This is a genomic window from Pseudomonas sp. PS01298 (assembly GCF_029959745.1).
In the GTDB taxonomy this organism is placed as follows: domain Bacteria; phylum Pseudomonadota; class Gammaproteobacteria; order Pseudomonadales; family Pseudomonadaceae; genus Aquipseudomonas; species Aquipseudomonas aylmerensis.
This window is the reverse complement of sequence record NZ_JASCPP010000007.1, coordinates 57,672-111,963: the sequence shown is the minus strand read 5'-3', so window position 1 is coordinate 111,963 and position 54,292 is coordinate 57,672. Positions and strand designations below refer to the sequence as shown.

The window sequence follows — 54,292 nt, the reverse complement described above, 5'->3', positions numbered from 1 at the left end:
GAGCAAGCCCGCTCCCACATTCAATCGGGTTCCTTCAGGTGGAATACGGTCGAATGTGGGAGCGGGCTTGCTCGCGAAGAGGCCATCCGCATCACCTGAGGGTTTCAGTCGAACATGAACAGCGCATCATTGCTGAATTGCGCCTCGAACCGATTCGCCGGCATCGGCCGCCCGAACAGGTAGCCCTGCACCTCGTCACAGCCGTGCTCACGCAGGAAATCCAGTTGTTCATGGGTTTCCACGCCTTCGGCGATCACTGCCAGGTTCAGGCTGTGGGCCATGGCAATAATCGCCCGGGCGATCTGTGCGTCCTGCTCGCCGGACGGCAGGCCATCGACGAAGGTACGGTCGATTTTCAACACGTCGATGGGAAATTGCTTGAGGTAGTTGAGCGACGAATAGCCAGTACCGAAGTCGTCTACCGCAATGCTCAGGCCGAGGTTTTTCAGGCTGTCGAGGATGTGCATGGCTTCGTTGACTTCGCGCATCAGGATACTTTCGGTCAGTTCCAGCTCCAGGCACGCCGGCGGCAGGCCGGTGTCCTTGAGGATGGTGGCGATGCGCGTGCCCAGTTGGCCGTCGGAGAACTGCCGCGCGGAGATGTTCACCGAGACTTTCGGCACGCGGACCTTGTTCTGGTGCCAGGTCTTGAGCTGGCGGCACGCCTCGCTGATCACCCAGTCGCCCACGTCGACCACCAGGCCCAATTCCTCCAGCACCGGGATGAAGTCGCCCGGTGGCACCAGCCCGCGACGCGGATGGCGCCAGCGCAGCAGGGCCTCGGCGCCGGTCAGGCGCTTGCCGTCGCCGCTGAACTGCGGCTGGTAATAGAGCACGAATTCGTTCTGGTCCAGCGCATGGCGCAGATCGCTTTCCAGCTCCAGGCGCTCCAGGGCGCTGGCGTTCATGTCGGCCTGGTAGAACTGGAAGTTGTTTTTACCGCGTTCCTTGGCGTGATACATCGCCGTGTCGGCGTTCTTCATCAGTTGGCTCAGTTCGTTGCCGTCCTGCGGGCTCAAGGCGATGCCGATACTCGCGGTCACGAAGAACTCGCGGCCTTCCAGCACGAACGGCTTGACCAGGCTGGCGAGGATCTGCTCGGCCACGTGGATCGCGCGGTTCAGCGCCATTTCGCGGTTGACCCGTGGTTGCAGGAGCAAGGTGAACTCATCGCCGCCCATGCGTGCCACGGTGTCGTCTTCGGCCACGCAGCCGAGCAGGCGGGTCGCCATTTCCTTGAGCATGCGGTCGCCGGCGGCGTGGCCCAGGGAGTCGTTGATCGGTTTGAAGCGGTCGAGGTCGAGGAACATCAGCACCACCCACGACTTCTGCCGCTCGGCCGACTGCAGCGCAGTGTGCAGGCGGTCCTGGAACAGCGTGCGGTTGGGCAGGTGGGTCAGGGCGTCGTAGTACGCCAGGCGGTGGATACGCTGTTCGCTGGCCTTGCGCTCGCTGATGTCACTGAAGAAGCACACGTAGCTGGCCAGGTCGCCTTCGTCGTCGAACACCGCCGTGATGCCGACCCAGGCCGGGTAATGCTCGCCGTTGCGGCGCTTGAGCCAGACTTCGCCTTCCCAGGTGCTGTGCTGGTGCAGTTGCTTGAGCACGTAGCGCAGGTGGGCTTCCTGTTGTTCGTCGACGGTAAGCATGTTCGGCAATTGATCGAGGACATCCGTCACCGCGTAGCCGCTGACCCGGCTGAACGCCTCGTTGGCCTGCACGATATAGCCGGCCGGGTCGGTGATCAGGATCGCCGAGGTGGAGTGCTCGAATACCGTGGCCGCCATGCGCAGGTCTTTTTCGGCGCGGCGTTGCTGGCTGATATCGCGGCCCACGCCGAGGATGCCCTCGAAGGCGCCGTGCTCGTCCCATACCAGCACCAGGCGAAGTTCGATCGGCACTTTGCGACCGTCGGCGCGCAGGCAGTCGAACAGGAACAGCTGGGTCTGTATTTCATCACGCAGGCGGTTCAGCGCTTCGGGATCGCCCAGCGCGCGGCTGACCTGTTCCACCAGGCTGTAGATGCCGGTCAATTGCTGCGGGTTGGCGATGATCGATTGCCAGCCGTTCTTGAACACCCATTCCACGTCGTAACCGAGCACGGCATTGACCGACGGGCTGATGTAGTTGAGGGCCAACTGGCTGTCGGTGGAGCAGATTACGTCGCTGATGCTTTCGGCCAGCATGCGGTAGCGCTGTTCGCTGTCGCGCAGGGATTCGCTGGCTTCGATCTGGTCGGTGATGTCCTTGGCCACGCCGATGATGCGCGTGACCAGCGCGGTCTTGTCCCGGGCCAGGGCCTGCTCGCGGATATCAAAGCGTCGCCACTGGTTATTGCGATGGCGAAAGCGCAGCTGGCATTGCAGTTGGGTGGTGTAGCCGATCTCGCGTTGTTGCTGGCGCAAGTCGTGGTAATGCTCGGCGTCCTCGGGGTGCAGCAGGATTTCCCAGAAGTACTCGCCCATTTGCTGCAGTTCGGCCTTGTTATAGCCGAGGGTGTGGCCCAGGTGGTGGTTGCTGAAAATCATGCGCTGGCTGATCACATCCTGCACATACAGGTGGTCGGGCACGGTGCGCACCACGTCCGACCAAAAGCTTTCACGCTCCACCAGCGACAATTCGATCAGCTTGCGGCTGGTGATATCGCTTATGCTTAGGATCACTGCCTTGAAATCATCCTGTTGCTCGGGCAGGCGCATCACCAGCCACAGGTATTGCTCGTTGCCGGCCACGTCCTTGAGCTGGATTTCCAGCTCCAGCTGGTGCTGTTGGGTGAGCACGGCCTCGAGTATCTGGTAGCCGATGGAGGTGGCGTTGCGCGGGCAATCATCGACCAGCCGCTCCCAGGCTTCTTCGCAGGAGCCGACATTCAACAGGCGCACCGCGACCTGGTTGACCTCGGTGATGCGCAGTTCCTTGAGCAGTTGCTGGCGTTCGAGCGGGTTGTCCTGCAGCCAGGCCTTGAGCTGTTCGCGGGTCTGCAGCTGTGCCCGGTCGAAGCAGGCATTCAGGCCCGACAGGTCAAGCACGCACAAGGCCACGCCGGTGCCTTCGAAAATATCCTGGTAGCGCCGCCGGCCCTCATGCACCTGGCGCTGGCGGCGGCGCATGTTCAGCAGCACGATCACCGGGATCAGGGAAAACGCCAGGCCCAGCAGGCATTTGCCGATGAACGCCGGCAGCAGTTGTTCCAGCACGGCGGTGCGGTCGAACAGCCCGCGCAATTGCCAGTCGCTTTTGCTCAGGGGCGTGACCAGCACGCTTTTATTCAACTCGTCGGGGGTGAGGGCGCTGGCCCACTGGGCCGGCATGCCGCTGTCGCGACTGATGACACGGTGGTTGATGCGGTTTTCGATGGCCCACATGGGGCGCTGGCCCTGGCCGTCCTGGCGGGTGAGGCTGGTCAGGTAATTGGGTGCCAGGCGCAGCACCCAGTACATCCTGGAACCGCCGCTGGGCTGGTGCAGCAATAGATAGATGATGGCGCCGTCGTTGTTGTTGCTCAGGTAGTAGGACTGCGCGTGGCTGCGCTGCACCAGTTCTTCTAGCCAGGGGCCGTCCTGGCTGTCATTGGCGCTGTCGCTGATCATCGCGCCGCTGGGGGCGAGCAGGGCGATGCTGCGCAGTTCCGGCAGTGAACGTTGCAGGGTGCGCATCAACGCCTGCTGCTGTTCGCTGTCACGCGGTGGCTCGACCATCGGCAGCAGGTTCAGGGCGATTTTTGCGCTCAGGCCCATATTCAGGCTGATCTGCTCAGCCAGGTCGGCGCTGTAGTCGATGGTGTATTGCTGCTGGTTCTTCTGGTTCTGCTGCAACTGGTCCAGCAGTTGCCAGAACAATAATGCGAGCAACATGAGGACAAGCGTCGCCAACGCGCCTTTGAGGGTGCCGTGCAGGGGCGCTCCCGGCGCTATATGAGCGGCGCGCAGGGGAGTGGGCGGCGTGACTTTGGACAAGCTGTGATCCTGCGGTTTGGCTGGACTGGCGCGCGACGTGCACTATAAGCCGGACGCCCGGAGGGCGGCTAGCATGCCTTGACTTGTGGCAAAGTGCCAGCCCCGCCTGGCTGGACTGGCCCAGCGCATTCAGGTAGCTTTGCCGGTTACGCGGGGGCGTTCCAGCCCCAGACATTCAGGCTTTTTCCGCACGCAGGCATTGATTACCGTCAACGGCCCGCGCGGCGCATGGCCTGGCACGGGCTTCGCCCGCTCAATTCATCAGTCACTGACGCTAGGTTCACCATGGCTCAATACGTCTTCACCATGCATCGGCTGGGAAAAGTTGTTCCGCCGAAGCGGGAAATCCTGAAAAACATTTCGCTATCCTTCTTCCCCGGCGCCAAGATCGGCGTGCTCGGCCTCAACGGTTCGGGTAAGTCCACGCTGTTGAAAATCATGGCCGGCGTCGACACCGAGTTCGAAGGCGAAGCTCGCCCGATGCCCGAACTGAACATCGGCTACCTGCCGCAGGAGCCGCAGCTGGACCCGGCGAAGACCGTGCGTGAAGTGGTCGAAGAGGCCGTCAGCGTGATCAAGGACGCCCAGGCGCGCCTGGACGAGGTCTACGCCGCCTACGCCGAACCGGATGCCGACTTCGACAAGCTCGCCGCCGAACAGGCCAAGCTCGAAGCGATCCTGCAGGCCGGCGACGGTCACAACCTGGAACGCCAGCTGGAAGTCGCCGCCGATGCGCTGCGCCTGCCGGCGTGGGACGCCAAGGTCGAACACCTGTCCGGTGGTGAGAAGCGCCGTGTGGCCCTGTGCCGCCTGCTGCTGTCGGCTCCCGACATGCTGCTGCTCGACGAACCGACCAACCACCTGGACGCCGATTCCGTCGCCTGGCTGGAACACTTCCTTCACGATTTCCCGGGCACCGTGGTTGCGATCACGCACGACCGGTACTTTCTGGACAACGTCGCCGGCTGGATCCTCGAGCTCGACCGTGGCGCCGGTATCCCTTACGAGGGCAACTACTCCGGTTGGCTGGAAGCCAAGTCCGACCGTCTGGCGGCCGAATCCAAGCAGCAATCGGCCCACGAAAAAGCCATGAAGGAAGAACTGGAGTGGGTGCGCAAAGGCGCCAAGGCCCGCCAGTCCAAATCCAAGGCACGTCTGCAACGCTTCGAAGAAATGCAATCGCAGGAATTCCAGAAGCGCAGCGAAACCAACGAGATCTACATCCCGGCCGGTCCGCGCCTGGGTGACAAGGTCATCGAGTTCAAGAACGTTTCCAAAGGCTATGGCGACCGCGTGCTGATCGACAACCTGTCGTTCTCGATGCCAAAAGGCGCGATCGTCGGCGTTATCGGTGGTAACGGTGCGGGTAAATCCACGCTGTTCCGCATGCTGATGGGCAAGGAAACCCCGGACTCCGGCAGCATCGAGATCGGTGAAACCGTGCAGCTGGCCTGCGTTGACCAGAGCCGCGACGACCTCGACGGCAGCAAGACGGTGTTCCAGCAGATTTCCGACGGTTCCGACCAGATCCGCATCGGCAACTATGAAATCCCGTCGCGTACCTACGTCGGTCGTTTCAACTTCAAGGGCGGCGACCAGCAGAAGTTCGTCAAGGACCTGTCCGGTGGTGAGCGTGGTCGCTTGCACCTGGCCCTGACCCTGAAAGAGGGCGGCAACGTCCTGCTGCTCGACGAACCGTCCAACGACCTCGACGTTGAAACCCTGCGTTCCCTGGAAGAAGCCCTGCTGGACTTCCCGGGCGCCGCCATTGTGATCTCTCACGATCGGTGGTTCCTTGACCGCGTCGCGACTCACATCCTGGCGTACGAAGACGACTCCCAAGCGGTGTTCTTCGAAGGTAACTACACCGAGTACGAAGCCGACCGTAAAAAGCGTTTGGGCGATGCTGCTGCCCAGCCGCACCGTGTGCGTCACAAGAAACTGGCCTGATTCGGGTTGGTTTAAAAAAACGGAGCCTTCGGGCTCCGTTTTTTTTGCGTGTTGCTCAGGCAGACCGAGTTGAATTCATTCGCGAGCAAGCCCGCTCCCACATTCGACCGCATTCCAAAGTGGGAACACATGTCAAATGTGGGAGCTGGCTTGCCTGCGATAGCGGTTTAAAGGCTGGTGCATGCTTCAGGTTGAAATCCCTCTCATGGTGCAAAAAAGCCGATTTATTTATATCAAATGCACCATTTAAATTCACAAAAGCGACATCTTGCGCTTTTCAGGTGCAGCATGAATTGCTAATGTCCGGCTCAATCTCCCTTAAAAACAATCAATTTGCCGAGACTTCTCCATGATCGAATCTGTCGAATCTTTCCTTTCGCGCCTCAAGAAACGCGACCCCGACCAGCCGGAATTCCACCAGGCGGTAGAAGAAGTCCTACGCAGCTTGTGGCCGTTTCTTGAAGCCAACCCCCACTACCTGACCTCGGGCATCCTGGAGCGCATCTGCGAGCCGGAGCGCGCGATTACCTTCCGGGTCTCGTGGGTGGATGATCATGGCAAGGTCCAGGTCAATCGCGGGTTTCGCATCCAGATGAACAGCGCCATCGGCCCCTACAAGGGCGGCCTGCGCTTCCACCCGTCGGTGAACCTGGGCGTACTCAAATTCCTCGCCTTCGAGCAGACCTTCAAGAATTCCCTGACCTCCTTGCCCATGGGCGGCGGCAAGGGCGGTTCGGATTTCGATCCCAAGGGCAAGAGCGACGCCGAAGTCATGCGCTTTTGCCAGGCCTTCATGAGCGAGCTGTACCGCCATATCGGCGCCGACGTGGACGTGCCGGCCGGCGATATTGGCGTGGGCGCCCGTGAAATCGGTTTCCTGTTTGGCCAGTACAAGCGCCTGAGCAACCAGTTCACCTCGGTGCTGACCGGCAAGGGCATGACCTACGGCGGCAGCCTGATCCGCCCGGAAGCCACCGGGTTCGGCTGTGTGTACTTCGCTGAGGAAATGCTCAAGCGCAATGGCCAGCGGGTCGAAGGCAAGCGCGTGGCCGTTTCCGGCTCCGGCAACGTGGCGCAATACGCGGCGCGCAAGGTGATGGACCTGGGCGGCAAGGTAGTTTCCCTGTCCGATTCCGAAGGCACCTTGTACGCCGAAAGCGGTTTGACCGAAGAGCAATGGTCGGCTCTGCTCGAACTGAAAAACGTACAGCGCGGCCGTATCAGCGAGCTGGCCGAGCGTTTTGGCCTGGAGTTCCGCAAAGGCAAGACCCCCTGGGAGCTGGCCTGCGATATCGCGCTGCCCTGCGCCACGCAGAACGAACTCGACGCCGAAGCGGCCCGCACCCTGCTGCGCAACGGCTGCATCTGCGTGGCCGAAGGCGCCAACATGCCGACCACGTTGGCGGCGGTGGATATCTTTATCGAGGCGGGCATTCTGTTCGCGCCGGGCAAGGCGTCCAATGCCGGCGGCGTAGCCGTCAGCGGCCTGGAAATGTCGCAGAACGCCATGCGCCTGCTGTGGACTGCCGGTGAAGTGGACAGCGAGCTGCACAACATCATGCAGTCGATCCACCATGCCTGCGTGCATTACGGCGAGGAAAACGGTCGGATCAACTATGTGAAGGGCGCGAACATCGCGGGCTTCGTCAAAGTCGCCGATGCGATGCTCGCGCAAGGCATCGTCTAGGCCTCGGGTTCGATCACCAGCACTTCGATCAACTGGTCACCGACGGGGCGCTTCCACAGCACTTCGTCGCCGACCTGGGCACCGAGTAACGCGCGGCCCAGCGGCGAGCCCCAGTTGATCAGGTTGGCGGTGGCGTCGGCCTGGTCTTCACCGACTAATTGGATGCGCTGCTGCTCGTCCTGCTCGTTGGCAAAGGTGACCCAATTGCCGATCTGCACCTTGTCGGTAGACTTGGCCGGTGGCACCACTTGGGCGCTCTGCACGCGCTGATTGAAGTAGCGCAGATCGCGCTCGAGATCCGCCTGGCGCTGCTTATCGTCTTTGGCAGATTCGAGGCTGTATTCGTGCTGCAACTGCGCGACTTTGGCCTGTAACTGCGCCAACCCTTGCGCGGTGAGGCGATTGGGTTGCTCGCTGACCTGGCGCTCCACCGGCTGGTCGGCCTGGGCGGCAGCGTTATCTTCGTTTACGAAAGCTCGGCTCATGACATGCTCCTCCTATGGAGTTTGGGCCATGTTCGCCGCACGATCGTTCCCACGCTCTGCGTATCCGCCGGTAAGGTCGACGCAGACCTATTGCGAGCGATACGCCCTGGCTGCGTCTTTGTCTTTCTCCTGCTGCCACGCACGTTCGCGGTCATCCCAGTGATTGTCCTTGTAGTCGCGCAACTCTTCGTTCTCTCGCATGGCCTTGCACTGACGAAAACCATCCTCCCAGCCTTCGGCGTATTGGCGGTCTTTCAAGTAGCGCGGCACATTCTTGCGAAACTCCCCGGTGATCACCCCGGCGGCCTGGCGACCACTGCTGCAGCCATCATCAAAACCGTCGGCGAACGCCGGTGGATAACCCTTGGCCAACAACTCCTGGTGAGTGGATTGGCAACCCGCCAGCCCCACCACCGCACACAGCATTAGCGCATACCGCCACATGGCGTACTCCCTGGCCGTTTCACGGCTGATAGGGAGAGTCTAGAAGGGGATTTGTCGGGGAGGTGTGAAAGGGAAGTGAGAAAGACGTGGGCGAATCCAAAACGTGCCGGCGATGACGGTGTGTCAGACAGCCTGGCCGTTGCTGATACACCGCTATCGCGGGCAAGCCCGGCTGCCACATTTTGATCATCGCCAGCTTCTGTTCAGTAGTGATACCACTTCACTTCGAGCATCACTTCATTGACCGGTGTCGACAGGTGGCTGTACTCGCGCTGGGCGCTCAGGCGCAGGCCTAGGTTACGAGACAGTTCCCACTGCTGGTTGAGGCTGAGGCTGCGGCGCACTTCACCGTTGGTGAAGAAATCGCCCTTGGCTTCCAGGCTCAGGTTGCCCAGCGGGTTTTTCCACAGTACGCCGGTGTTGAAACCGGCTGCCGGGGAGATGGCTTCGCTGAAGTCGTTGTTGTGTTCCACGCGCACGGTGCCGAGGGCGAAGCCGAGCATGTCGTCGCTCAGTTGCCAGGTGCCGCCGGCGCCGCCGTTGACGTGGGCGACCAGGGTTTCGTCGTCGTGCTTGCCGGGGACGCGTTCCAGGCCGCCGGTGACTTGCCATGACCACGGCTGCAGCAAGGCATTGCGCGGGGTCAGCGAGCGAATGGTCGCCAGGTCCAGTTGCTGCAGTTGCCAGTGATTGCCTTCGTACTGGCGCAGTTTCATCTGCAGGATCTCGATCTGCGCGCCAAGAGGGAAGCCCTCGGCGTTGTCATTGAGGTCATGGTAGGCCATGCGCAGGCCGTATTCACCGAACGCCTTGTCGCCACGGGTGCCGATACCGGCTTGCCAGGTGCGCGATTCATGGCCGTTTTCCGGCAAGCCAGGCGGGACGATTTTCAGGTCGGGCGCGGGGTTCTGGTTGATCGCCCGCAGCAGTTCGAAGCTGCGCTGGGAGCGTTCGGTGTCGCGTTCCAGGCCGTTGGCGCGGTAGCGGCCGAGGCGATAGGCGGCGTCGATGATCAGGGCTTGTCGGTCACGGGGCAGGGCTTTGAAGGCGGGCTCCTGCAATTGTTTCTGGTCGTCGCTGACCTTCAATACCCATTGCTGCTCCTCGCTGTCCAGCGGTTTGGCGCGCTCCAGCAGCTCACGCTCACGTGAGGGGCGATAGTCGATTTTCTCGACCAGGCCCGCGTCTTTTACCGCCTTGACCGTGTCGGTGGGGATGGCCGTGAGCGGGAATTGCTCGGTCAGGCGCAGGCCAGGGCGCGCCACTTGCAACAGTTCCAGCAGGCGATAGGAGCAGTTTTCGTCGAAGAAGAAGTAGTCGAACTGGATCTGCTTGAGTTCCCACACATGTTCGACCATGCGCTCGGTCTCGACCTGGGTCAGGTTCAGACGGTATTCCCACAGGTCACGGTTCTCCAGGCTACGGTACTCGGAGAGTTTTTCCTGGTAGGGCACCAGGGCGAACAGGCCGGGGTAGCCGCCCATCAGGCCTTTCCAGGCGTAGAGGATGCTGTTGTCCGAGCCTTCGATGTAGGCGCCGAAGTTGATCGCGTAGCTGAGCAGGGCGGTGTTGTTGCTTTGCACGTCCGCCTGGTCGATGCGCAGCAGGGTGTGGCCGAACATCGACGACGGGCTGTTGAGGTACGCCGCCGGGAAGATCATGACCGCGCTGTGGGGCGCGACGTCCTTGAACCATTGCTTGAATTCTTTGCAGTCCACGGCGGGCAGGTCGGTCAGGTGCAACTGATCCTTGAGCCAGCGGGTACGTGCGGGGTAAACGCATTGGGCGTGTTTCTCACCGAGGCTGGCCGGCAGGTACAGCGCTTCGACGGTGGCCTTGAGTTCCGCGTCCGGGTGGTGGGCGCCATCGGGGGCGAGGAAGAATTTCTTGTCGCTGACATAGCTGCGCCAGCCGCTGATCTTGCCGGCTTCGTAGTGGCCCAGGGACAACCAGAACGGGTCGTTGGCCAATTGCTGCAAACGTTGATCATCAAGATGCGGGGCCGCGAACAGCGGGGCGCAAGCGAAGAGTGCCAGCCAGGCAAAGCGTTTGAGCATAGGGGCAACTTAAGTCGGATAAAGTGAGACCCAAAGGGGGGCGGGTCCAAAAATTAAAACCCGCGCCTCGAGAGGCGCGGGCGGGTCGAGCTTAAGCCTGGGTTGCGTATTTCGCCAGACGGGCATCGCTTTTCAGTACAGCCAGGGTGTTGTTGTGCACGTCGTCAGCGGTCACGTCAGCTTTGCTGAAGATCTGCTGGAAGTGCTCATGGGTAACGGCCGCGAAGTGCTCGCGATCTTCCGGTGCAACGCCCAGTACCACCGCGTAGGTGGTCAGTGCTTCGCCATTGCCTTTGGCCATGTCTTCGGACAGCTCGTTCATCATGCCATTCATGGCAATCCACGATTTGCCGCCGTAGGTCAGGGCGCTGTTGGTGCTGCAACCGTTGGTGCCCGAGGTCATGCCGAAGGTGGCGTTACCGGAGGTACCGTTGGTGGTGGAAGCCAGGAAGTGCGCTGGAGTACCGCGCTGGCCTTCAAACAACATGTTGCCCCAACCGCAGTTCGGGCCACCTGGTGCTTCAGCCATGGCATTGAGGGAGACAACGGTGAAGAGAGTACCAAGAAGGATCCGTTTCATAGCTTTGTTCTCTTTGTGTGCAAACCAATGGACAAGGGTTCAGGCACTTCGTAGCGCCCTAGGGATCGGTTATTAGTCCAACCCGCGCAGTTTGGAGTTTAGGCACGTTCCAAGGGTTCCGTGTGTTTTTATAAAACAATCAGCGTTGTCGCGATTTTTTTGTAGGACGCATCCCGCGTCTATGCTTTCCCACAGGCGCGCCTTGCCATAGCGCGTAACCGGGAGCCAGAATGCCGTTATCTGCCCCGCTTGATGTAAGGAAGCCCGATGCCTGATCCTGTTGCTGCCAGCTTGCGTCTAGCGCCCGAAGCGCTGACTCGCCCTTTCTCCGCTGAACAGTTCAGCTTCTCGACCACCAATGATTTGGAGCCCTTTCGCGGTGTGCTTGGCCAGGAACGTGCGGTTGAAGCCTTGCAGTTCGGTGTGGCCATGCCACGCCCCGGTTACAACGTGTTTGTCATGGGCGAGCCGGGCACCGGCCGCTTTTCGTTCGTCAAACGCTACCTGAAAGCCGAAGGCAAGCGCCTGCAGACCCCGGCGGACTGGGTCTACGTGAATAATTTCGATGAGCCGCGCGAACCGCGTGCCCTGGAATTGCCAGGCGGCGCGGCGGCGGCGTTCATCGCCGATATCAATGGCCTGGTGGATAACCTGGTCGCGACCTTCCCGGCGGTGTTCGAGCACCCGACTTATCAACAGCGCAAAAGCGCCATCGACCGTGCCTTCAACCAGCGCTACGACAAGGCCCTGGACGTGATCGAGCGCCTGGCCCTGGAAAAGGACGTGGCGCTGTACCGTGACAGCACCAACATCGCGTTTACCCCGATGCTCGACGGCAAGGCGCTGGACGAGGCGGAGTTTTCGCAGTTGCCGGAAGCCGATCGCGAGCGCTTCCACACGGATATTTCCGAGCTGGAGGAGCGCCTCAACGAAGAACTCGCGAGCCTGCCGCAGTGGAAGCGCGAGTCCAATAACCAGCTGCGCCAGTTCAACGAAGAAACCATCACCCTGGCGCTGCAGCCTTTGCTCGCACCGCTGTCGGAAAAGTACGCGGAAAACGCCGCGGTCTGTGGTTACCTGCAAGCCATGCAGGTGTACCTGCTCAAAACCGTGGTCGAGCAGTTGGTCGACGACGCGAAGACTGACGCCCAGGCGCGCAAACTGCTGGAAGAGCAGTACTGCCCAAGCCTGGTGGTCGGCCATCCGGTCAACGGCGGCGCGCCGGTGGTATTCGAGCCGCACCCGACTTACGACAACCTGTTCGGCCGTATCGAATACAGCACCGACCAGGGCGCGCTGTACACGACTTATCGCCAGCTGCGCCCGGGCGCCTTGCATCGGGCCAACGGCGGCTTCCTGATCCTGGAAGCCGAGAAAATGCTCGGCGAGCCGTTTGTATGGGACGCCCTCAAGCGTTCGCTGCAGTCGCGCAAGCTGAAGATGGAATCGCCGCTGGGCGAGCTGGGGCGCCTGGCCACCGTGACCCTCAACCCGCAAATGATCCCGTTGCAGGTCAAGGTGATCATCATCGGTTCGCGCCAGCTGTACTACGCGCTGCAGGACGCCGATCCGGACTTCCAGGAGATGTTCCGGGTACTGGTGGATTTCGACGAAGACATCCCGATGGTCGACGAGAGCCTGGAGCAGTTTGCCCAGTTGCTCAAGACCCGCACCTCGGAAGAGGGCATGGCGCCGCTGACCTCCGACGCGGTTGCGCGCCTGGCCACCTACAGCGCCCGACTGGCGGAACACCAGGGGCGCTTGTCGGCGCGTATTGGCGACTTGTTCCAGTTGGTCAGCGAGGCGGACTTTATCCGACACCTGGCCGGCGACGAGATGACGGATGCCGGCCACATCGAACGTGCGCTCAAGGCCAAGGCCACGCGAACGGGACGTGTGTCGGCGCGGATTCTCGACGACATGCTCGCCGGGGTGATCCTGATCGACACCGCTGGCGCGGCGGTCGGCAAGTGCAACGGGCTGACGGTCCTGGAAGTGGGGGATTCGGCATTCGGTGTGCCGGCGCGGATTTCCGCCACGGTGTACCCGGGCGGCAGCGGCATTGTCGACATCGAGCGCGAGGTCAACCTCGGGCAGCCGATCCACTCCAAGGGCGTGATGATCCTCACCGGTTACCTGGGCAGCCGTTATGCCCAGGAATTCCCGCTGGCAATCTCCGCGAGTATTGCGCTGGAGCAGTCCTACGGTTACGTGGACGGTGACAGCGCGTCGCTGGGCGAGGCCTGCACCTTGATCTCGGCGTTGTCGAAGACGCCGCTCAAGCAGTGCTTTGCGATCACCGGCTCGATCAACCAGTTCGGTGAAGTGCAGGCGGTGGGTGGGGTCAACGAGAAGATCGAAGGCTTCTTCCGCCTGTGCGAAGCCCGCGGTTTGACCGGCGAACAGGGCGCGATCATTCCCCAGGCCAACGTCGCCACGCTGATGCTCGACGAGAAGGTCTTGCAGGCCGTGCGCGATGGACAATTCCACATCTATGCGGTGCGCCAGGCGGATGAAGCGCTGAGCCTGCTGGTGGGCGAGGACGCCGGTGAGCCGGACGCAGAAGGCCAGTTCCCGGAAGGTACGGTCAATGCGCGCGTGGTCGAGCGGTTGCGTGCGATTGCCGAGATGATCAGTGAAGACGACTTGAAAGAAGCGGAGAAGGAGCTGGCGCAACAGGCCTTGGCCGAAGCCAAACCGACCTGATTGTCCTGTTGGCGCGCGATTAATGTGGGGGCTGGCTTGCCTGCGATGGCGGTGTGCCTGGCGAAGAAAAATGCCAGCAATGCCGCCGCCTTCGCAGCCTCGATGGGGCTCGACATCTCCCACACTTGGGCTGCGTCGCGCCGGATATTGCGATCACCCTGGGGATTGAAATAAGGCCGACACCGCCAACCCCCTGTAGGAGCTGTCGAGCTTTAGCGAGGCTGCGAAAGCGGTGTCTCAGGCGCAGAAAATGCCAGCAATGCCGCCGCCTTCGCAGCCTCGCCGGGGCTCGACAGCTCCTACACTTGGGCTGCGTCGCGTCGGATATTGCGATCACCCAGGGATTGAAATAAGGACGGCACTGCCAATCCCCTGTAGGAGCTGTCGAGCTTTAGCGAGGCTGCGAAAGCGGTGTGCCTGGCGCAGAAAATACCAGCAATACCGCCGCCTTCGCAGCCTCGCTGGGGCTCGACAGCTCCTACACTTGGGCTGCGTCGCGTCGGATATTGCGATCACCCCCGGGATTGAAATCAGGCCGACACCGCCAACCCCCTGTAGGAGCTGTCGAGCTTTAGCGAGGCTGCGAAAGCGGTGTGCCAGGCGCGGAAAATGCCAGCAATACCGTCGCCTTCGCAGCCTCGCTGGGGCTCGACAACTCCCACACTTGGGCTGCGTCGCGCCGGATATTGCGATCACCCAGGGGATTGAAATCAGGCCGACACCGCCAATCCCCTGTGGGAGTTGTCGAGCTTTAGCGAGGCTGCGAAAGCGGTGTCTCAGGCGCGGAAAATGCCAGCAATGCCGCCGCCTTCGCAGCCTCGCTAAAGCTCGACACTAGCTTCCTCATGGGAACAACGGTGCCTTGGAACACCGATAAAATCGCCACATTTTTGACTCGTCTATAGAGGCCCAACGCCCGTTGGTCCCTACAACCTTGGTTTGCACTGGTTTTATTCTATTCTCTGATCAAGGGATATCCACAGGAGTCGCTGGATAGAAACAGCCTCGCCATCGGCTGAGGTTGAACACCGATCTACCGAGGGTCGCCGCCATGCCGCGCAACCTTTGCCTTACCCGCCAATGCCTGGGCCTGGTCACCCGTATCGAATGCTCCATTCGCCCTCTCGCGGGGGATAACGGGATGTGGACCCTGCTGTTTGCTGCCGGAATGACTGGCGAGCAGCCCTCCACCATCAAGTCCCAGGGCCCGTTTCATGGGCCCTTCGTCGCCGAAACCATTCTGCAATCGATCGTCGAAAGCCTGACCCTGCACGGCTATGAACTGGCGGATGACCCGCAGATCTGGTGCCTGCACCTGCAGGCCCATCTGCGGCAACTCAACGGTGGGCACGAGCGCCTGGCGCTCTAGCCGGGTTACTTGCTTTCGGGCTTGTCCAACTTGACCTCAAAGCCGTACTGCACGGTGCTCAGGTCGGTGCGCTGGTAGCTTTCCAGCGCAGTGGGCTGGCCGTAAAAGTAATGCACATCAAACATCGCCGTGCCGTATTCCTCGGCGCGGTGGCTCACGCCGAGAATTTCCTTGAGGTAGTTGCCGCTCGCGTCCTTGGCGTAGAAGCGCCAGCTGTCGGCGGGGAATTCCTTCTGGTCGACAATCAGCGCGTTGTCCTTGAGCGACAGCCCCTTGGGCAGCTTGGCGACGTCAATCTCAGCCTTTTGGATGGTGGCCAAAAACAGCGGAATCGAGCCCACCACGTACGCCGGGTTTTCCGGGAACAGGTTGAGGTCGTAGGTGAGGGTGCCGCGCGCCGGGTTCAGTTCAAACGCTTCGGTGGGCAACTCGATCGGCTCGCCGCGTTCACCTTTGTCGTCAGCGGTGAAGAAAGTTACCGGTGATTCGCTGCTGTTGCGCTCGCTGCCGACCAGGTCGTCATTGAACGTGAACGGATGGTCGAACACGATATGTGCGGCGCTGGCGTCTTCGACGGACTGGCTGATGGTGACGCTGTTTTTCAGTTGATCCTCGGTCATGGTCGCGTCCTTGAGCCAGCTGGCGGCACCGTCGTCATACACGGTGACCGGCATGGGCAAGGCTTGGACGGTCTTTTCCAGGCTGTTCTTGTCGAAGCGCTGAACCGGCAGGTCGAGGTCCTTGCGAGTGAGCGTGGCCGTGGAGAAATCCAGCACGTTGATCTGCAGGTTGTCGATCAGGCCGTTGAAATACACCTTGGCGTAATGGCTGGTCTGCTTGTGTTCGAAGGCTTTCTGCTCATCGGTCAGCTGTTTTTCAAACGCATCCGACCAGGCCTTCTGCTTTTGCATCTCGGCCAGTTGCTTCTCGTAGAACTCGACTTGCGCGGCGCTTTCGTTGATTGAACCGGAGCGTGTGAGGAATTGCCCGGTGCTGTCGCGTGCCTGCACCAGCAGGGGGTTGGGCGACTCGTCGCCGACTTCCGGCGCCAGCGGTTGGCTGTTGGTCAGCTCGATCTCGGCGTAGTTTTTTTCCAGAAGCACCAGGTTGACCGTGATATTGCCTTCGGTGCGCTTGTGGCCCACGTCCTTTTTCGACAGGTCGAACGTCAGCACTTTGCCCGGCGCAACCACTTCCACCGTACCTTTGAGGCGGACCGGCTGCGGCTGACTTTTGTTTTCTGTCTCGATGCCATCGATGAACGGGTAGGTCACCGTCAGGTCATCCGGGTTGGTCAGGTTGGAGCTGCTGGGGCTCAGCTGGATGCCTGGATCGGTTTCCGACCATTCGGGCTGAAACGGCACGACCTTGTTGTTGCTCAAGGTGACCGACTGCCACTCCAGGCCATGGGGAAAAGGGAATTGCTCGGGGGTGTTGAAGTTGAACGGGAAGACCGGCTGCAGATCCGTCAGGTAGTCGGAGTGCGAGGCCTTGCGCAGCACGAACAGGCCATTTATGTAGGTGTCCACCAGCGCCTGGGGCGTGGGGTAATGCTTGAGCAGGGCCAGGCTGTCTTCGCCGTATTCGGCTTCGATGGGCTTGGTTGCGAGTTTGACCCGCGCCCGTTCCAGCAACAGCAGCGAGCCGCCGAGGTCGGCGATGGCGTCGCGCAGTTTGGGATCCTGGATGCTGTCGAGGGAGTGTTCGAATTTTGCGGTTTTCTCTTCGAGGGTGGTCTGCTTCTGCTCATCGCTGGGGGAGCAGCCGCTGGCCAGCAGCAATGCCGCGCACAGGCCGAGACTGGCCAAAGGGGATCGCACATCCATCATCTGAATTCTTCCTGTCCGACGTCATGGAGCCGAGTTGATGGGCTCGACACTAGCAGAAAAATTCTCTTACAGATGCCGCACAGGTCAGTTTTCTCGCGGTTACAGGTGTTTGGTAGCGGCTGGTATACTCGCCGCCATTTTTAGCCAAGCTGTGTGAGATCCAATGGAACGCTTTATCGAAAATGCTATGTACGCCTCGCGCTGGCTGCTGGCGCCGATCTATTTCGGCTTGTCCCTCGGGTTGCTGGCGCTGGCGCTGAAATTTTTCCAGGAAGTGATTCACTTGCTGCCGAGTGTGTTCTCGATGGCGGAGTCCGAGCTGATCCTGGTGCTGCTGTCGTTGATCGACATGGCCCTGGTCGGTGGCTTGCTGGTGATGGTGATGATTTCCGGCTACGAGAACTTCGTCTCGCAGCTGGACATCGACGATAACAAGGAAAAGCTCAACTGGCTGGGCACCATGGACTCTTCGTCGCTGAAGATGAAAGTCGCGGCGTCCATCGTGGCGATTTCCTCGATCCACCTGCTGCGCATCTTCATGGACGCCAAGAACGTCGATCCGCAACACCTGATGTGGTACGTGATCATCCACATGACCTTCGTGGTCTCGGCGTTTGCCATGGGTTACCTGGACAAGGTCACCAAGCACTGATGCCCCGCGCCGGCCTTACTGCTCGATGAAGTAGTAAGGCTGGCGGTTGATCGCCATCTCCTTGATGACCGTGACCTTGGTGGTTAAATCGTTGGTGTGGTCCAGCAGCGCAACGTTGCCGGGCCTGGCGGTCAAAAAGCGCTGAAGCTCGGCTTCGGTCTGCAGGATCGGCAGATAGGCCTGGGTGTAGAACACGCTGGCGCCGGCAATCCGCTCATTGGGCTGAAACAACACCACCTCCTTGCCTTCGGCTTGCAGTGCCTGGATCTGACTGATCAGCGGCACGAACGACTGGCGCACGTCGGCTTTGGGCGCGAACCAGAAGGCGGCTATCAGGTAGCAGGCGACCGCCAGGGTGAACACGCCGCCCACCAGCCTGGTGTGGTGTTTATACAACCCCGGTTTGTGGGTCTTGAGCCATTCCAGCAGCACCCGGGCATATTCTGCCGCCAATACGGCGGCGGCTGGCGTGAGCGCCATCAAGTACACCGTGCGTTTGCTCGACGCGAAGGTCAGCAGGGTGAACTGCGCCACCAGCCACACGCTGAAGAACAGGCGGTAACGGTTGCGCACCAGGCTTTTACGGAAATGCCACAGGCCCAGGTACACCAGGATGTTCCAGGGCAGGAACGCCTCGGGCAGCTTCGCGATGTAGTAGTAGATCGGCTCGTAGTGCCCCGCCTCGACAAACGAGCCGCTGAAGCGCCCGACGCTGTTGGTCCACAACACTTCTCCCACCGCCTGCATGCCGCCGCGCTGGAACAGGAAGCCCAGCCAGATCATCAGCGGTATCAGCGCCAGCAAAGTGAAGAAGGCCGGCTTGAGCCAGTCACCTATGCGCAGGCGTTTGTCCATCAGGCTGGTGCAGGCCAGGTACACGAAGATCACGATACCCGGCATCGCCAGGCCCAGCACGCCCTTGCTCAAGGTGGCGATGACCATCCCCACGGTAAACAGGGCCCAGGGCCAGGCGTTGCCGCCTTGACGCTCGGATTCGGGCCGCATCGCCTGATAGAACGCCAGCAGCGCGGTGGTGACGCCCAGGGTCAGTAGCGAGTCCTCACCCACGCCGCGCACATTGCCCCAGTAACTGGCCATGGTCGCGAGGATCAAGGCGGCACTGAACGCCAGCGTCTTCGGCCGCCCGAACGTGCGCAGCATGCCGTAGAGCAGCATCACGCTGAACAACCCGGCAAAGGCCGAGGCCAGGCGCACCGCCCAGGTAGTCCCGCCAAACAGGCGAATCGCCCCGGCGTCGATCCACAGGCTCAGCGGCGGTTTTTCCAGGAAGGGCTCGCGAAACAACTGCGGCACCACCCAGTTGTTGTCCAGGTGCATGGCCATGGCAATCCCGGCGACACGGGCTTCGGTGGAGCCTTGCAACTCATGGTTGCCCAAGGCAAAGAAGAACAACAGACCAGCAAGCAGCAACAGCAAAGGAGCGGGACGCGTCATGGATTCTGGCTACCAAGGCAGGAGGACCGTCCGGGGGAACGGTCATTGCAATTGGCTAGTATCCGTCGGCGTTTCTGAATATTTCGTGAACGAGTGTCGGATTTTTTTAAAGTGCACCCAGACCCTCACGGGGCCTTCAAACTGGGGACTGCGGCCTTGCCTTGCGCCGACAGCACCGGCTCCAGTTGCTCCCAGGTAAAGCTCAGCTCGTTGTCACAGCCGTCGCCTTGGGCGGGTGTCGAGAGTTGCAGGCCCTGGGTGTTGAAGCTCAAATCGAACGTGGAATAGCTGGTCACCGCCGGGCACCCTTCGTCGGTGGTGGTCTGTTTGGCCAGCCACGCGCTGAAGTGGGCGGGCAGTTTGACTTGGCCCGAGTAGGGGGTGTCCCATTGCTCGCGGCCTCCCAGCCACGTCCACGGATCGACCTTTTCGCCGGTTTGCAGGTTCCAGCTGTGCAGGCCCCAACTGATACCACCGCGCCCGTAGCCCGCCGACCAGCGATAGAAACGCACAGTGATCCAGTGCGCTGACCAGTACGACGGCTCCACCGTGATCTCGCTGGTCGTGGTGCCGCCATTCTGGTCCAGTGAGTTGCGTCGCTCCCGGTAGAAGTCCGTCTGGCCCTCTGGATTGATGGCCATGCGCGCGAGGTCGCGGTTGATCTTATCGATCGCTTCCCCGTCGCCTTCAAGTTTCAGGATGACCTGCCCACCTTGGGTCTTCACTTGATAGGCATGCTCGGCGAAGGTCTTCTTCTCGACCTTTACCGCAGGCGGCGCGGCTTCGAGAGGAAGGTTGTAGGTGTCGCTCGCGCACCCGTCGGCGTCCGCGCGTTTCAACACCAACAACAGGCTTTTACCACCCAGGGCTTTGCTCCAGGTACCAGTCAGCGAATCGTCTTGCGGGTCGTCCAACTGCCAGAAGCCGGTTTGCCCTTCTTCCACCCACGGCTCACTGGCATTGGCCTGAGTCAGCTGAATGGGCGTGAGAATACGTTGGTAGTAGTAACTGCCATTGGCGCCGTGGGCGCCGTTGAAACAGACAGTGATCGCGGATTTGCCCAAGGTGCCCGTCCAGACGCCGGCGAGGCCGGCGGCGTTTGCGAGCACTGGGGCGCAGGCGAGGGTGAGAACAGCGAGGGGCTTCAGCACGGGTATCGGACTTCCGGTTGTCTGATAGAGGCGGTCAGGGTAATGGGAAGTGCGGGCGGATTCCAGACGGACAGCAAAAGGCCGAGTCGCTGAACGCGTCTCGGCCTTTTTGTTACTGGAATGTTTGTGTGTCTTGAGTGAGGACCAGCACGCGCTCGACCAACAGCTCGCCCAGCACGATCAGTTGCTGGGTGGCCAGCAGCTTGTGACGGTGGGCGCCGTCGAGTTCGAAGGCCAGATCGGTGGTCATGGCGTTGAGTGACGCGAGGGTTTCGCTGGCTTGGATCAGCAGGGTTTCGGAGGTGATATCCGGAGCGATTGTGAAGAGGGTTGCGGAGGGGGGATTGGGGGTGATTTTTTTCATGATGAAGCTCCCACACTGTTTAAGGAGCTACCGCCCTCTGCTGTCAATCAGGAATGGGAGGCAGCTGTACGCGGGTTGACAGACCGGAAGTGTAGGAACCCGGCGCACCCGAAGATGCCCCACGCACAGCCGCCATGAACTAGGCGGAATGCGTCAAGCATGCCGTCTTATCAAGGGGGGTGAAAGGTTACACTTTTCGGCCTGTCAAAGCCGGTCGCTGATGAGCAGCGACTCAAGGAAATTAACGTTGTGGCGCGGGTTGCGCCAGTTCATCAATGGCGCGATAGCTTGAAGGAAAATTCCGAAGGTCCTTCCTATCGGGCTTTCCAAACCCTAGAAACAACAAAAACCGCACTGGTCGGGTTCCGCCGATGCTTCGAATTGGGCCGGGGTAAGTTGAACGGAGCGGGTAAGATATTGATTAAAAATACTATTTCCAGTGATCATTTTGTGCTGGAATACTGATTGGAATGCCGAGGGTATAGCTTTCCTACTCGATTAACCGCTGAGTCAAATTTATTCCAGCTGTATGGAAATGATGCGAAGCACGCTAATTAATCTTGAATGCTAGTGAATTGCCTCATCGGATTTACCTACTTCATGCACGATGCGACTGCGCGTCCCCTATGGCCCGGTACACGAACGGTGCCCTCCAGTGTGGCTTCGGCCATCTTAGGGGGGATAAAACTACGTGGTCATCAAAAAATAGCAGCACATATTTTCAGATATATATGGATTTAAGCGGGCTTAGATAAAAAGGTAAAAGCAGTAGCTCTCCACTTTTACCTTTTTCTTTATTTAAAGGGCAAGATAGCCATCTTCAATTAGTTCTCCACGTAGCTTCCAAATTTCGATGCATTGGCGTTCTGTAGGGAGCTTGTGTGGTATTTGTGCGGCGATTTTTAATAGGTTTATCTGTCGAGGAGAAAGCTTTTCTTTTTTAACTCCCCAGTTTAATAGTCGAGTCCATTCAGCGCCAGGTAAGTCAACGACCATGATCTGAACTTGAATGCTGTCATCAGTCTTTTGTGTCGATTTGGATTTTTTACCTTCCTCGACAGATTGGCGTACTTCTTGGAGGAAATCATCGGCGTTTGAAACTAAGCTTATTTTTGTATCCTTCACCTGCTCCCAACACGCCTGCATTTTTGCCCATTCGGTAACGTTGTCTTTAGGCCTATCAGGATCGGTTAGCACATGGAAGACTTTTTCTGAAATTATGGACAATTGTTCGCATAGCGATTGTGGGACAGCTTGTGAGTCCCAGATGGTCCTAAAATTAAGCTGTTTGCCAAGTGCATCTTCAGATATTAAGTTGTGCAGCTTAGCGATTGAGTACGTGACAATGTTCGCTCGGTACCCTCCTTGGTACCACGGCTGCTGACTGACCAAGGCTTCTGTTTTTTTGAAGATTATAGCTAAAGCAACTATCTTGCGGAAATATTCTTCATTATAGATCTTGCCATCCGATGTCCATGACTTGGAGATGGTGTCGGCGAAGAATATGAAGTTTTTTTGAGCACCCATGCTTACTCTATGAGGCTGCTCCCGCCAGCTGTTCTCATATTTTGCAACATCAGTCTTTGTGAAGAGCTGACTTTTTGGGTTTTGCATTAAGAAATGATTTTTTTGGGCAGTCGATAGTTTTGCTTGCTCATTTAGATATTGGCCGCGAGCTCTCTCATAGAACCAGTGTGTACCATACTGAGCACCGCCGCTTGATGAGGTAAACAACCTACGGGAAAACTCTTGAAGTCGAATGTGGAACGGATGGTTGGAGAAAAAGTCTGCGTCGCTTACCTTGTTTTGGCTATTCGCGTAACGTGCGATTTCTGGCGTTAACTCACCTGCTTTTTCTGGAGGCAAAACCGAAAGCTTCATTTGCACCATAACTTTCGAGAGCTCCAAGCATTCTTTGCGGGCAGCACCGCCTCTCTTCGCAAACGCTAATGATGCAGTGGTTTGTCCACCATTCACGATTTGCAGGTTAACGGCGCTTCGAATGCGCACCCCGCCCGCATCTTCTTCAAGTTCGATATTTTCAGCAGTAGCTGCAATTCCATTGTTGAAGGCGAAGAACATCTCAGGCTGATTGCGTATAGTGTTTTGAATAGCTGCGTTAACTTTCCCTTTAGTGCTGAGAAAGGTTCGAACGTTCCCTTCAAGCAATCTGCTGCCGTACATGTCGTAAATGTCTGCCAAGGTGTCCCCAGGAATCATACAGAGATAGGCGCTATAGTCCCCATGGGACTCGGCTGCAGCAAGACATTTCAGTCCACTGCTTCCAATTGAGGAGAAATCAACCACAAGATCATCCCGTCCTGTAGCTGATATATAAGCTGAATGGAATCTTCCGATATCCCAGATATGAAACTCGACTGGGGTTCCTCTCACTTGCTCTTCAGGCCAGCCTTTTTGGCGAGTTTTCAGCATGGCGTCGCTGACGAAATAGAAGCGATATTTAGTTATCTTTGAATGCCAATCCATTAGGTCACATGCAAAACCATGGCCTGGTTGGCTTTCGTCCACGCTGCCGTCAGTCAAATTCCCGTCCAATGCTTCCTCTAGGAAGGCTCGCAAATCACCAATTGCAGCCTTGACATCGGAAGTAACGAATGAGGTAACTTCATCTTCATTGAAGAAATCAGCGACTAGTAGCGCCATTGAATTGTCTGCTTCATCAAATGCGTAGCCGTCGATGCGCAGCTTTTTGCGTTTTTCGTTAACACCTTCAAATCTACAAACTTCAAAGGATAGAAGCTCTTCAGCCTCTATGAGTCTATCTCCGCAGTCCTCTACAAAAGCAGTGCGGATAAAGTCGCGTGAAGACTCCGCTTTTGAGCGAACGGCCTCTATAAAATCTTTATGGAAAGTATCAAGATCCATATGAACTGACCCGTGCGCTAGATTTGAAAGGCTGTGCAGTTATTAAGGTTTAGCTTATATTTTACACTACTAAGACCTGGCGACAAATCTTGCGGTCGGATGCAAGGAAAGCCAGTAACTACTTTATAACGGGAGGTGCTATACAATATCATCACTTGGTTGTCATATTCCGGGTGTGTGGAGTACCCACATCTCAATAGGCAGTTTTCAAAGGCTGAGTAAGTTTCGAAGTCTGACTTAAGTGATTTTCGGATATCGTCAACCAGCTGATTCAGCGTAAAGCCATTAGCTGTGCTTTCTGCTCCGCTTCCCAGCTGAACAACAACAAGCTGCAATTCGCGGTAGGTATAATCGAGCTGTCTTTCAGATGCAATCGTCACCTCGTTTACTGATGGCCAGACAGTTTTTACTTCCCAAGCCAGCTTCTCAAATTGGAAATCTTGATCAGCCCGATCAGGCCCCTTCCAGCTCTGAATAGCTGCAGGCGCGCTGATCATCTCAATAAGTGATTTGAGGTGGAGGAGTTCGCCGCTCAACCCCCGGACTTGAGATTCGTTCAAGGTTTCTAGGTTGCCTCTTTCGAACAGCAGGCGCCAGCTAACAAGACGCGCTAAAACAAACGGAAGGCCATTAGACTTATCCGAGCATTGGCGTGAAGATGCAATCAAATCTTCACAGAACAATCGAAATAGCTCAAAAAGATCTGGTTTTTCCAAAATGAATAGTAGAGACCATCGGCCATCTTCCCGGAGTACAGTGTGTATTTTCACTGATTGGAGTTCTAAGTCGACGCCGGGATTTTCTTGCGTAATCAACAATAGAGTGAATCGACCCAATGAATCCACACCTGCGTAGAAATCAAGGATGTGCTCCACGTCAACCCTGCGAAATCCTGATCCGACCGCTTCTGCTTTCACTGTGTCCCAAATAAGTTTGATTTTATTCGTCATCATCGTCTTCCTCATCATCGTTGTCATCAATTGAGGAGCTATCCCCGGACAACATATTTCGGAGTTCGACAAGGTTAATACGATAAGCTACACGATGACTGCTGATATCAAGGGATGGAAAGCTTAGGCCTATGGCTACAAGCGCTTCGCAATCGGACGGCAGTTGAAACTTACTTTCTTTTCCCTCTTCGTTTCTGGGCTCAATCAAGTGGATTAGCAATAGCGGTGCCTGCCTAACGGCAGTGTATGCTTTGCCCGGAATTGTTTGGATACTCTTTTTGGCTTCGCTTCTATACCTAATCTCTGCTGCCTCGATTTCAGGCTTTGACAATCCTGCCTTCTCATCGGCCGCTGATCCCACCCGCAGTTTAGTCCCGTTAACAAGCAAGGCTTTTATATTGTCATCAATAGATATCTTGCGGACCCTTCTTTTTACCTCTAACTCTTCTGCGAATTTTATCGAGCTGCCGCTGCCCGTGGGTAAAGCTACATCCCAAAAATCAAGCTTATGGTCGGTGGATTTTTCAATAAAATCAGCCAGGCTAGATGTTTGCAGCTTTACGCTAAGAGGATGATTGATGAAGGCCTTCAGGAATTTTACGACCAGTTGCTTCGGTACGGACCGCCATACGGGGAAGGCGCCATCTTCTATCTTTTTAGAATCAGGACTGGTTGTTACTGATCGTATAAAGCTCTGCGCCTCCTTGTAGTTTGAGGAAACTATCGAGGGGTCTTTTAGTAAACGGGGCGACTCCAAGCTTTCTTCAGTAATAGATATTATCTGGACGATTTCATCTGAGTCCCTCATTTTGTTTCTGGCGGTAATGAGTAAAGACTCAGGGTGAGATCTCACGCGAAGCCCAAAATCGATTGGTTTGAGGCGAGAGTTCTGCATTCGACGCACTTCGTTACGAAGCTCGTCAGTTGCCTCTGAAATATGTGCATACCAATCTGCTGTTTCTTCAGTCATCCAGATTTTACATAGATCTTCGTAACCGGATCGATAGCCGAACCACCTTCCCATTTGAAGTAAAGCATCATACATTTGAGTTGTTCTGTAGAAGTAACTAATACACAACCCTTCGAGCGTCAAACCACGCGCTAGGCTGTTGCCACCAACTGCTACTACCCTCAAGCCGTGTTCCTTGTAGGCAGTATAATCTAAGCTGGCCGGCCCGCTTTTTTGGTTTACTGCAGTAGTCTGAATCGGCATCGTAGAAGCTGAAAGTTGGGCTTGAACCTGCTGCCACGTTATTTCTAGGGTGGAGAAGTTTCTCTGAAATGCGTTGTATAGAGATTCAATGGAACTATTACGTATGGCTTCATCGAAAGGTAGGGAAGCGTAATTTCGAATGTCTCCCTGCATCAGTCGGACTTCATGATCGAGGATGTCTCGGACTTGATTTTGTATCAAGGTGAAGTGACTAACGTTTACTAGCATGGATCTATGCTTTGGCATCCCAGCACGAATGTCCATTAGCGTGTTAACTAAGAAGAAGCATGTGATCGCATCTTTAAGCGATGACGGGACGCTCTCCACCACGCTGTCAGAGGCCTGTCCGCGCGGAAAGCACTCCTCGGCATCATCGATAACATTTAAGCACTTTAGGTCGGAGTTTTCGCCAAAAATCCGGCTTGCCCCAACATAATTTGTAGGCGCGTCTAATGTGTAAATAAAATCGCGAGGGAATAGATCGTCACCCTCGACATTATTCGTTGTTTCAGGGTTGATAAATACGTTGGCAAACGGAGTTGCAGTAAACCCTACATAACTGGATCTCGGGAAAACTTTCAGCAGTCCACGGATCCCCGCATTTATAGCAGTTGCCTTTTTGGGGTTTGTATTGATAGAGGCATTGTCCGCCTCGTCATCAATAAGCAGAAGGGGGATGTCTATGTTTCCGCCGGAGCCAGCATTATAATTAACCAGCCACTCCACCAGGTTTTCGAGGATTCGCTTGTTTTTTTTGACTACAAGAAGAACAGGCTCTCTGTAGTCGTTTAACCTAAATCCAAGTTGGTTTACCATTGCCGCCCGGAAATCTACTACTGTAGACGTAAAGACACCCGCTGAGCGTGCACCATTGATTAATCCAACGCCAATTTCTTTGCGATGGCGCTTTCGGTTGTTTACGACGCCCGAGCTATCCAAGCCTACAAACCCAGAGTCTAAACGTTCCTGAGTTTGTCTTCTCAAACTTTCTAGCGTCCCTGTCAACAGAATTACTAATTTGTACCCCGCATCTGCCGCCTTGCAAATCAAACCTGTATAGTTAGAGGTTTTCCCCGACTGCACGTCGCCCATTACTAAACCTCGGCGCGGCCATCCTGTGCGACCTGATGGATCTCCCATCAAATCTAGGATCTCATCCGTTACCTTATCTAGCGAGTTAACAACTTTGGGTCCCCAACCCTGCTTCAAAAGATCGGTTTGGTAGCGACTCCAATAAAATGGTTCGATTGCAGCTTTTTTAGCTCTCAGCCAAGGATTGTGTTCATCATAAACACAGTCCCCCAATCCCATGTCAACTGTGAGCGCTTCATGAAGCTTCTTAATAACTACTTCGAACTCGTCGTCCGTGACAGTGTAGGGCGGTATACTCCTTAGAGTGGACGCCAAGTCAAAGATGGCCCCTTCGGTTGGAACTCCATCAGCTGTTAGGGCTGTGATAACTCCCAATTCCAGTCGACGAGCATTCGCTGACAGTACCATCCTTGACGTCTCACTCACGAGTTATATTCCTCAACAATTTTCTTTGTCAGTTCTGGATATAGATTAAATGGTTCTATTAAATGAAGCGACATTAGCAGTTGCCTTCTAGCCGGCGAATCTGCTGGCATATTTACTATAATTGTCGAAATCATATCGTTGATATTTTCGACCGCACTGTCACTTGCGAAATCAGGTCGGACGTCGCTTGCCATACGGTTGTACAAGGCGTCCGCAGGGAATGAACTCTCAATAACCCCTAGAACTAGATTGAGTCGTGCTCTTCCTTCCTTGTCAAGAGATTTTGAGAACTCTGAAATTAGTGGGTGGTTTCGATTTACATCGAATCTAACACCTGATCTATCGAGAACTTCGTTCCAGCCAGGGGCGACATCAGAGTCAGAGATTTTGCGACCCTTAAAAGCGATCGTTCTGCCGCTGACGGATCTGATTCTGTCCACTGTGCGCTTTAAGTTTTGCCGAACCAACTCAGGCGGATGAGCGGCCGATTTTTTTATATCTAAAGTCCAAAGGTGATCAAGTGTGTTGGGGATATCCACCCGTACTCGCGCAAGCTTACTTAGCTCGTCTTTTCTTGCTAGGCGAAACCAAGTTCCCCAAATTATCAGTCGTCTATTTCTATATATATAGAATCCCTGCTGGCTTCGAAAGCCTTCGCTCCCGCCGATTAGCTGTACATCATTGCTACTAAGTTTGCTCATATGCGGCAAAATAAAAGGTTTGACTACGACCCTTTTACCTTCGACGGAAAACTTCTCCTCGTCCAGAGGCTGAGTAGCTTTATGATTGGCCAAGAAAGGGTCAAACGGAACAATTGCAGAACCGTTGAGAGCCATTGATATTTTTGGCTTGCTCCCTTCTTTTGTTAGGAAGCGATGGAAAACAAGTGATAGATGCTCGCGGGCCGCAAGCATTTTTGTTCCCAATGCGTTTTCTGGATCTGCTTCCCCAACAAGCAATTTGTCGAGTTCTTGCCACAGTACCATCGTTCCAGATTTTTTACTTTCTAGCTGGCTGAAGTGAGGTAAGGCTTGGCAGTCTGAAAGTTCAAGCTGAAGCATGACCCAGGCGCCTTTTTCGATAACGACATCGAGATCCCAACAAAATGCGTTGATATCATCATCTTGTTTGGAAATGACAGTCATCCGGCGACATTGTGATATGGAGGCTGTCTTGAGACCTAAGCCATACCGACCCATATCGTCTTCCCCCCTCTCTAAAAGAGGGTTTTTGCTGCCGTGTCGCATTGCGCTCTGCAATACCTCATGCGACATTCCTTTTCCGTCATCTATTATCGCGATGTAAGGGTTGTCAGTAGGGCGGAACTCGATGTAGATCTCTTTGGCATGGGCGGAAATACTATTATCAATTAAGTCCGCCAACGCCGAATCCAAGGTGTAGCCAATTGACCTCATTGATTCGAGCAGTGACGCTGCGTGGGGAGGGTGCTGAACCTCTATCATAGCACCAGTCTCCTAGTACAAAAGGTAACCAAGACTCTCTCCAACAACATTCCTACCCCCCAAGGGCTCGCGTTGATTTCCTACAGTCCCTCTACCGTGGGGCATAATCCGCAGACGGCAGGGCGTGACATCTATTGGCCACTATTCGTCGCATAAAACTGGTTATGATGCAAGCCTCATTTCCAGCCTCCACTGCTTTGGACCTGCCTAGTCATCACTTAGATGATCATCGAATCCACTACTCCAGTATGCTCCGGACTTATAGCCCCGCCCTTAATTATACGCTCTACTAGTTTGGCAATTTTACTTGCAAGAAGAGGTGGGACGGCATTCCCAACTTGATGGTATTGCTGCGTGCGATTGCCTAAGAAAAAATAATTATCTGGGAAAGTTTGCAATCTAGCTGCTTCCCTAACAGTCAGGCTGCGACATTGATTAGGGTCATAATGGATGAAGTAATGGCCATCTTTCGATATATGGCTTGTTATCGTTGAGGAGTACTGGTTGTTAAGTTGTACTCTAAAACGATCGCTAAATTTACCGCTTTCCCAGTTTTTATGGTCAGGAGCCAATCCGGGAAGATTGAATTCTTGATGGCCCTTTGGAGAGACATGGTGAGCCTGTGCGAAGACGGAGGCATATACATATCGCTTGAGATCTGCACTCATGTGGCTTCGAGCTTCATGGTTGAGCCAGACGTTTAACCTGTCGTCTGTAAACCACGAATCCAAATCGCCCGATTTTGTTTTGCCACTCCAAGAGTTTGTCTTTCTTACTCTCAATCCGCCATTATTCAACCGGCCTCCCGAAAATGAATCTCGGAAGATTTTAAGGTTCATCTCTAAGTTTGGATCCTGCTTTCCAGAGGAAATTAGGTCTGCATATAATGTGTCCAAGTGATTTAAAACTTCGCTGCACCACTTGTCTGGAGTGTCGCTTCCCCTCGACAGCGTACTTCGTAGAGGCGGAAGGTTTCCGATTACGTCTCCAACTGTAACTGGTTCGGCAGTTTCAAGCTTGTGCTCGTTTACCTCACCAATGTAATCTTGTGAAACACCGATCAAAATGACCCGGTGGCGACCTTGTGGAATGCCATATTCTTCAGCACGTATTACAAAGTTGCTAAAGTCAATTGAATCTGGCGACATTCCTGATTCGTATATGTCATCAGAGACCAAGGAGCAGATTTTATATTTCGTACCACATCCGCCGTTGATACCTAATGCGGCATCAGGGTCAGCTAAGTCTTGGAGTATTTGTGGGAATATTTGAGTGCCGCTAACTTTCGAGGAAAGAATCCCTTTGACATTTTCCATTACAAATACTGCAGGGCGCTTGCTCTGAATTATTCGAAGATACTCCCGGTAGAGGAAGTGGCGGTGGTCATCTTCCGCTTTGTATTCTGCATTTCCCTTGTTGCGTGCTCGTCCAACTATTGAGTAAGCTTGGCAAGGGGGGCCACCAATCAATACCCAAGGTTTACTGGTATCTAGTCTCGCTTCTAGGATGCGGTCTAGCTCGGCATTCCCCTCCGCACTCCCTAGTTTAATTTGGCGGGCCTCTTTATCGGCATGCTGCCATTCTTTGGCGCTGTTCGAAGTCCAAGGTTGTGATGCCCCACCCGTCTCGCAGTAGTAATAGTAGTCGTCAAGGGCTGCTGGATTGTTTTTTTTCAGCGCTCGATAAAATGCACGGAGTCTTAGCGTAGATCGAGCGAACGGGTCCATTTCTGCTGAGACTAATACATCAAAGCTTCTGCCCTCATTGAGTGAAGAGAAACCTTCACCAAGGCCGCCAGGGCCAGCGAAGAGATCCACGACCTGTAAAGGGTTGTTACAATTCATGAGCTACATCTGCCAAAGGTAAACGAAAGTGGATGTTGTAGATAAAGCGACCAGATCTCGGATGATGGCTGCGATAACCGGCAAAAATACACAGCCTGAGCTCGCATTGCGCCGTTTCCTTCATGCTTTGGGCTATCGTTTTCGCCTGCACCGCAAGGACCTCCCTGGCAAGCCTGACATTGTAATGCCCAAGCTCCGGACCTGTATATTTGTACACGGATGTTTTTGGCATCGACATGTCGGATGTCAATACGCTACTACACCTAAGACTCGGAGCGAATTCTGGGCGGCAAAATTTTCAAGGAACGTTGAGAGAGACCTCGAAAATGTACAGGCGCTGGAGGCCAAAGGCTGGACGGTCAAGGTTGTGTGGGAGTGCGAGATCAAGCAAGGCGGGGGGCGCTTGTCTGATCTACATGAGGCCCTACAAGTGAAGGAGTTGTCCGCTGCCTCAGTGAGGCCTCGCTGTAGGTAATGTTGGCGCCGACTGGACAGGGTGATCGTGACTTCTACGGCCGTCGACGGCAGGAGCGCTTGCCATTTGATCGATCTGTCAGCAACCGCGCAGTCCCTAGCCGCTTACTGATTAGTAAAGCGGTGAGTTTTTAGTAGTACTGGCTTGCGCTTGAGTGATCCTTCAGAAAGTGAGTCAAAAACCAGCGCATATGCTTTCGCTGCCAAGTCCAAGGGGTGTTTCGTTGCCAGCGCTCTTGGATCGCCGCTTTCATGATTTGAGCTTGTCGGAGGTGCCTTTGCTGCGTGCTCTTCGAGCCGCACTGAACGCCGATCAAGAACAACGTCATATCAAAGGATTTGCTCATGACCGGCCACCGATGTAGGCCGAAACCACATCGAGCCGGTTATGTCCGAGCTCAAGACTGATTTGTAGGCGTGCCTGTTGATCAAGGTTGGGGTCGATTCGATAGCAGTGGCCGCCATTGACTGGGGCTGCATAGCCTGTGAAATCGTAGCGTTTGCAAGCGTAGGCGGCGCGCAATTCATGAAACCCCTTTAGCTTGTGCCTATGCAGAGTTTTGCGGGCGGGGCGCACCGTCATTTGCAGGAACGCGGCGTAGCTTTCTTCTGGGGCCAGCAGGTTACGGCTGCCCCTCGGTGATGCATTTCTTGCGAAAAGGATTGCCTCGTTTACCTCATTGTTGTCAGCAATCCACCGCGGCGCTGATGCCCCAGAGCGGCCGCCTTTGGTGCCGTCTTGGATATTGATACGACCCAAGTGCTTGGCCTCATGGTGCAAGCGTGGCAGGTCCGCTAGGATCGCTTCGCGCAGGCGCATGCCGGTTGCTCGGGCCAACAGAGCAATCGCGGCCACTCGCTCGTACTGCTGTTCACGCAATACCTGCAGCACGCGCTGTACCTGTTGATGGTCTTGGCCAGCTGGAGCTTGGGAGCGTACGTTGGAGCGCTACTGCCCTAATGCCTTAATGCCTGGCTCGGGCTGATGACTCTCACTTCCTGATCACCGCGCAGCGCGGCAAGGGTGCGGTTGACGCTGCTCAGGCGATTTTGCGCGGTAGCGATGCATAATTCCCCTTGCTGGATCTGCTGACGCAGGTATGCAACGTAGTCCTGGAGCGTCTGTTGATCAATTTGGCGCGCGTCGTTGTAACCGGGGCCGCCCTCTGACCGGCACCAGTCTACGAATGCTTGCCAGCGATCGCTATGCGCTTTGACCGTGGCGAAGTGGCCGCCGGCGAACATGTTCCCTAGTGCCTGCCGACCGGCATAGCTCAATTGGCGACCATAGCCAAAGTTGCGACCATCACGCCGACCGACCAGCGCCATTGTCTTCACCTTGATCGTTGGTTTGTAGGTACAGCAGCAGGGCTTTCCAGTGGGCGCTGACGCTGTCCAACTGTCCCCAGTGTGCTGGGCGGATGAGAAGAGCGTTTTCGCTGTGTTGCAGCAAGGCCCCGTCTTCTTGCAACTGCTCGATGAGCCGAGCGAGGTCGATTGACTCAGATGTTGGAGCGGCGACAGCGGCGACACTGGCGACAACCCCCGCCGCATCTGGATTGGCATGTGGCGACAAAGTGGTGGCAGTGGCGGCGACACGCCGTAACTCGGTCGGCGAGCAATGTTGCGCCCGATAGCGGCGCACGGCCTCATTGAGGCGGAACATGGCGCACCTCGAATATGTCCCCGTCATTGTCCAGCCAGTTATGGACAACCAGCTGCAGCAATAACTCGAAAGTGTGCCGCGTGCTTTTACGGGCAAAGCGAGGGCCGTTGCGCGTGAGATCGCGGAGGCGAAACGGTGGCCAGTTCTTCTTTATCAACCAGCGCAGCAGGCAATCAGCCTCTGCGCGAAGCTTATTCAGTGGTTCCTGTTCAGTCAGGCGTTGGCTCTCGGCCAGGTAGTAATCCATCAGCGTGGAGGCGCGCTGAATGTGCATGTCTTCCAATACAGTCGATTCCTCAACCACCGCCATCACACCAGCCATGCGTAGTACGTTCGCGGCGGCTTTGCTCGCTGCAGCTTGGACGTTGACCAGCTCGCCGAACTCCCCTGACTCGCATTCAATTGTGTCGTGAATGGCAATCCATGCATCACGGGCGCGTGGGCTCAACTCTATGACCGCAGGTGTGAGGCCACCATCTGTATGCCGTGACCAAGGCTTCTGCATGAGCGCGGCAATGCGCTGCTGGTATAGGTGCACCTTTGGATCTCGGGTCAGGTCGATGGCTTTGTACAGTCGTTGTCCAACCAGACGCTCTGGCCAACTGATCAGACAGCGTCCCAGGATGCCCTGGTCTTTGATATCAGCGTCCTGCAGCAAGCGGTCTGCCAGGCGGGGTTGAAGCATCAAGTGCAAGCAGCACTGCGATGACCGGGGCATGCCTGACTGTCAGTCAGGTGCAGTCCATTCCCTGGTCTGCGGCACCATCATCTACAGCGCTGTTGCTGGTGACATCGGCGTTTGTCGCGCCGATTGTCACGAGGGGAATTGCCGCAAAGCCCTGTGCGATGAGGGCTGCAGCAGTGGTAGGAGCGCCCGTCTCTTTTCTGGAAAAAGAGACGGGCGAACGGTTGGCGCAAAACATCGGCCGAGCAGGTTCGTTGCTGCAGGGCTAAAGGGTTAGCGGGCAGCCGCACTAGGCGGATTGTTTAGAGGGCGTCCATCATTCTGGCGAATGACCGTGCGAGCCTCCGGGCGCGAATCGCACTTTGGGATGAACCACCGGGTTAGCGGCATGACCTTGAAGGCTCTGGTCATCTGGGGTGCTGCCTAAGGCAGCGCTTTGAATCTTCGTTCTATCGGTCACCGCGGCAAGGGTCAATTGGTGAAGGGCACATGGAAATGCGCCAGATTCCTCCTCTGGCGTGCTTTGGAAGTCTGTGGGTGTCAGTGGCAAAGTGGCCGTTTGTCGCTTTTCTAGTGTTAGCCCGTGAGCGTGGGGAAGCGAAGCCTCCCCATGCTCACGGGCTTAGCCGGAGAAGCCAAAATCGAGGCGAGTTGGCGACTGTCGCCATCCGCTCAGACGGCAAGGATGTAGATTGCACGCGGTCTGTCGCCAATGGCGCCGTTGTCGCCGCCCTATCGGATGGGTACTACGTTCCGATCCCTGGCCACATTCATCGCGCTGGCCGAGAGATTGCCTGCCGACGCCTTCAGAATGTACTCGCTCCACCAGGCCATCATCGGCCGCCGTCGCTCGATGTAGTCGGCTCGGTTGTAGGCACTGCGCACCTCATCCTTGTCGACGTGCGCCAACGCCACTTCGATGAGCTCCGGGTCCCACCCATGTTCATTCAATATGGTGCTGGCCATCGAGCGCATGCCGTGGCTGACCAGGCGGTCTTGGAAGCCCATGCGTTTCAATGCCATGTTGGCGGTCTGGCTATTGGCATGAGTACGAGGGTTTCGGTCTGCCGGGAAGGCGTATTCCCGATGACCACTGTGAGACTTCAGTATCTCCAGCAATGACATGGCTTGATCGCTCAACGGGATGCTGTGCGGGCGGCGCTTCTTCATCCGCTCCGGTGGGATAGTCCAGACTCGCCTTTCAAAGTCGATGTCTACCCAGCGAGTAGTTGCCGCCTCGGCGGGGCGAGTCATCGTGTGCAACTGCCACTCGATCAGGCAGCGGGTCGTGCGCTTGATACTGGCATTCGCTATTTCCAGCATGAACTCAGGAAGCTCCTCGGGTGGTAGAGCCGCCATATTTTCTTTCTTCGGTTTCTTGAATACCGCCCGAATCCCGCTGAGCGGGTTCGCGAAAATCATTCCCGAATTGACCCCGTAGGTCATGATCTCGTTGAGGCGCTGGCTAAGCCGCTTCACCGTTTCCAAGCTGCCTTTGGCTTCGATACGGCGAAGGATCTTTATCACCATCGGTGCGCTGACTTCCGAGATCGGAGTCGATTTCATACTCGGAAAAACGTGCAGCGTGAGTGAGCGCCAGATGTCCTCAGCATAGGCCGGCGTAACCGAGTCCTTTTTCAGCTCGAACCAGGCGGTAGCTACTTTCTCGAACGTATGTTCCGTCTCGGCTAGCTTGGCCTGCGCGAGATCATTGCGCTGAGCTTTGGGGTCGATCCCCTGCGCAAGTACTTCCCTAGCCTCAACCGCTTGCCGCCGAGCTTGTGCCAGAGAGACCTCAGGGTAGGAGCCGAGCGCCATGTTGATTCGATTTTTGGTGACCGGATGCCTGTAGTTGAAATTCCAGTGCATCGAGCGGTTGACCCGGACGCGAAGCTGCAGGCCGTCGCCATCTGTGAGGACGTAGTCCTTGTCTTTGGGCTTGACCGCCTTGAGCTGGCGGTCGGAGAGCGAGCTGTTTGAGCGCACATGGGAGAAGCTCCATGACACCTTTTGGTATTCCCAAGATTAGCCCCAGGTAGGCTGGAATACCACCGGGAATACCGGGATGGCTGGAACTCAAAAAACCGTTGTGACCCTCAAAAGAGCGGTAAACCCTTGATTTTACTGTCTTCCAGGCACAAAAAAAGACGTCCGTGGACGTCTTTTTTTGATCATTTGGTGGAGCCGGGGGGATTTGAACCCCCGTCCGCCAGTACTCCGCTGTCGGTACTACATGCGTAGCCGTTTCTATTAAGTTAACCCTCAGCGACCCGAAGGGCAGGGTGCTTTGGGCGAGTTGTGTAAGTTTTAGCCGCTTCGTCCACAACGTACTGCACGGCGATTCTGTTCTATATGACAATCACTTTGGGTTTACAGACATCCCCTGGTGATTGCTGGACCCGAAGGTACCAGAAGCTCAGGGCTAAGGCTGCTTACGCAGCGAGAGCGAATTCCTGGCCGTAGTTTTCGTCATTGGCAACTATAAGAAGTTGCAACAGTGGATTTACGAGTTCTGTTACCAACTCGGCATGCACCTAAAGTTTCGCGACCGGCGTCGAATCCTAAACGGCCCCGTGCTTGTAACTCGTTGTTTCTTAGTGAGTGACAAGCCTGTGCAGTGTACGCCAAACGCTCACGGAAGGCCAACCCGAAGGTTGGCCATCAGCGACGGCGTGTTACTGGTTGCCGCCTTTTTCAGTGTTCTGCAGGTCTTGCAGGGCTTTGGAGGTGATCTCGATGCACTTCTTGTCATCACCTGCAGCGTGGGCTGCTTTCGCCTGGGAGACGGCGGTGTCGATTTCTCCCTTCTTGCCGCTGGTGTCAGTGGCAAGCAAGGCTTGGCCGTTGTTGATTTTGTCCAGATTGATCTTGCACAGATCGGGCTCGCCCGCAGCGAAAACAGGGGAGGCCAGCATCGCAGCGGTAATGAACAAGCCAGCAAGAGCGGAACGCTTCATAGGGTATCTCCTTGCGCAAAAGGGCTCGACGCTGCTGGCGTTCAACGGCTGCCAGCGACATCACTGTTGAGCCTCGTTCGTCGAGGCCTATGCAGATGACTACGCCGGCGCGCAGGGGTTCGTTTTTTTGCAGGATTAATGCACGCGGGCCTGGGTGACCCGGTCCACGAGATACACCAAGCCGTGATAATCAATGCCTCCGTGCTGGCTCAGGCCGATCTCGCAGGTGCGGCTGGTGGAGAGGCCTTCACTGCAATGTTGCACGGCGTCTTTGAGCGAGCGCAGCGCGTGGGCGTTGAGTTCCGGCGTGGTGAAACCCTTGTCGCCGGCAAAACCACAGCAGTGGATGCCTTCCGGGATCACCACGGTTTTTGAGCAGCGTCGGGCCAGGTCGATCAACGCCTGGCTTTCGCCCAAATGCTGGGTACTGCAGGTGACGTGTACCGCAATCGGCGCTTCCTGGGGGGTGAAGTCGAGTCGGTCCATCAGGTGTGTGCGGATAAAACGTACCGGGTCGTAAAGGTCCAGGCGCGTTTCGCCGAGGTCTTGCACCAGGCGCAGGGTGCAGGGGCTGGTGTCGCAGTAGATCGGATCGAGTCCGCCACGGCTGGCATGCAGCAGCGCGCCGATCAGTTCCTGGCGTTTGTGCTCCGCCTGGTCGGCATACCCCTTTGAGGCAAACGGCTGGCCGCAGCACAGGCTGTCTTGATTGTCGGGGAACACCACTTGGTAACCGGCTTTTTCCAGCAGGCCACGGGTCTTGTCGTACAGCGACATCTGTTCTTTATCACTGGCGGACGGCCCCATGGCGCGTGAGACGCAAGCCGCCAGGTAGACCACGCGGGGCCGCTCATCGGTCACGGCCGGGCTGAAGCGGATGGCTTTCTCCGGCTGTGGCATGGCGCTGGTCCACTGCGGGATTTGCCCCTTGGACAACCGGGTTACCGTTGCAGACAGTTTCGCCAGGCGAGGGGCGCCCAACAGCATGCGCGCACCGTTGGCGACATGCAGGGTAAAGCGCGCACCTTGCAATGCCGTGGCGAAATGGGTGGCGAGCCATTCGGCGGTTTTCGTACGGTCAGCATCGCGGCTGCGCAGCTTCTTCACCAGGTCGCCGGTATTGATTCCTACAGGGCATCGTTGCGCGCACAGGCCGGTGGCCGCGCAGGTGTCGATACCCTGGTAATGATAGGCGGCTTCGAGTTCAGTGGTGTCGACGGCTGCGCGTTTTTTCGCCTGGATATCGCGCCAGATCACGATGCGCTGGCGCGGGCTCAACGTCAGGCCTTTGGAGGGACACACCGGCTCGCAGAACCCGCACTCGATGCACTTATCCACAATCTCGTCGGCTGCCGGTAGGGGCTTGAGGTGCTTGAGGTGGATTTGCGGGTCTTCGCTGAGTACAACATCCGGGTTGAGAATGCCGTTGGGGTCCAGCAGGCGCTTGAGCTGCCACATCAACTGATAGGCATCGCTGCCCCATTCCAGCTCGACGAAAGGCGCCATATTGCGGCCCGTGCCGTGTTCGGCCTTCAGCGAACCGCCAAACTCCACCGCCACCAATTGCGCGACGTCGTCCATGAACGCCTGATAGCGCGTGACTTCTTCCGCACTATTGAAGCCTTGGGTGAACACGAAGTGCAGATTGCCTTCCAGGGCGTGTCCGAAAAGAATGGCTTCGTCGTAGTGATGTTTGTCGAACAGTTCGATCAAGCGGTTTACGCCGATCGCCAGTTGTTCGACCGGAAAGGTGACGTCTTCGATGATCACCGTGGTGCCGGTTTTGCGGACGGCACCGACGGCGGGGAAGGTGTCCTTGCGGATCGCCCACAGGCGGGCGTTTTCCACCGGGTCTTCGGTGAAGTCGACTTGCTTCTCTACAGGGAACGCCGCCAGGGACGCCATGATCAGCGCCAATTGTTCGTGCAGCAGTGATGGGGAGGCGGCGCGCGATTCGATCAGCAGCGCGCAGGCATTTTCCGATAAGTGCTGTACGAAAGCCGGCATGCCGGGTTTGTCCTGTACCGAGCGCATGCTGCGCCGGTCCAGCAGCTCCACTGCCGAGACCGGCTGGGTTTTCAGCACGGTCACCGCGTTGCAGCAGGTCTCGACATCCGGGAACACAATCAGCGCCGACGCTTTGTTGGGGTGGTCGATCACTGTGTCGTAGGTCACTGCGCTGATAAAGCCCAGGGTGCCTTCGGAGCCGACCAGCAGATGGCTGAGGATATCCAGCGGTTCATCGAAATCCACCAGGGCATTGAGCGACAGGCCGGTGGTATTTTTCAGACGATACTTGTGGCGGATTTTTGCCGCCAGTTCGGCATTTGCCCGCGTCTCGCGGCCGAGTGTCGCCAGTCGCTCAAGCAGGGCTGCATGGTGTTTTCGAAACGCTGCAACGCTGGCTGCATCCTCGGTGTCCAGTCGACTGCCATCAGCCAGTACCAGACGAATCCCGGCCAGGGTGTGATAGGTGTTCTGCGCAGTGCCGCAGCACATGCCGCTGGCATTATTGGCAACGATGCCGCCGATCTTGCAGGCATTGATCGACGCTGGATCCGGCCCGATCTTGCGCCCGAACGGCGCCAGCCACGCATTGGCCTGGGCGCCGATGACGCCGGGCTGCAGGCGGATCTGCGTGCCTTGCCCACGAATCTCGCGGCCGTTCCAGTTGTCACCCAGCACGATCAGTACTGAATCGCTGATAGCTTGCCCGGACAGGCTGGTGCCCGCGGCGCGGAAGGTCACCGGCACGCGGTCGCGTTGGGCCAGTTGCAGCAGTGCGACGACTTCGTCTTCCGACTCCACGCGGATCACTAGCTGTGGGATCAGTCGATAAAAGCTGGCGTCGGTACCGAATGCGAGGGTGGAAAGTGGGTCGTCGAAACGCCGATCCTTCGGGATCAGCTGTATGACGTCGGCAAGGAAAGCGGCAGGCAGACTCATCGGTCCTCCAGAAATAGCTGACGCCGGAACCGTTGTCCGGCGTCGATTCTTACCCTATTGCGTGCAGGTCTCAGTGCACCAGCATACCGGTGAACCAGTAGGCCTGCGCCAAGGTGATCAGCCCGACGATCGTGGCAAAGAACAGGCTGTGCTTGAGGGTGAAGCGGAACAGGTCGGATTCCTTGCCCACCAGGCCAGTGGCTGCGCAGGCGACGGCGATTGATTGTGGCGAGATCATCTTGCCGGTCACGCCGCCGCTGGTGTTTGCCGCGACCAGCAGGGTGTCGTTGACGCCGATCTGATGCGCGGTGGTGGCTTGCAGCGAGCTGAACAGTGCATTGGATGAGGTATCGGAGCCTGTCAGGAAAACCCCCAGCCAGCCGAGGAAAGGCGAGAAGAACGGGAAGGCCGCCCCGGTGCCGGCCAGCACCAGTGCCATGGTCGACGACATGCCGGAATAATTGGTGACGAAGGCGAACGCCAGCACCATGCCGATCGACAGGATGGGCCAGCGCAGCTCGTAGAAGGTCTCTTTTAAAGTGGTAAGACCAGTTTTGATATCGATCTTCAGCACCAGCATCGACACCAGTGCCGAGAAGAAAATCGCAGTGCCGGTGGCCGAAATCGGGTCCAGCTTGAACACGGCCGGGATCGCGGTGGGATTGGTGACGATGGGCGCCACCTTGATCACCAATTGGTCCAGGTGCGGAATCGCGAAGTTGAACACCCAGCTGTACATCGAGCCGCCGGCGGCAAACATTGCCTTGAACGGTTTGAGCGTCCAGATGGTGACCAGCACGGTCAGGATCAGGAACGGCGACCAGGCCTTGAAAATCAGCACCAGGCTGTAGGGCGAAGCAACGGTGTTGCGCGGCAGGCCGAAGCCGCCAGCGCTGGCGGTGACTGCTGCGCTCGACGTGGCGCCGGCAATCTGCGCGCCCGCGGTGCGCTTGGGTTGCCAGACTTTGAGGAATAAGGTCAGGGCAATCAGGCTGGCCAGGGCCGAGGTGATGTCCGGCAGTTCCGGGCCAATGAAGTTGGAGGTGAAGTACTGGGTGACGGCGAAGCTCAAGCCAGCCACCAGCGCCGCCGGCCAGGTTTCGCGCACGCCGCGCATGCCATCCATCATGAACACCAGCCAGAACGGCACGAACAGCGACAGCAGGGGCAGTTGGCGGCCGGTCATGGCGCCGATCTTGAATGCGTCGATGCCGGTCACCTGGCCGGCCACGATGATCGGGATCCCGAGTGCGCCGAAGGCGACCGGCGCGGTGTTGGCGATCAAACACAGGCCGGCGGCATACAGCGGGTTGAAGCCCAGGCCTACCAGCAGCGCGGCAGTGATCGCCACGGGGGCGCCGAAACCGGCGGCACCTTCCAGGAATGCGCCGAAGCAGAAGCCAATCAACAGCACTTGCAGGCGTTGATCGTCAGTGATCGACAGCACCGAGCTGCGGATGATTTCGAATTGGCCGCTCTTGACCGTCAGTTTGTACAGGAACACGGCCGCCACGATGATCCAGGCGATAGGCCACAGGCCGTAGGCGAAGCCATAGCCGGCGGCAGCCAGCGCCATGTCTACCGGCATCTGGAAGGCGAAGATCGCGACCAGGATCGAGAGCGCCAGGGTAATGCTCCCGGCAACGTGGCCTTTGAGGCGGAACACTGCCAGGGCCAGGAAGAAGAATACGATCGGGATAACGGCGGCCAGTGCGGACAGGCCGAGGCTGCCGAGCGGGCTGTAGAGCTGTTGCCAGGTTTGCATATGGGGTGGCCCCTGATTGTTGTTGTTTAGTCAGCTTGGATAATTGGTAATACCAATTTACAATCGCTGTGGGCTAGGTTAAAAGGCTTCGGGCCGGTGTGTCAATTTGCCGCTTGCGAAACTTTGGTCTCATGTCTGCGAGGACGGGGAGCTGAGCGGATAAATCCAAGGCGTTCTGATAGGTGCTGCAAGCGCGGCGATAGGCCAGAATAGAGGGCCCGGCGAGTGGTTGGGATGGTGGAGAGTGAGTTATGGGGTTTGATCAGGTGCGTCAGCGCCGTTTGTCTGACGATATTGTCGAGCAGCTTGAGGGCATGATCCTTGAGGGCACGCTGAAGTCGGGTGAGCGCTTGCCGGCCGAACGGGCCTTGGCTGAGCAATTTGGCGTGTCGCGCCCGTCATTGCGCGAAGCAATCCAGAAGCTGGCGGCCAAGGGCTTGCTCGTGAGTCGTCAGGGCGGTGGCAACTATGTCGCGGAGTCGCTGGGGTCTACGTTCAGTGATCCACTGTTGCACCTGTTGGAGAACAATCCCGAAGCGCAGCGTGACTTGCTGGAGTTTCGCCAGACCCTGGAAGCTTCTTGTGCTTATTACGCCGCATTGCGCGCCACCGAGGTGGATCGCGAGCGGCTGACGGCGGCGTTCGAAGCACTGCAGGATTGCTACACCCGCGCCGATGACGTGAGCCGGGCGGAGGAGGGGGCGGCGGATGCAAGGTTCCACTTGGCGATTGCCGAGGCCAGCCACAATGCGGTGCTGCTGCACACGATTCGCGGCTTGTTCGATCTGCTCAAGCGTAACGTGGTCACCAACATCGGCGGCATGTATCAGCAGCGCACGGAAACCCGTGACATGCTGATCAGTCAGCACCGGGATTTGTACCTGGCGATTATCGAGGGGCGGGCGGAGCAGGCGCGAGAGGTTTCAACACGTCACCTGCTGTATGTGCAGGAAGTGTTGGAAGAGGTGCGTCAGGAGGTTCAGCGCGTGGCGCGTGCCGAGCGGCGCAAGGGGATGTAGCCGCGGGCGTTCCCGAAGCTACACCGAGACAAGGATTATTCTTCCTTGCCCTTGTTGCGTACGGCGCGGTGCAGTTCCCGGTTGGAATCGCGCTCGCGCTCGGTATCACGCTTGTCGTATTCCTTCTTGCCCTTGCCCAGCGCGATCTCACACTTGACCAGGTGCTTGCTCCAATACCAGGACAGGCAGACGCAGGCATAGCCCTTCTGCTGCACGGCGGCGGCGAGCTTGTCGATCTCGCGGGCGTTGAGCAGCAGCTTGCGCGTGCGCACCGGGTCGGCAATCACGTGGGTGCTCGCGGTGGTCAGCGGAGTGATATGACTGCCGAGCAGCCACGCCTCGCCATCCTTGAGCAGCACATAGCTGTCGACCAGTTGCAGCTTGCTGGCGCGCAGACTTTTTACTTCCCAGCCGGCCAGGACCAGACCAGCCTCGAAACGATGTTCGATGAAGTAATCGTGTCGCGCCTTTTTATTTTGCGCGATGGTCCCTGTGGGGTGTTTCTTTTGTTTAGCCATAGGGGCGGCATTATAGGGAGTTGCGAGCGTGTCGGCTACGGTCAACCTGCGTGCTTGAGCGTGTTGGACGAATCCCGGACAATGCAGGCAGTTCTTTGGTTTTTTTCTCTCGCGGATCGGGCTGTTCTTTCGCGATGTTTTGCCTCAGCAGTGGAAATGACGCACACATGACGACGCATATTCAACGTTCGGCGTTGCTGCCCTATCCGGCACAGGCGCTCTATGACCTGGTCAACGACGTTGCGCGTTACCCGGAATTCCTGCCTTGGTGCTCGACTGCCGAGGTGCTGGAAAGCAGTGATGAGCACATGGTCGCCAGCGTTGGTGTGGCGAAGGGCGGTCTTAGCCAGCATTTTGTTACGCGCAATGTGCTGGTGCCCGGGAAATCCATTGAAATGAATCTGCAGGAGGGGCCGTTCACCCAATTGCATGGTGTGTGGGTGTTCAAGGCGCTGACGGACAAGGCGTGCAAGATCAGCCTGGACCTGTCGTTTGATTACGCGGGGCCTATCGTGCGAGCAACACTGGGGCCACTGTTCAATCAGGCGGCCAATACCCTGGTGGATGCGTTTTGCCAGCGAGCCAAGCAACTGCATGGTTGAGATTGAGGTGGTATACGCCGCAGAAGATCGGCAGGTGTTGCTGGCGGCGGCGGTTCCCGAAGGCACCAGCTTGCGAGCGGCGGTGCAGGCTTGCGGGATCGAGGCGCAGTTTCCGGCGCTGGATCTGGCTGATTGCCCTTTGGGGATATTTGGCAAGGTGATTGCGGACCCCGACGTGCGAGTCGTGCAGGCGGGCGATCGTATTGAGATTTACCGGCCTTTGCTGGCCGATCCTAAAGAGGTGCGCCGCTTGCGTGCAGCCAAGGCGGCGCTGGCCAAACAGCAAAATCCATAGGCTTGCCAAGCAGCAGGCAATAAAAAACCCGGCATGCCGGGTTTTTTATTGGGCGCCGCTCAGTTACTGCGGGCTGGTGTCCAGAGGCTGTGGCGTCGGGACCGGCACAGTTTCTACGCCGTCGACGTCTTTCTGGATCTTGTCGAGCAATGAGCCTGGTTTGGCTGGCACTTCAGACTTCGGCTTCTCGTTTTCCTGCGCAGGGGCAGTCACGTTGGCGCCGTTGTCCTTGCCGAGCAAGGCTTCATCTCGGCTCACGCCGGGCATGAAGTCACCAGACAGGCTGACGAGTTGGTCATTGCCATTGAAAATGACGCTGACGCGCTCCTGCTGGCGTTCACCGCCACCCGGCTGGATGCTGTAGAGATAATCCCAGCGATCAGCATGGAAAGTGTCGGTCAGCAGGGGGTTGCCCATGATAAACCTTACTTGCCGTCGGGTCATTCCCGGGCGTAACTGGTCTATCATGTCCTGCGTGACGACATTGCCCTGCTGGATGTCGATTTTGTAAACCCCGGGGAATGAACAACCGGCGAGTGCGAGCAGTCCCACAAAGGTGAAACTGGTTAGCAAGAGCTTGGTGTTTTGCATCGGTGGGCGACTTCCACTATCTTGGCTGGGACAACGTAAACGCCGATCATACCCGTATTAAGAGAAGCTGCGAAGCAGCATCCGCGAGAAAGCTAACCATGGTTGAAAATAGCGAACTACGCAAAGCCGGTCTTAAAGTGACTCTGCCACGAGTCAAGATTCTACAAATGCTCGATTCTGCTGAGCAGCGCCACATGAGTGCCGAGGATGTTTACAAGGCGCTGATGGAGTCTAACGAGGACGTTGGCCTGGCCACGGTTTACCGTGTGCTGACCCAGTTTGAAGCCGCAGGGCTGGTGGTTCGTCATAATTTCGACGGCGGTCATGCAGTGTTTGAATTGGCTGACGGTGGTCATCACGACCACATGGTTGACCTGGATACCAATGAGGTTATCGAGTTCACCAGCCCTGAGATCGAAGCGCTGCAGCATAAGATTGCTGAGGAGCATGGCTTCGATCTGGTTGACCATAATCTGGTCCTGTACATCCGTAAGAAAAAGTAAAAATCGACGCAGATTCACTCTGCGAAACGATCGAAGGCGACCCTAGGGTCGCCTTCGTGCTTCCTATAAGGGAGAAAATGCTGGCTTCAGGCTTTCGCGGCCACCACCATTTTCTTCGCGTGGGCCAGGGACTCTTTGGTCAGGTCGATACCGCCGAGCATCCGAGCCACTTCTTCCACACGTTCCGACTTGTTCAGCTTCGACACGGCTGTGTGTGTCGCTTCATCGCCGCGCACCTTGTGTACAAACAGGTGTTGATGCCCCTGTGCCGCTACCTGTGGCAAGTGAGTCACTGTCAGCACCTGGCCTCTATCCCCCAGGCGTCGCAACAACTGGCCAACGATCTCTGCGGTCGGCCCGCCGATACCGACGTCCACTTCGTCGAATACCAGCGTAGGCACCCGTGACGTTTGGGCGGTAATCACCTGGATCGCCAGGCTGATGCGCGATAATTCGCCGCCGGATGCCACTTTTGCCAGCGCCTTGAGCGGCTGGCCAGGGTTGGCGCTGACCAGCAGTTCTACCTGCTCCAGGCCGTGGGGCTGCAGCTCATTGCTGGCATTGGCGCGCAATTCAATCGTGAAGCGCCCACCCGGCATGCCCAGGCGCTGGATCTCTTGCTCTACGGCACTGGCCAGGCTGGCGGCTGCTTGCTGGCGCAGGTCGCTCAGTTCGCGGGCCTTCTCTTGATAATGACGGGCAAAGGATGCGAGTTCATCGCCCAATCGTTCGATGGATTCGTCGTTGGCATTCAGTGTTTCGATTTCATCCAGCAGCTTTTGCTGCATCGTGGCCACTTCGGTGGGCTGGATTCGGTGTTTGCGCGCCAGGGTGTAGATAGTGTCCAGGCGCTCCTCTATTTCCTGCAGGCGGGAGGGGTCGGCATCAAAGTGGTCGAGGAAGCGATTCAACTCGCCCACGGCTTCTTCTACCTGGATCTGCGCACTGGTCAGCAGGGTGGTGGCTTCGCTGAGCGAGCCCGAAGCATTGTTGACGCTGGACAGTCGGTTGAGGCTGGCCGTCAGTGCGTTGAGCACATTGCCGGAATCGCTTTCGCTGCATTGCTCCACCACTTGGCGGCAGATGCCCAACAGGGTTTCGGCATTGGTGAGGTTCTTGTGTTCCTGTTCGAGTTGTTCCAGCTCAGTCTCGCCGAGTGCCAGGCTTTCGAGTTCTTCAAGCTGGTAGCTGAGCAGTTGATGGCGAGCGCGCTGCTCGTCGCCGGAGTTGGAGAGTCGCTCCAATTCCTGGCGGGTCTGGCGCCAGCGTTGAGCGGCAAGCTGCACCTGGCGGGCCAGGTCGGTGGCGCCGGCATATTCGTCGAGCAGGCGGCGGTGGGTGTCGGTTTTCAGCAGGGACTGGTGTTCATGTTGGCTGTGGATATCGATGAGCAATTCGCCCAGGGCTTTCAGGTCGCCAAGCGGGCAGGGCGTGCCATTGATGTAGCCGCGCGAGCGCCCTTCGGCGGTGATCACCCGGCGCAGGATGCACGGCCCCTCATTATTCAGGTCGCGCTCGGCGAGCCAGGCCTCGGCTTCGGGGATGTCTGCCAGGTCGAAGGTAGCCAGGATGTCGGCCTTGTCCGCACCCGGACGCACCACGCCGCTGTCGGCGCGATCGCCCAGGGTCAGGCCGAGCGCGTCGAGCATGATCGATTTGCCGGCGCCGGTTTCGCCTGTGATTACGCTCATCCCGCGATCCAGTTCGAGATCCAGGTGTTCAACGATGGCGTAGTTATGTACGGACAGGTGCACGAGCATGAACGTCGCTCCCAGGCTTTAGGTCTGGTTATTTATACAGTGTTTTATTCAGGGCTGACAATCCTGGCGCTTAGCTCGATTTGCTTGAGTCGCCACTTTTTTTAGCGCAATGAGGAATGATGGGGCAGGAATTGATCCCGGTCATGGGAAAGACTTTTGGTAACGCCTGCGCCCTTGAACCCTGAAATTGTGGCCCCATATACCGGAACAGAAGCGCGAGTTGAGTTCGCGCATGATTTTGAAAGGAGAAATCTATGGCTGACGAACAGACGCAGGATACGCAAACTCCAGACGCTACCCAGGCTGGCTCGGAAGACCTGGCCGTGCGTGTGCAAGTGCTCGAAGAGCAATTGGCCGCTGCGCAGGACCAGTCTTTGCGTGTTGCCGCCGATCTGCAGAACGTCCGCCGCCGTGCCGAGCAGGATGTAGAGAAGGCTCACAAATTCGCGCTGGAAAAATTCGCCGGTGACTTGCTGCCGATCATCGACAGCCTGGAACGTGGCCTTGAGTTGTCCAACCCGGACGACGAAAACATCCGCCCAATGCGCGAAGGGATCGAACTGACCCTGAAAATGTTCCAGGACACCCTGAAGCGTTATCAGTTGGAAGCCATCGATCCAACCGGCGGCGAACCGTTCAACGCTGAGCATCACCAAGCCATGGCCATGCAGGAAAGCCATGACCTGGAGCCTAACAGCGTGTTGAAAGTGTTCCAGAAGGGGTATCAGCTCAATGGTCGCTTGCTGCGCCCGGCGATGGTTGTAGTGAGCAAGGCTCCTGCACCGGTTTCGCCTTCTATTGATGAGCAGGCTTGAAATACGCCGTAAGGCCCCCATCTATAAGTCAAGCGTTTAAGTGCTACCGCAGTTAGCCACCACTGCTGCGGCATCCAAATTCAAGTTTCGGGAGAGTAAATCATGGGCAAAATTATCGGTATCGACCTGGGGACCACCAACTCCTGCGTCTCCGTCATGGAAAACGGCAAAGCCAAAGTTATCGAAAACGCCGAAGGCGCGCGTACCACGCCGTCGATCATTGCTTACGCAAATGATGGCGAGATCCTCGTTGGTCAGTCGGCCAAGCGTCAGGCTGTCACCAACCCGCACAACACCCTGTACGCGGTGAAGCGTCTGATCGGTCGTAAGTTCGACGAAGAAGTCGTACAGAAAGACATCAAGATGGTGCCTTACAAAATCGCCAAGGCTGACAACGGCGACGCCTGGGTTGAAGTCAATGGCAACAAGATGTCTGCACCGCAGATTTCGGCTGAAGTCTTGAAAAAGATGAAGAAGACTGCCGAAGACTACCTCGGTGAGGCAGTGACTGAAGCGGTCATCACCGTTCCGGCCTACTTCAACGACAGCCAGCGCCAGGCGACCAAAGACGCCGGCCGCATCGCGGGCCTGGACGTAAAACGTATCATCAACGAACCTACCGCAGCCGCTCTGGCCTACGGTATGGACAAGGCCAAGGGCGACCACACTGTGATCGTTTATGACCTGGGTGGCGGTACGTTCGACGTCTCGGTCATCGAGATCGCTGAAGTTGACGGCGAGCACCAGTTCGAAGTATTGGCCACCAACGGCGACACGTTCCTGGGTGGTGAAGACTTTGACATTCGTCTGATCGACTACCTCGTTGACGAATTCAAGAAAGAAAGCGGCATGAACCTCAAGGGTGACCCGCTGGCTATGCAGCGCCTCAAGGAAGCTGCTGAAAAAGCCAAGATCGAGCTGTCCTCGAGCATGTCGACCGACGTGAACCTGCCGTACATCACTGCAGACGCCACTGGTCCTAAGCACTTGAACGTGAAGATTTCTCGCGCCAAGTTGGAAGCACTGGTTGAAGACCTGGTTCAGCGCACCATCGAACCTTGCCGCATTGCCTTGAAAGACGCAGGTATCGACGTTGGTTCCATCAACGACGTGATCCTGGTGGGCGGTCAGACCCGTATGCCACTGGTACAGCAGAAAGTAACCGAGTTCTTCGGCAAGGAAGCACGTAAAGACGTGAACCCGGACGAAGCGGTTGCCATGGGTGCTGCCATCCAGGGCGCGGTATTGGCTGGCGACGTGAAAGACGTGCTGCTGCTGGACGTCAGCCCGCTGACCCTGGGTATCGAAACCATGGGTGGCGTGATGACTGCGCTGATCGAGAAAAACACCACGATTCCTACCAAGAAATCCCAGGTGTTCTCGACTGCCGACGACAACCAAGGCGCTGTGACCATCCATGTGCTGCAAGGTGAGCGTAAGCAAGCGGCTCAGAACAAGTCCCTGGGCAAGTTCGATCTGGCCGAGATTCCACCAGCACCACGCGGCGTGCCACAAATCGAAGTGACCTTCGACATCGACGCCAACGGCATCTTGCACGTAGGTGCCAAGGACAAGGCCACTGGCAAAGAGCAGAAGATCACTATCAAGGCCAACTCCGGTCTGTCTGATGAAGAAATTCAACAGATGATCCGTGATGCTGAAGCCAATGCCGACGCAGATGCCAAGTTTGCCGAGCTGGCTGGCGCCCGTAACCAGGGTGATGCACTGGTTCACTCGACCCGCAAAATGGTCGCGGATGCTGGCGATAAAGTGACTGCTGAGGAGAAGACCGCAATCGAAGCTGCCGTGGTTGCCCTGGAAGCCGCCATCAAAGGCGACGACAAGGCTGCCATCGAAGCCAAGGTTGAGGAGCTGTCGAAAGTCTCCGCACCGGTTGCCCAGAAAATGTACGCCGAACAAGGCCAGCCGGCTGATGGCGCTGCACAGCACGCAGAGCCTGAAGCCAAGCACGACGACGTTGTCGATGCCGAGTTCGAAGAAGTCAAAGACCAGAAGTAAGTTGGTCGCCCGGTTGACCGCTATCAAGCGGTGACTGGTAGGATGTCGCCGCGCGGGAGCTTGCTCCCGCGTTGGCGTGTCTGGGGTATGCGAATTTTTACAACATGCGACAACGCTCGGATGTTGGCGGTGTGATCGGGAATGCTCCTGCTTCCCGGGCGACAGTCACCGCGTTTTTGGCCGGGTCCCTGGCTGAAAGCAGTAATGACCAGGATCGTTGAATTGACGTGAGTTGGGTCCGGGCCTGTATTGGGGCTCAACGAGTTTGGCAAGGCTCAGGAGGGTCTGGCCAAACGTCCTTAAGAGTGCAAAGACTTATGGCAAAGCGTGACTATTACGAAGTATTGGGTGTGGAGCGCGGCTCCAGCGATGCGGACCTGAAAAAGGCTTACCGTCGCCTGGCGATGAAGCACCACCCGGACCGTAATCCGGATAGCAAAGAATCCGAAGAAATGTTCAAGGAGGCCAACGAGGCCTACGAATGCCTTTCTGATCCGAACAAGCGTGCGGCTTACGACCAGTATGGTCATTCCGGTGTCGACCCGAGCATGGGCGGCGGCGGTGCAGGTTTCGGCGGTCAGAACTTCTCCGATATCTTCGGCGACGTTTTCAGCGACTTCTTCGGCGGTGGCCGGGGTGGCCAGCGTGGTGGCGCCCAGCGTGGCAGCGACTTGCGCTACACCCTCGAGTTGAACCTGGAAGAGGCCGTGCGCGGTACCAGCGTCAACATCCGCGTGCCGACGCTGGTTAATTGCAAGCCGTGCGACGGCTCGGGCGCCAAGAAAGGCTCCTCGCCGATCACCTGCCCTACCTGTGGCGGTATCGGCCAGGTCCGTATGCAGCAGGGCTTCTTCTCGGTGCAGCAAACCTGCCCGCGTTGCCATGGCCAGGGCAAGATCATTTCCGATCCGTGCGACTCGTGCCACGGCGAAGGTCGCGTCGAAGAGTACAAGACCCTGTCGGTCAAAGTGCCAGCGGGTGTGGATACCGGAGATCGCATCCGTTTGTCGGGTGAGGGCGAGGCGGGCACCCAGGGTGGCCCTACCGGTGACCTGTACGTGGTGATCAATGTGCGTGAGCACTCGATCTTCCAGCGCGACGGCAAGCACCTGTTCTGCGAAGTGCCGATCAGCTTTGTCGATGCAGCCTTGGGCGGCGAGTTGGAGATTCCGACCCTGGATGGTCGGGTCAAGCTGAAGATCCCCGAGGGTACCCAGACCGGCAAGCAGTTCCGTATTCGTGGCAAGGGCGTTGCGCCGGTGCGCGGCGGTGGTGCAGGCGATCTGATGTGCCGCGTAGCGGTCGAGACCCCGGTCAATCTGGGGCGTCGTCAGCGTGAGCTGCTCGAAGAGTTCCGCAGTTCGTTGGAAGGTGACGACTCCCATTCACCGAAAACCACTGGGTTTTTCGATGGCGTGAAGCGCTTCTTCGGCGACCTGTAAGGAGTGGATATGCGACGTATAGCCGTTATGGGCGCTGCCGGGCGCATGGGGAAGACGCTGGTCGAGGCGGTGCAGCAGCGCTCGCCGGCGTCCGGGTTGACCGCAGCCATCGTTCGCCCGGGCAGCACGTTGATTGGTGCAGATGCGGGCGAGTTGGCCTCGCTGGGCCGTATCGGTGTGTCGTTGTCGAGCAGCCTGGAGCAGGTGGCTGAAGAGTTCGACGTGTTGATCGACTTCACCCTGCCTGACGTGATGCTGAAAAACATGGCGTTCTGCCGCAAGGCGGGCAAGGCCATGGTGATCGGTACGACGGGTTTGAGTGCCGAGCAGAAGCAGTTGCTGGTGGAGGCGGGCAAGGATATCCCGATCGTCTTTGCGGCCAACTTCAGCGTGGGTGTGAACCTGTCGCTCAAGTTGCTGGATCTGGCGGCGCGCGTGCTGGGTGATGAGGCGGATATCGAAATCATCGAGACCCATCATCGCCACAAGATCGATGCGCCGTCGGGCACCGCGCTGCGCATGGGTGAAGCCATCGCTGAGGCGTTGGGCCGGGACTTGTCCAAGGTGGCCGTATATGGCCGTGAAGGTCATACCGGTGCGCGTGCGCGTGACACCATCGGCTTTGCGACCGTGCGCGGTGGTGATGTTGTGGGTGATCACACCGTGCTGTTTGCCACTGAAGGTGAGCGCCTGGAGATCACGCACAAGGCCTCCAGTCGCATGACGTTTGCCAAGGGCGCCGTCCGTGCTGCGCTCTGGCTGGAAGGTCGTGAGCCGGGTCTGTATGACATGCGTGACGTGCTGGATCTGCACTAATCAGTAGCTAAAATCGGGCCTCAGGATTATCCTGAGGCCCCGTTTTTACCCGCTAAGCGACGTCCTGTCGCATTCCCCTGCCTTTAAGGCTCATTAGCGGTGGACCAAAAAAGCCTTTTTCTGTAAGCTACAGCTTTAGTGTGTCCACTAAAAGCGCGCAGAATAATTCGGTGAAGAAGCGGGGTGACGTGTCCATACGTCACTCCGCTTTTTTACAACCTGCGATCGCCCTTTCAGGCTTTATTTACGGGAGGTCTTCTTGACTAAGCCAGCCATACTCGCCCTTGCTGATGGCAGCATTTTTCGCGGCGAAGCCATTGGAGCCGACGGTCAAACCGTTGGAGAGGTGGTGTTCAACACCGCCATGACCGGCTATCAGGAAATCCTTACCGATCCTTCCTACGCCCAACAGATCGTTACCCTGACCTATCCGCACATCGGCAACACCGGTACTACACCGGAAGACGTCGAGTCTGATCGTGTCTGGTCGGCGGGTCTGGTAATTCGTGACCTGCCACTGGTCGCGAGCAACTGGCGTAACACGATGTCGCTGTCCGATTACCTGAAAGCCAACAATGTTGTGGCAATCGCCGGTATCGATACGCGTCGCCTGACACGCATCCTGCGTGAAAAAGGCTCGCAGAACGGCTGCATCATGGCCGGTGAGAATATTTCCGAAGAGGCAGCGATCGCTGCTGCGCAAGGCTTCCCTGGCCTGAAAGGCATGGACCTGGCGAAAGTCGTCAGCACCAAGGAAAAGTACGAGTGGCGCTCCACCGTCTGGGACTTGAAGACTGACAGTCACGCGACCATAGAGGCTGCTGAGCTGCCTTACCACGTCGTCGCCTATGACTACGGCATCAAGTACAACATCCTGCGCATGCTGGTCGAGCGCGGTTGCCGCGTGACCGTGGTGCCTGCGCAAACCCCGGCCAGCGATGTGCTCGCCCTGCAACCGGACGGCGTGTTCCTGTCCAACGGCCCCGGTGACCCTGAGCCTTGCGACTACGCCATCCAGGCGATCAAGGATGTGCTGGAAACCGAAATTCCGGTCTTCGGTATCTGCCTGGGTCACCAGTTGCTGGCCCTGGCCTCCGGCGCCAAGACCCTGAAAATGGGGCACGGCCACCACGGTGCCAACCACCCTGTGCAAGACTTGGACACTGGCGTTGTGATGATCACCAGCCAGAACCACGGCTTTGCGGTGGATGAAGCGACCCTGCCGGGCAACGTCCGCGCAATTCACAAGTCGTTGTTCGACGGCTCCCTGCAAGGCATCGAGCGCACTGACAAGAGCGCATTCAGCTTCCAGGGCCACCCTGAAGCAAGCCCGGGCCCGAACGACGTAGCGCCGCTGTTCGACCGTTTCATCAATGAGATGGCCAAGCGACGCTGACTGAGTGGCCTGCGGGCGGCCCCGACTGTCGGTGGCCCCCGCAGGCTCTTCAAAGAATGTTCAAGACGGCTTGCCGACTGACCTGCGGATTTGAGTGACAAACCCATGCCAAAACGTACAGACATAAAAAGCATCCTGATTCTCGGCGCTGGCCCGATCGTTATCGGCCAGGCCTGCGAATTCGACTACTCCGGCGCCCAGGCCTGTAAAGCCCTGCGCGAGGAGGGCTACCGCGTCATCCTGGTGAACTCCAACCCGGCGACCATCATGACCGACCCGGCCATGGCCGACGCCACCTATATCGAGCCGATCAAGTGGCAGACTGTCGCCAAGATCATCGAGAAAGAGCGTCCGGACGCACTGCTGCCTACCATGGGCGGCCAGACTGCACTGAACTGCGCCCTGGACCTGGAGCGCGAAGGCGTGCTGGAGAAGTTCGGCGTAGAGATGATCGGTGCGAATGCCGACACCATCGACAAGGCTGAAGACCGTTCGCGTTTCGACAAGGCGATGAAGTCCATCGGCCTGGCGTGCCCGCGCTCCGGTATCGCCCACACCATGGAAGAAGCCAACGCAGTCCTCGAGACCCTCGGCTTCCCGTGCATCATCCGTCCGTCCTTCACCATGGGCGGCACCGGTGGCGGTATCGCCTACAACCGTGAAGAGTTCGAAGAAATCTGCGCCCGTGGTCTGGACCTGTCGCCGACCAAGGAACTGCTGATCGACGAATCGCTGATCGGCTGGAAAGAATATGAAATGGAAGTTGTCCGCGACAAAAAGGACAACTGCATCATTGTCTGCTCCATCGAAAACTTTGACCCGATGGGCGTGCACACCGGTGACTCGATCACCGTTGCTCCGGCACAGACCCTGACCGACAAGGAATACCAGATCCTGCGTAACGCCTCCCTGGCGGTATTGCGCGAGATCGGCGTGGAAACCGGCGGTTCCAACGTTCAGTTCGGTATCTGCCCGAACACTGGCCGCATGGTCGTGATCGAGATGAACCCGCGTGTATCGCGTTCGTCGGCCCTGGCGTCGAAAGCGACCGGCTTCCCGATCGCCAAGGTCGCGGCCAAGCTGGCTGTGGGTTACACCCTCGATGAGCTGTCGAACGACATCACCGGCGGCAAGACCCCGGCGTCCTTCGAGCCGTCCATCGACTACGTCGTCACCAAGCTGCCACGTTTCGCCTTCGAGAAATTCGCCAAGGCTGACGCGCGCCTGACTACTCAGATGAAGTCGGTTGGTGAAGTCATGGCCATCGGCCGTACTTTCCAGGAATCCCTGCAGAAAGCCCTGCGCGGCCTGGAAGTGGGCGTTTGCGGCCTGGACGAGAAGCTCGACCTGAGCAACCCGGAAAGCATGAGCGTGCTCAAGCGCGAGCTGACCGTGCCGGGCGCCGAGCGTATCTGGTACGTGGCTGACGCCTTCCGCGCCGGCATGACCGTCGAAGACATCTTC

At 57.4% G+C, this 54,292-nt stretch carries 39 protein-coding genes, 1 other RNA gene and 2 pseudogenes (1 of these 42 running past the window's edge); 16 read left to right on the top strand and 26 right to left on the bottom strand.

Going from position 1 to position 54,292, the window contains the following annotated elements; all coding sequences use genetic code 11:
* Positions 1–104: 104 nt before the first annotated feature.
* Positions 105–3,956 carry a bifunctional diguanylate cyclase/phosphodiesterase gene (locus QMX97_RS05470; RefSeq protein WP_065910205.1) on the bottom strand — a complete coding sequence of 1,284 codons (3,852 nt, stop codon included), beginning with the start codon at positions 3,954–3,956 and terminating at the stop codon, positions 105–107.
* Between the two features lie 285 nt (positions 3,957–4,241).
* Here QMX97_RS05470 and ettA point away from each other — a divergent pair, with 285 nt between their 5' ends.
* Both ettA and gdhA read left to right on the top strand, forming a co-directional pair.
* Positions 4,242–5,906 carry an energy-dependent translational throttle protein EttA gene (gene ettA, locus QMX97_RS05465; RefSeq protein WP_025859215.1) on the top strand — a complete coding sequence of 555 codons (1,665 nt, stop codon included), beginning with the start codon at positions 4,242–4,244 and terminating at the stop codon, positions 5,904–5,906.
* A gap of 349 nt (positions 5,907–6,255) precedes the next feature.
* Positions 6,256–7,593 carry an NADP-specific glutamate dehydrogenase gene (gene gdhA, locus QMX97_RS05460; RefSeq protein ID WP_282396345.1) on the top strand — a complete coding sequence of 446 codons (1,338 nt, stop codon included), beginning with the start codon at positions 6,256–6,258 and terminating at the stop codon, positions 7,591–7,593.
* On the opposite strand, the gene QMX97_RS05455 is transcribed toward gdhA, so the two are convergent.
* The 4 genes from QMX97_RS05455 to QMX97_RS05440 all read right to left on the bottom strand — a co-directional run bounded on the left by QMX97_RS05455 (position 7,590) and on the right by QMX97_RS05440 (position 11,159).
* Complete coding sequence (locus QMX97_RS05455) at positions 7,590–8,078, bottom strand: GreA/GreB family elongation factor (RefSeq protein WP_065910209.1); 489 nt, start codon at positions 8,076–8,078, stop codon at positions 7,590–7,592. The genes gdhA and QMX97_RS05455 overlap by 4 nt on opposite strands.
* 87 nt (positions 8,079–8,165) lie before the next feature.
* Positions 8,166–8,522, bottom strand: a complete 357-nt coding sequence (locus QMX97_RS05450) for a hypothetical protein (protein ID WP_282396344.1) — start codon at positions 8,520–8,522, stop codon at positions 8,166–8,168.
* A 203-nt stretch (positions 8,523–8,725) separates the two neighbouring features.
* Positions 8,726–10,579, bottom strand: a complete 1,854-nt coding sequence (locus QMX97_RS05445; RefSeq protein WP_282396343.1) for a DUF4105 domain-containing protein — start codon at positions 10,577–10,579, stop codon at positions 8,726–8,728.
* Between the two features lie 91 nt (positions 10,580–10,670).
* Positions 10,671–11,159 carry a DUF3015 domain-containing protein gene (locus QMX97_RS05440; RefSeq protein ID WP_016973832.1) on the bottom strand — a complete coding sequence of 163 codons (489 nt, stop codon included), beginning with the start codon at positions 11,157–11,159 and terminating at the stop codon, positions 10,671–10,673.
* 267 nt (positions 11,160–11,426) lie between these two features.
* On the opposite strand from QMX97_RS05440, the gene QMX97_RS05435 reads away from it, so the two are divergent.
* Both QMX97_RS05435 and QMX97_RS05430 read left to right on the top strand, forming a co-directional pair.
* Entirely contained in the window at positions 11,427–13,865 is a 2,439-nt protein-coding gene (locus tag QMX97_RS05435; RefSeq protein WP_065910214.1) for an ATP-binding protein, read from the top strand.
* A gap of 1,051 nt (positions 13,866–14,916) precedes the next feature.
* On the top strand, positions 14,917–15,234 hold the full coding sequence (locus QMX97_RS05430) for a hypothetical protein (RefSeq protein ID WP_262135332.1): 318 nt from the start codon (positions 14,917–14,919) through the stop codon (positions 15,232–15,234).
* A 5-nt stretch (positions 15,235–15,239) separates the two neighbouring features.
* Here QMX97_RS05430 and QMX97_RS05425 read toward each other — a convergent pair whose 3' ends face one another.
* Entirely contained in the window at positions 15,240–17,063 is a 1,824-nt protein-coding gene (locus QMX97_RS05425; protein WP_106802590.1) for a hypothetical protein, read from the bottom strand.
* 163 nt (positions 17,064–17,226) lie between these two features.
* On the opposite strand from QMX97_RS05425, the gene QMX97_RS05420 reads away from it, so the two are divergent.
* A complete protein-coding gene (locus tag QMX97_RS05420; protein ID WP_010206662.1) occupies positions 17,227–17,715 on the top strand; it encodes a TIGR00645 family protein in 489 nt (162 codons plus the stop codon).
* Positions 17,716–17,730: 15 nt separating this feature from the next.
* Here the strand turns inward: QMX97_RS05420 and QMX97_RS05415 are convergent, their stop codons facing one another.
* The 8 genes from QMX97_RS05415 to QMX97_RS05380 form a co-directional block, all read right to left on the bottom strand.
* Positions 17,731–19,170: a phospholipid carrier-dependent glycosyltransferase gene (locus QMX97_RS05415; RefSeq protein WP_282396340.1), complete on the bottom strand. Its 1,440-nt coding sequence runs from the start codon at positions 19,168–19,170 to the stop codon at positions 17,731–17,733.
* Between the two features lie 125 nt (positions 19,171–19,295).
* Positions 19,296–20,321, bottom strand: coding sequence for a hypothetical protein (locus tag QMX97_RS05410; protein ID WP_282396339.1), 1,026 nt, complete (start codon positions 20,319–20,321; stop codon positions 19,296–19,298).
* Between the two features lie 112 nt (positions 20,322–20,433).
* Positions 20,434–20,685, bottom strand: a complete 252-nt coding sequence (locus tag QMX97_RS05405) for a DUF6124 family protein (RefSeq protein ID WP_262135328.1) — start codon at positions 20,683–20,685, stop codon at positions 20,434–20,436.
* Between the two features lie 798 nt (positions 20,686–21,483).
* The gene (locus QMX97_RS05400; RefSeq protein ID WP_282396338.1) at positions 21,484–23,571 is read right to left on the bottom strand and encodes an AIPR family protein; all 2,088 of its coding nucleotides are present in this window, start codon (positions 23,569–23,571) and stop codon (positions 21,484–21,486) included.
* 17 nt (positions 23,572–23,588) lie between these two features.
* On the bottom strand, positions 23,589–24,521 hold the full coding sequence (locus QMX97_RS05395; RefSeq protein ID WP_282396337.1) for a PD-(D/E)XK motif protein: 933 nt from the start codon (positions 24,519–24,521) through the stop codon (positions 23,589–23,591).
* Positions 24,511–27,252, bottom strand: a complete 2,742-nt coding sequence (locus QMX97_RS05390) for a Z1 domain-containing protein (RefSeq protein ID WP_282396336.1) — start codon at positions 27,250–27,252, stop codon at positions 24,511–24,513. Before QMX97_RS05390 ends, QMX97_RS05395 begins: the two co-directional genes overlap by 11 nt.
* Positions 27,249–28,715: an ATP-binding protein gene (locus QMX97_RS05385; RefSeq protein WP_282396335.1), complete on the bottom strand. Its 1,467-nt coding sequence runs from the start codon at positions 28,713–28,715 to the stop codon at positions 27,249–27,251. Before QMX97_RS05385 ends, QMX97_RS05390 begins: the two co-directional genes overlap by 4 nt.
* A gap of 218 nt (positions 28,716–28,933) precedes the next feature.
* A complete protein-coding gene (locus QMX97_RS05380) occupies positions 28,934–30,559 on the bottom strand; it encodes a DNA cytosine methyltransferase (RefSeq protein ID WP_282396334.1) in 1,626 nt (541 codons plus the stop codon).
* 28 nt (positions 30,560–30,587) lie between these two features.
* Between QMX97_RS05380 and vsr the strand changes: the two genes are divergently transcribed.
* Positions 30,588–31,034 (top strand): DNA mismatch endonuclease Vsr, encoded by a 447-nt coding sequence (gene vsr, locus QMX97_RS05375; RefSeq protein ID WP_282396332.1) that lies wholly within the window; start codon positions 30,588–30,590, stop codon positions 31,032–31,034.
* A 130-nt stretch (positions 31,035–31,164) separates the two neighbouring features.
* Here the strand turns inward: vsr and QMX97_RS05370 are convergent, their stop codons facing one another.
* From QMX97_RS05370 to QMX97_RS05330, 9 genes and pseudogenes are all read right to left on the bottom strand, one after another.
* Positions 31,165–31,380 (bottom strand): hypothetical protein, encoded by a 216-nt coding sequence (locus QMX97_RS05370; protein WP_282396331.1) that lies wholly within the window; start codon positions 31,378–31,380, stop codon positions 31,165–31,167.
* Positions 31,377–32,362, bottom strand: a pseudogene (locus QMX97_RS05365) (integrase domain-containing protein). The gene QMX97_RS05370 and the pseudogene QMX97_RS05365 overlap by 4 nt, the downstream one beginning before the upstream one ends.
* Positions 32,340–32,699, bottom strand: coding sequence for a hypothetical protein (locus QMX97_RS05360; protein ID WP_282396327.1), 360 nt, complete (start codon positions 32,697–32,699; stop codon positions 32,340–32,342). Before QMX97_RS05360 ends, QMX97_RS05365 begins: the two are co-directional and overlap by 23 nt.
* Positions 32,683–33,393: pseudogene (locus tag QMX97_RS05355) on the bottom strand (DUF3987 domain-containing protein); the annotation flags it as partial. The gene QMX97_RS05360 and the pseudogene QMX97_RS05355, both read right to left, overlap by 17 nt.
* A 723-nt stretch (positions 33,394–34,116) precedes the next feature.
* Complete coding sequence (locus tag QMX97_RS05350) at positions 34,117–35,370, bottom strand: integrase domain-containing protein (RefSeq protein ID WP_282396325.1); 1,254 nt, start codon at positions 35,368–35,370, stop codon at positions 34,117–34,119.
* A gap of 190 nt (positions 35,371–35,560) precedes the next feature.
* Positions 35,561–35,957, bottom strand: a transfer-messenger RNA (tmRNA) gene (gene ssrA / locus QMX97_RS05345).
* A 102-nt stretch (positions 35,958–36,059) separates the two neighbouring features.
* The gene (locus tag QMX97_RS05340) at positions 36,060–36,341 is read right to left on the bottom strand and encodes a hypothetical protein (RefSeq protein ID WP_065910245.1); all 282 of its coding nucleotides are present in this window, start codon (positions 36,339–36,341) and stop codon (positions 36,060–36,062) included.
* A 135-nt stretch (positions 36,342–36,476) separates the two neighbouring features.
* Positions 36,477–39,287 (bottom strand): FAD-binding and (Fe-S)-binding domain-containing protein, encoded by a 2,811-nt coding sequence (locus QMX97_RS05335; RefSeq protein ID WP_282396323.1) that lies wholly within the window; start codon positions 39,285–39,287, stop codon positions 36,477–36,479.
* Positions 39,288–39,357: 70 nt separating this feature from the next.
* Positions 39,358–41,052 carry a lactate permease LctP family transporter gene (locus QMX97_RS05330; protein WP_282396322.1) on the bottom strand — a complete coding sequence of 565 codons (1,695 nt, stop codon included), beginning with the start codon at positions 41,050–41,052 and terminating at the stop codon, positions 39,358–39,360.
* A 251-nt stretch (positions 41,053–41,303) separates the two neighbouring features.
* On the opposite strand from QMX97_RS05330, the gene QMX97_RS05325 reads away from it, so the two are divergent.
* Positions 41,304–42,071, top strand: coding sequence for a GntR family transcriptional regulator (locus QMX97_RS05325; RefSeq protein ID WP_065910250.1), 768 nt, complete (start codon positions 41,304–41,306; stop codon positions 42,069–42,071).
* A gap of 35 nt (positions 42,072–42,106) precedes the next feature.
* Here the strand turns inward: QMX97_RS05325 and smpB are convergent, their stop codons facing one another.
* Positions 42,107–42,589: an SsrA-binding protein SmpB gene (gene smpB, locus QMX97_RS05320; RefSeq protein WP_060752280.1), complete on the bottom strand. Its 483-nt coding sequence runs from the start codon at positions 42,587–42,589 to the stop codon at positions 42,107–42,109.
* Positions 42,590–42,756: 167 nt separating this feature from the next.
* Here smpB and QMX97_RS05315 point away from each other — a divergent pair, with 167 nt between their 5' ends.
* Both QMX97_RS05315 and QMX97_RS05310 read left to right on the top strand, forming a co-directional pair.
* Entirely contained in the window at positions 42,757–43,191 is a 435-nt protein-coding gene (locus tag QMX97_RS05315; RefSeq protein ID WP_005791512.1) for a type II toxin-antitoxin system RatA family toxin, read from the top strand.
* Entirely contained in the window at positions 43,184–43,486 is a 303-nt protein-coding gene (locus QMX97_RS05310; RefSeq protein WP_120449947.1) for an RnfH family protein, read from the top strand. The genes QMX97_RS05315 and QMX97_RS05310 overlap by 8 nt, the downstream gene beginning before the upstream one ends.
* Positions 43,487–43,549: 63 nt before the next feature.
* Here the strand turns inward: QMX97_RS05310 and QMX97_RS05305 are convergent, their stop codons facing one another.
* Positions 43,550–44,077 (bottom strand): outer membrane protein assembly factor BamE, encoded by a 528-nt coding sequence (locus QMX97_RS05305; RefSeq protein ID WP_065910254.1) that lies wholly within the window; start codon positions 44,075–44,077, stop codon positions 43,550–43,552.
* Positions 44,078–44,175: 98 nt separating this feature from the next.
* On the opposite strand from QMX97_RS05305, the gene fur reads away from it, so the two are divergent.
* Complete coding sequence (fur, locus tag QMX97_RS05300) at positions 44,176–44,580, top strand: ferric iron uptake transcriptional regulator (RefSeq protein ID WP_003194220.1); 405 nt, start codon at positions 44,176–44,178, stop codon at positions 44,578–44,580.
* Positions 44,581–44,666: 86 nt separating this feature from the next.
* Here the strand turns inward: fur and recN are convergent, their stop codons facing one another.
* On the bottom strand, positions 44,667–46,340 hold the full coding sequence (recN, locus tag QMX97_RS05295) for a DNA repair protein RecN (RefSeq protein ID WP_106802600.1): 1,674 nt from the start codon (positions 46,338–46,340) through the stop codon (positions 44,667–44,669).
* A 254-nt stretch (positions 46,341–46,594) separates the two neighbouring features.
* On the opposite strand from recN, the gene grpE reads away from it, so the two are divergent.
* The 6 genes from grpE to carB all read left to right on the top strand — a co-directional run.
* Positions 46,595–47,155: a nucleotide exchange factor GrpE gene (grpE, locus tag QMX97_RS05290; protein WP_106802601.1), complete on the top strand. Its 561-nt coding sequence runs from the start codon at positions 46,595–46,597 to the stop codon at positions 47,153–47,155.
* A gap of 102 nt (positions 47,156–47,257) precedes the next feature.
* On the top strand, positions 47,258–49,174 hold the full coding sequence (gene dnaK, locus QMX97_RS05285; protein WP_065910260.1) for a molecular chaperone DnaK: 1,917 nt from the start codon (positions 47,258–47,260) through the stop codon (positions 49,172–49,174).
* 317 nt (positions 49,175–49,491) lie between these two features.
* Entirely contained in the window at positions 49,492–50,616 is a 1,125-nt protein-coding gene (gene dnaJ, locus QMX97_RS05280) for a molecular chaperone DnaJ (RefSeq protein ID WP_282396320.1), read from the top strand.
* A gap of 9 nt (positions 50,617–50,625) precedes the next feature.
* Positions 50,626–51,432, top strand: coding sequence for a 4-hydroxy-tetrahydrodipicolinate reductase (gene dapB, locus QMX97_RS05275; RefSeq protein WP_282396319.1), 807 nt, complete (start codon positions 50,626–50,628; stop codon positions 51,430–51,432).
* A gap of 259 nt (positions 51,433–51,691) precedes the next feature.
* On the top strand, positions 51,692–52,828 hold the full coding sequence (carA, locus tag QMX97_RS05270; RefSeq protein WP_065910266.1) for a glutamine-hydrolyzing carbamoyl-phosphate synthase small subunit: 1,137 nt from the start codon (positions 51,692–51,694) through the stop codon (positions 52,826–52,828).
* A gap of 105 nt (positions 52,829–52,933) precedes the next feature.
* A protein-coding gene (gene carB / locus QMX97_RS05265) for a carbamoyl-phosphate synthase large subunit (RefSeq protein WP_065910267.1) crosses the window boundary here: on the top strand, positions 52,934–54,292 show its 5' portion. 1,863 nt of this gene lie beyond the right edge of the window; only the first 1,359 of its 3,222 coding nucleotides appear in the window; it begins with the start codon at positions 52,934–52,936; the stop codon falls past the right edge of the window.

Coding starts and splice junctions, on each gene's coding strand:
- QMX97_RS05340 (WP_065910245.1), bottom strand. CDS start 36,341: ATGAAGCGTTCCGCTCTTGCTGGCTTGTTCATTACCGCTGCGATGCTG.
- recN (WP_106802600.1), bottom strand. CDS start 46,340: ATGCTCGTGCACCTGTCCGTACATAACTACGCCATCGTTGAACACCTG.
- QMX97_RS05420 (WP_010206662.1), top strand. CDS start 17,227: ATGGAACGCTTTATCGAAAATGCTATGTACGCCTCGCGCTGGCTGCTG.
- QMX97_RS05335 (WP_282396323.1), bottom strand. CDS start 39,287: ATGAGTCTGCCTGCCGCTTTCCTTGCCGACGTCATACAGCTGATCCCG.
- QMX97_RS05315 (WP_005791512.1), top strand. CDS start 42,757: ATGACGACGCATATTCAACGTTCGGCGTTGCTGCCCTATCCGGCACAG.
- QMX97_RS05415 (WP_282396340.1), bottom strand. CDS start 19,170: ATGACGCGTCCCGCTCCTTTGCTGTTGCTGCTTGCTGGTCTGTTGTTC.
- QMX97_RS05400 (WP_282396338.1), bottom strand. CDS start 23,571: ATGGATCTTGATACTTTCCATAAAGATTTTATAGAGGCCGTTCGCTCA.
- QMX97_RS05330 (WP_282396322.1), bottom strand. CDS start 41,052: ATGCAAACCTGGCAACAGCTCTACAGCCCGCTCGGCAGCCTCGGCCTG.
- fur (WP_003194220.1), top strand. CDS start 44,176: ATGGTTGAAAATAGCGAACTACGCAAAGCCGGTCTTAAAGTGACTCTG.
- ettA (WP_025859215.1), top strand. CDS start 4,242: ATGGCTCAATACGTCTTCACCATGCATCGGCTGGGAAAAGTTGTTCCG.
- QMX97_RS05440 (WP_016973832.1), bottom strand. CDS start 11,159: ATGAAACGGATCCTTCTTGGTACTCTCTTCACCGTTGTCTCCCTCAAT.
- QMX97_RS05310 (WP_120449947.1), top strand. CDS start 43,184: ATGGTTGAGATTGAGGTGGTATACGCCGCAGAAGATCGGCAGGTGTTG.
- smpB (WP_060752280.1), bottom strand. CDS start 42,589: ATGGCTAAACAAAAGAAACACCCCACAGGGACCATCGCGCAAAATAAA.
- grpE (WP_106802601.1), top strand. CDS start 46,595: ATGGCTGACGAACAGACGCAGGATACGCAAACTCCAGACGCTACCCAG.
- QMX97_RS05360 (WP_282396327.1), bottom strand. CDS start 32,699: ATGTTCCGCCTCAATGAGGCCGTGCGCCGCTATCGGGCGCAACATTGC.
- QMX97_RS05455 (WP_065910209.1), bottom strand. CDS start 8,078: ATGAGCCGAGCTTTCGTAAACGAAGATAACGCTGCCGCCCAGGCCGAC.
- dapB (WP_282396319.1), top strand. CDS start 50,626: ATGCGACGTATAGCCGTTATGGGCGCTGCCGGGCGCATGGGGAAGACG.
- QMX97_RS05305 (WP_065910254.1), bottom strand. CDS start 44,077: ATGCAAAACACCAAGCTCTTGCTAACCAGTTTCACCTTTGTGGGACTG.
- dnaK (WP_065910260.1), top strand. CDS start 47,258: ATGGGCAAAATTATCGGTATCGACCTGGGGACCACCAACTCCTGCGTC.
- QMX97_RS05425 (WP_106802590.1), bottom strand. CDS start 17,063: ATGATGGATGTGCGATCCCCTTTGGCCAGTCTCGGCCTGTGCGCGGCA.
- QMX97_RS05370 (WP_282396331.1), bottom strand. CDS start 31,380: ATGAGCAAATCCTTTGATATGACGTTGTTCTTGATCGGCGTTCAGTGC.
- QMX97_RS05385 (WP_282396335.1), bottom strand. CDS start 28,715: ATGATAGAGGTTCAGCACCCTCCCCACGCAGCGTCACTGCTCGAATCA.
- QMX97_RS05405 (WP_262135328.1), bottom strand. CDS start 20,685: ATGAAAAAAATCACCCCCAATCCCCCCTCCGCAACCCTCTTCACAATC.
- QMX97_RS05380 (WP_282396334.1), bottom strand. CDS start 30,559: ATGAATTGTAACAACCCTTTACAGGTCGTGGATCTCTTCGCTGGCCCT.
- gdhA (WP_282396345.1), top strand. CDS start 6,256: ATGATCGAATCTGTCGAATCTTTCCTTTCGCGCCTCAAGAAACGCGAC.
- QMX97_RS05395 (WP_282396337.1), bottom strand. CDS start 24,521: ATGACGAATAAAATCAAACTTATTTGGGACACAGTGAAAGCAGAAGCG.
- QMX97_RS05445 (WP_282396343.1), bottom strand. CDS start 10,579: ATGCTCAAACGCTTTGCCTGGCTGGCACTCTTCGCTTGCGCCCCGCTG.
- QMX97_RS05435 (WP_065910214.1), top strand. CDS start 11,427: ATGCCTGATCCTGTTGCTGCCAGCTTGCGTCTAGCGCCCGAAGCGCTG.
- QMX97_RS05450 (WP_282396344.1), bottom strand. CDS start 8,522: ATGTGGCGGTATGCGCTAATGCTGTGTGCGGTGGTGGGGCTGGCGGGT.
- dnaJ (WP_282396320.1), top strand. CDS start 49,492: ATGGCAAAGCGTGACTATTACGAAGTATTGGGTGTGGAGCGCGGCTCC.
- QMX97_RS05325 (WP_065910250.1), top strand. CDS start 41,304: ATGGGGTTTGATCAGGTGCGTCAGCGCCGTTTGTCTGACGATATTGTC.
- QMX97_RS05430 (WP_262135332.1), top strand. CDS start 14,917: ATGCCGCGCAACCTTTGCCTTACCCGCCAATGCCTGGGCCTGGTCACC.